Origin of the sequence: Pseudomonas sp. NFACC02 (genome assembly GCF_900110765.1) — a bacterium.
Taxonomy (GTDB): Bacteria; Pseudomonadota; Gammaproteobacteria; order Pseudomonadales; family Pseudomonadaceae; genus Aquipseudomonas.
In genome coordinates this window covers 1-57,671 of sequence record NZ_FOEO01000006.1, presented here as the reverse complement: position 1 = coordinate 57,671, position 57,671 = coordinate 1, and the positions used below count along the sequence as shown (strand labels likewise).

Sequence of the window (57,671 nt, the reverse complement as noted above, 5' to 3'; positions counted from 1 at the left end):
TGCATCACCAGGACGAACAGCGCGCCATTGAGGATGTGTACATGCAACTGTTGCAGACTGTCGGAGGCCAGGAGCACGCGCTGTAAATCTCCCAGCCCTGCGCCGTAGAGATGGATCACCGGACTCTTTGCAGGCAGGCTGTCTGCCTGCATCTGCGCTTCGGCGAGGCGGTCGTGGCGGCTGGTGAGCTGAATGCCTGCAACGCTCAGGGTCGAGCCTTGCCCTTCGAGCAATTGAGCCGGGACAGAGGAGGGATCCTCCACGGACAGACGCTGCATGACAGCAGGCCATCGCTCGGCCAGAACGGCGCTGTTGCGCTGATAAATCTCGTTCACGGCGACGGTCCTTATCAAAAACGAGAGAAATGAAAACGGCGACCTGAAATCCAGTGTCGCCGTTGGGTGGCTCGATCAGAGGCAGGTCAGGGTCAAGGACGATAAAGGATCGCCGACCCCCACGACAAGCCCACACCGAAACCACTGAGTGCCACGCGCTTCCAGCTCGCGTTGAGCACGTGTTTTTCCAGCAGCAGCGGGATGCTCGACGACACGGTATTGCCGGTTTCCAGCATGTCCTTGACGAACTTCTCCGGCGAACTGCCGTCTTCGAAGCGGCGGGCGACCGCATCGACGATCGCGGCGCTGCCCTGGTGGATACAGAACGCGTCGATGTCTGTTGATTGCAGGCCCGAATCCGAGAGCAACTCGTTCAGGTGTGCCGGGACCTTGACCAGGGCGAAGTTGAAGACCTGACGGCCGTTCATGAAGAAAGCGCCGTTGGTGGTCTTGAGGAACTCGGCGCCACCGCCATCGGTACCGAACTTCGCCTTGCCCAGTTGCCAGGGCGCGTCGTCGCACATCCAGGTGGCGGTTGCGGCGTCACCGAACAGCATGGTGGTGTTTCGGTCTTCGGGGTCGACGATCTTGGAATAAGGATCGGCGGTGATCAGCAGGCCATTTTTCAGCCCGGTGGCTTCCATGAAGCCTTTCAGCGCGTAGATACCGTAGACGTAACCCGAGCAGCCCAGCGAAAGGTCGAACGCCGCCACATGGGTCGGCAGGCCGAGTTTGTGCTGAACGATGGCTGCGGTGTGGGGCAGGCCTTCTTCGTCACCGTTCTGGGTGACTACGATCACCGCGTCGATGGCGTCGCGCGAAAGCTCAGGGTTGTTGGCGAACAGTTGGTTAGCCGCTTCGACGCACAGGTCGGAGGTTTCCTGAGCGTCGTCCTTGCGTGGCAGAAAAGCAGAACCGATCTTGCCAAGGATGAACTCTTCATCCTTCCCGAATTTGGCACCCTGCGCGTAATTGTCAACGCCGGCTGCAGGCACGTAACTCGCTATGCTTTTAATGCCAATCATCATGGCTTCCCAATCAAAAACTGCTGAACATCGCCCGTCGCCCAAAGGCGGGGCATTGAAATCCGGGGCTTGAGGCCGAAAAAAACGCAACCGGAAGGCTCTGGCGCGATCAGAAAGTCTCTGAAATCAGCCTGATGCCTTCATCGCCTGCAAGCACGATACAGTGAAGATGCCCGTTATGACTCACAGGTCACCAAAAGTTTTACAAGCTTTTAGCTGACCGATGGGTACTGCGCAAGGGCCGATTGCCTTTCAGACAGGGAATAGACATGAAGATGTCATGGGGTTGTGGCGAGCTGCGCCAGGCAATTGGCTGAACGCCGGTCATTTGTGGGAGCGTGACGAATGCGCGGGGTCAGTCAACATCATCGGCGTTCCAGCCACCGCATTCCCGGCCCTCGTAACCTCGGACGGCGCCTACAGGTATCGCGTCGTGCCTGGTGTGCGGCATGCATAAACCCTGTGGGAGCTTGGTCCGGGCGGCATTGCGACGAATGCGACAGGTCGTTGACATCATCAGTGGCTGACACACCACATTCCTAGCCAATCACCTCCCAACTCAACGCCGTACCTCGCGCGAGGGCTTGGCGGGCGGTGCGGCCGAGGACGCGGTCGATGTGTTTGGGCGCCAGGCCCAGGCCTGGCCGGATTGCGCGGACGTTGTCTTTGCTGAAGGCTTCCCCCTCTGCCATGTCCCGCACCACGTAGAGTGAGCGACGGAACACCAGCGATTTCTGCTCCGCCTGGGTGGCGCCGTAGTGCACGCGGCCCAGCCCTTGCCAGGCGCGTTCGGTCTCGATGACCAGGCTGTTCATTTCCGCGGGTTCCAGCGAAAAGCTCGCATCCACGCCGCCATCGGCACGGTCCAGGGTGAAATGCTTTTCGATGACCGTCGCCCCCATCGCAACCGCCGCAACCGACACGCCGACGCCCATCGTGTGATCCGAAAGCCCGACCTGACAACCGAACAACCCTGCCAGGTGCGGAATCGTCCGGATGTGGCTGTTTTCTGGCGATGCCGGGTAGGTGCTGGTGCATTTGAGCAACACCAGATCCTTGCACCCGGCCTCGCGCGCGGCACGGACACTTTCGTCAAGCTCGGCGATGCTGGCCATGCCGGTGGAAATGATGAGCGGTTTGCCGGTGGCCGCCACCTTGCGGATCAGCGGAATGTCGGTGTTCTCGAAACTGGCGATTTTGTAGGCCGGCACGTCGAGGCTTTCGAGAAAATCCACGGCGCTTTCATCAAAGGGGGTGGAAAACGCCAGCAACCCCCGCTCCCTGGCGCGGGCAAAGATCGGCGCATGCCACTCCCACGGCGTGTGCGCCTGCTCATAAAGCGAATACAGCGATGAGCCGGCCCACAGGCTGTTCGGGTCTTTGATAAAGAACTCGCCCTCGGCGATGTCCAGGGTCATGGTATCGGCCGTGTAGGTTTGCAGTTTGAGCGCATGGGCGCCGGCCTCGGCAGCGGCGTCAACGATGCGCAGGGCCTGCTCCAGCGACTGGTTATGGTTGCCGCTCATTTCCGCGATGACGAACGGCGCAGCGTCCGGGCCGATGGTTCTGGAACCGATCTTGAAACTATTCATCGTTGATCACCCGTTGAAAATGACGCTCGGCCTGGGCGTACCCGGCCTTTTGAAAAAGAGAAACGGACACGGCGTTGTCAGCCAGCACCTGCGCCCGAATGATGCGGATATCCGGCCAATGGCGCCGCAAAAAGCGCTCGCCACTGGACAGCAAAACCTGACCCCAACCGACTCCGGCGTGGCCATCGAACAGATAGATCGACACCTCGACACTGTCGCCTTCCCGGTCGTAACGCACCATGCCGACCGGTCCCCGTGCAGTTTCTGCTATCAGAATCCGCCGCCGTGGATGACTCAGACTGCGTTCGAACCAGTCAATATGGCTGTCCCAGTCGATCGGGTCGCTGTTGAACGCCCATCGCCGGACATGCGCCGCATTGCGCCCCTGAAACAGCAACGTGGCGTCCCGGGAGGTGGCCAGACGCAGTTCAAGTAAAGGCGCTGCCAGCGCGACCGCCAGCCGCTGCGCACCCTTGCCGTCCACCAGTGCCCGTGAACGCTCGGCCAGACTCTGGCGCAATTCGCGGTTGTCCCGCAGCACCGCGACAGCGTCGACCAGCCGCTGCAGGTCGAGGGTGTCATGCGCGCCCAGGTAAAGATGGCCACCGGCTTGCGCCAATAATTGCGCGTTGAGTTGCTGATTGTGGGCAACGGCGATACAGATCGTCGGCAACCCCAGCGCCGCGCGTTCCCAGGTGGTGCCGCCGCCCGCGCCAATGAACAGATCAGCCTGCTGCATAAAGCCAGAAAAATCGTTGACCAACGTGTGCAACCGCCAGTTCGGGCGAGCCTTGATCAGTTCGCTCATGGCGGCCCATTCGGGGTGGTGAAGGCCCGCGACAAAATCCACCTGCAGATCGTCGAAGCCCTGTAGCGCAAGCATCGTCGCGTACACCTGACATGCCGCATCGAAGCCACCAAAGTTAACCATCACTCGCTCTACACGCGGCTTGATGACAATCGGCCGACACTGAAACTCATCCCGCAGCAACGCAAAACGTGGGCCCAGGAAGGTCTTGCAGTCGCCCTCGATCCATGGCGCGTAAGGACAATCCTGCGCCTGCGCGGAGTAGTTCTGATCCAGCAGCAGGTCCACCGCGTGGGGGCGATTGGCGAGGTCGTCGATGGCCATCAGGCGATCGGCGAACCGCCGAGCGGCCCTCTCCCACCGGGCATCCAGCCCGTAGTGATCGACAATCAGCCAGTCGAAGCGTTGCTCGTTACCCAGCGCACTCGCCAGGGCAACGATATCGGCCTGCCAAGGCAACAACACTTCGATGCCGGCGCCAGACGCCTCCTGCGGATAATGCTCCGGCAACCCCAGTGCGAGATAACCGTGCTCGCCCAGACGCTGAAGCAGGTGCCCGGGCAATTGCCGGCAGGCGAATACCACCTCGGCGCCGTCTTTGCGCAAGGCGGTCGCCAGCGTCAGGCAACGCGCGATATGGCCGCTGCCGATGGCGGCCGAGGCGTCGGCACGAATCAGTACCCTCACGGCTCCAGCGCTCCGCCCGCCTTGAGTGCGGCATAAAGGTATTCGGCACGCACCCAGTCCTCCTCGTTGTCGATGTCCTGAACCAGGTGGCGTGGCAGGACCACCGGCAGACTCTGCGACGAAAAAATCACGTCGCCACGCAGCCACGCTTCGCTGCGGCCCCAGTAGAACTGCCCGGCGTCCTGATAGGCTGCGGGCAAGTCCTGGGAGCGCACAGTGCGATATTCGGGGTGCATGGAGTCCAGGCTGCCGTCATCGTTGATCAGCAACGCCCGTTGAATCGGGAAGCCAAACCCACACACCGAGAACGCATAGGACTTCTCGGGCGCTGCCTGCAACGCTTGCAGACCCTGACGCAGGAACCGGGTCTGCAACAGCGGCGCGGTCGCGTAGAGGCAGCAGGTGAAATCGTAACGTTGGTCGAGGGCGCGAATGGCGTGTTGAATCACCGCCGCCGTGCCGGTGTAGGCATCGGCCAGGTCGGCAGGCCGCATGAACGGCACTTCTGCCCCATAGGCACGCGCCACGTCGGCAATTTCATCGTCGTCGGTACTGACCACGACGCGCTCGAACAGCCCGCTGGCCAAGGCTTTGCGAATCGAGCCGACGATCATCGGCTCGCCGTTGAACAGCTTCAGATTCTTGCGCGCAATGCGCTGGCTGCCGCCGCGCGCCGGAATGATCGCCACCGCGCTCATGGACGTTTTTCCAGAAGAAACCAGGTGATGTCGTCGACCGGAAACTGCGGATCACGGTGATAACCGAAGCCATAATCCAACAGGTGCAGATCGGTAAAACGATCAAGCATCTCACCTGCAAAATCCCGCTTGAACAGTTTGTCGCTGTTACCGCGATAGGAGACTTCCACCGGGACCGGGTTGTAGTACTCAGCGATCAACACATAGCGAGAACTGAGATGATACAGCTGATCGTACGCCTTGCTCAGCAGCTCAGGTGCCAAGTGAATCAGCACGCCCTTGCTCAGGGTCAGGTCATAGCGGCGCTCACGCGGGAAGTCGAACAACGAGCCTCGCCAGATGTTCCCGATGTCCAACGCTTGCGCCTGGGCGTGCGCTTTCGCGTTGATCTCGACTCCGTAAAATTCGCAGGCCGGCAGCAACTGACTGAGCGCCAGCAAATTGTTGCCGGTGTTGGTCCCCAGTTCGAGCACGCTCTGGAGCCCCTGCGTACGACCCAACGCTTTGGCAAAGAGGGCGACACTGGCTGAGACCAGTCCTCGTCCCTGGTTGCGCTCCACGTACTGATCGCCGAAATCGCCTTGCCAGAACCGCTCTTGCTCAGTCAGATCACGCATGTCATAGGTCCGTAAACCAGAAACGTTCACTTCAAATGATCAACAGCTGTTTGAGCTGATCGATCACATAGTCTTGTTCGGCATCGGTCATCGCCGGGAACAGCGGCAGACTGATGGCTTGGGCGTAATAGGCTTCTGCTTCGGGGAAGTCCCCCGCCACAAAACCCAGGTCCCGGTAGTACGCCTGCAAATGCAGCGGAATGTAATGCACGTTGACGCCGATGCCTGCCGCACGCAAGCCTTCGAATACCTGCCGATGGCCGAGGGTCAGGCGCTCGGTCTGCAAGCGCACGACGAACAGGTGCCACGCGGACTCGGCCTCGGCCTGCAACGTCGGCAACGTCAGCGGCAGATAGGCAAGCAGGCGCAGATAGCGCGCGGCGAGTTCACGACGACGGGCCAGAAACCCATCGAGCTTGGTCAACTGCGACAAACCCAGCGCGGCCTGCATGTCGGTGATGCGGTAATTGAAGCCCAGCTCGATTTGTTGGTAGTACCACGGCCCATGGCTGGGTTCGTCCATCTGCGCGGGATCACGGGTCATGCCGTGGCTGCGCAGACGACACAGCCGTTGCGCCAGATCGGGACGATTGGTCAACACCAGGCCGCCCTCGCCTGTGGTGATGATTTTCACCGGGTGGAAGCTGAACACGGTCATGTCGGCGAACTCACCGCAGCCGACCGGACGTCCTGCGTACCGCGCGCCCACCGCGTGGGAAGCGTCCTCGATGACCGTAAAACCATAGCGGCGGGCCAGTTCAGCCACCGTGCGCATGTCACAGCTCTGCCCCGAAAACGCCACGGCCACCAGCACTTTGGGGAGTGTTCCGGTTCGCTCGGCGGCTACCAGCTTGCGCTCAAGGGCCTGAGCATCGAGGTTCCAGGTCAGCGGGTCGATGTCGACGAAATCGACGTCGGCGCCACAGTATCGGCCGCAGTTGGCCGACGCCAGAAACGTGTTGGGGCTGGTCCACAATATGTCGCCCTCGCCCAGCCCGGCCGCCAGACAGGCGATGTGCAGCGCCGCCGTGGCATTGCACACCGCAACGCCAAATGCCGCCTCGCAACGCTCGGCCATGGCCGCTTCGAAGCGCTCGATGGTCGGGCCCTGCGTCAGCCAGTCGGACTTGAGCACCTCGACCACCGCATCGATGTCGGCCTGATCGAGGCTCTGGCGACCGTACGGAATCATGGCTTGATGGCGGCGTGCAGATCGCCGATCTGGCGGACCGACATGAAGTCCGGGTTGGTGTCGGAGCGGTACTCGAAGTCGTCTGACACCGGCTGACCTTTTTCGCCCGTCGCGTCGACTGCGAAATCGGTGTCGACGTTGTTGAACCGGATCGACGGCACGATGGTGTAATGATCCTTGAACTCCAGGGTCATGCGCGCGTCATCCTGCGGGACCATCAGCTCGTGAAGCTTTTCGCCCGGGCGAATCCCGACCACCTTGTGCGGCAGTTCGGCCGCCATGGCATGGGCCAGATCGACGATGCGCACCGAAGGGATCTTCGGCACGAAGACTTCACCCCCGTGCATGCGCTCGAAACTCTGCATGACGAAATCGACACCGTGGTCCAGGGTGATCCAGAAGCGGGTCATTCGGGGGTCGGTGATCGGCAGTTCCTTGGCACCGCTCGCGATCAGCTTATTGAAGAACGGCACGATCGAGCCGCGCGAGCCTGCCACGTTGCCATAACGCACCACGGCAAAACGGGTCTGCTCTTCCCCGCCGATATTGTTCGCGGCCACGAACAGTTTGTCCGACAGCAGCTTGGTCGCGCCGTACAGGTTGATCGGGCTGGCGGCCTTGTCGGTCGACAGCGCGATGACTTTCTGCACGCCATTGGCGATGGCGGCGGCAATGATGTTTTCCGCGCCATTGACGTTGGTACGGATGAACTCGGTCGGGTTGTATTCAGCCGCGGGAACGTGTTTCAGGGCGGCCGCGTGCACGACGTAGTCGATCCCGCGCATGCCCTGCTGCAAACGATCGGCATCCCGCACATCGCCGAGAAAATAACGCATGCAGGGCGCATTGAATTCCTGCTGCATTTCGTACTGCTTCAGCTCGTCGCGGGAGAAAACCACCACGCGCCGAGGCTGATAACGCTCCAGCAGCGTGCGGATGAACTGGCGGCCGAACGAACCGGTTGCGCCAGAGATGAATACCGATTTGCCGTTAAACATGGCGAATACCTTTACCTGTCGGTCTTAGGCGAGCAACTGGGCCCATGTGGACCCGGAACTTTCGCCAAGGGTGAAGCCCTTGCCGGTGAGCGCCAGGTTCTTGTTGTATGCCAGGTCATGAGCAAACGCATCGGCCCATTTGTGTTGAAGGGCAGCCAACGCCTCAGGTGCCTGCGGCAAGGTGCCCGGATGCACCACATGCACCTGCGGCGTCCAAACCGTCATGTACCCGGCCTGGGCAAGCTTCAGACACAAGTCGACATCACTAAAGGCCTCAGCAAACGTCTCCTCGTCCAGACCGCCTGCCGCATCGAATACCTCTGCACGCACCATCAGACAGGCGTCGGACACCGCACCATAGTTCTGATCCAGCACCAGACGTTGCATGTAGCCTTGCGCATCTTTGGCTTCGCCGATAAAGGCCGAGCCCACGCCACCGTTCATGCCCAGGATCAGCCCCGCCTGGCTCACACGGTCACTTCGATCAAGCAGCTTCGCGCCGACGACCCCGATTTCAGGACGCAAGGCATGGTTCAACAATGAATCGATCCAGTTCGGGCTGACCACTTCAGCCTGGGCAGATAACAGCACCAGATACTCACCCTTCGCCTTCTGCCGGGCAGCGTTCGCAAGGGCTGCGTGACTCAAGCGCCGAGGCATCCGCATGACCGACACGCGCGCCTTTTCCTGTCGCGCCAGCCAGTCGACCAGCTCAGGCGACTCACTGTGGTTGTCGGCGATCAGCACTTCGTAATTCGAATAGCGGGTGCGCAGCAAGATGCTGGACAGACACCGCTGCAGATCCTCCAGGTTGTCTTCGCTGCGAAGGAGGATGGACACCAGCGGGCGCTGGCTGTGGCGGTAGTCGATACGCCAGGCGCCATCGGCAGCGGCGCTGACCTGGGCCTTGTAGCCACGCTGGTTCAGGTGGCGGGTCAGTGCAAGACGCTGATGGGGGTTTTCGTCCGTGGGCAACGCGTCACAGATCAACAGCGGCTCGTCCAGATGGGCCAGCCATGCCAGCCCGCCCTTCTCGATCACGCGCAGCAGCAACTCAAACTCTGGCGCCTGCTCAAAATCAGCCGAATAGCCACCCGCTTCCAGCAAGACGTCGCGACGCATCAGCCAATGACGGGACATCAGGGACGGATGGCTCTGCAACAGGTCCAGGTTAAAGCCAGGCCGCATGACGTGGGTCAGCGCGCCGCCGGGCAAACGCTGAATTTCGTCAGCGAACACCGCTCGGCATTCCGGTGCCGCCTGCAGCTCCAACGCCGCACGCAACAAACCGCCCGGCGTGAACTCGTCGCCGACCTCAGCGAGCATCAGCCAGTCGCAGGAAGACTGCCGGGCGGTCTGGTTAACCTTTTCAACCCAGTTGTTCTTGCTGACTTTGACGAAGTGAAGGGTGTTCTGCACAGTGGTCGCCGCTGGCGGCTCCCCGGTGGTGAAGACCACCACTTTGAAGTTTTTGCAGTGTCCTTCGACAAGACTGTCGAGGGTGAGCTGCAGTTTGCTCATGTCGTCTTCCAGGTCCAGCAGCAGAATGCCGAACTGCGGACAGCCACCCAACTCGGCAATACGCGTGGTGATGGCCTGTACGTCTTCGGCCCCCGGCTTACGCGCGTCGAGCCATTGCAGCACACGACCGGACGGCATGTCGTTGAAACGCACCCGATGATCCTCGCGCTGAACCGACTTGAGGCGTTCCAGCCAGCGCGACAGCTGCTCGACCTCTTCCTGGTCGTCCTGCTCCGCCATCAGCTCAAGCAAGGGCTCGACGATATGAGGGTTGAAGATATTGAGCGTCATGGCCTCCCACAGCCGGTTGGCAATGGTTTCCGAAGTGTCGTTTTCGTGGGTGCGCAACAGCAGTTCCTGTTGGGTCCAGACCCCCTCGAGCTGCTCCATTTGCAGCTTACCGGCAGGCATCGCATGGATCAGAAACTCGACATCGCTCAGCACGTCGAAGAACGCCTGGTTGTAGAACGGCATCTCCACGAACTGCCGTGGCCCGAACTCTCTATCAACCGGCGCAAAAACGTCATTCCAGCGAGAAAAGATAATGCTGGTCAATGTCAGTGAACGCGCTTCCTGCAAACAGGTTTTGAGGGCCGAGATCGACGCCAGCGCGACCTGAGTGCGTTCCTGCAGCGCTTTGTCGTTCAGCCCCGTATCGAGCGCCCCCAGAAAGCTGACGAACTGCTGACGCTCCGCTTCAGAGCGCGGATCGGGATCGCAGAGTTTGGCCAGAATGTCGGTCTGATGCTCGGAGCGCAGGTAATTGACCTCACGCACCACATAGGGAATCGGAAGGATTCTTGCCTTGGCGCAGGACAGCAAGAAGTAGGCGTGGCCAAACTCCTGCAATTCAAACCCTGTCCCCTTGGGCAGTGCCGCATACCAGCGCAGCAACAGCTCGGTACGCGTCACCGCATAGAACGGCGGAATGTACTGGCCCAGGTAGCTCAACACGCGCTCGGCCGCATCTTCGCTTGCATAGTCCTCGCAAACTTTCTTGTCTCGGCGGAAGTACTCGACCTTGTTGCCGTATGCCAGGTACATCAGGCAGTAGCCGTGACACAGACCGTAATCTGGATGGGCAGCGAGAAAATCAACCGACTGGACCAACGCGTCATGCAGCAGAAAATCATCATCGGGCACGAAGGTCATGAACGGCGTTGTGACCTGACCGACGCCGTAGGCGACCTTCTCCTGCAGACCGGAATAGGAAAACTGCGGCAAATGCCGGTAATCGACCTGCGGAAACAACTCAGCGATAGCACCAGCCGATTCAGGCGACGAGTCCAGCACCAACACGCGGGCAGGCAAGGTGCTATAGAACTGCAGGGTGCGACGCAGAAAGGCCGGTCGGTTATGGGTCAAGACCACCAGGGTGAGCTGCTCGTCAAGCGACATGTGGATTCTCGCGATTGGATGACTGTGCATTAGCGTTGTCCCGCCATCCGGCCCATGGCCGAATCTGGAAATGATGGATGAAAAGTGGAGATCGGGCCTGGCACCTTGAGAACGATCATGTATGGCTGCCTCCGAGAGGCGCAGGGTCTTGCTGACGCAGCGCGCGCAAGCGCATGGCATCTCCCCAGAACGCCATCGGCTCATGGCTGGCATAACCGTAATGGCCCAGATTCAATTCGATGGAAGCGTTGCGTTCGCGCAGTCGTGCCTCCACCAAGGCGCGGACGGAAATCGGTACACCGCTGCAGCAGTTCACGATTCCGGAAAAATGCGCTCGCTCGAGTACGTCTGCCAGATACCCGGCAGCGATGTCGATGTCCAGGTAGTCACGCAATTGATCGCCCGCTGACATATCGAATCGCTCGGCGCCACTGTCTATCGCCCTGTCCAGGCTGGCGAGCAGGCTATTGGGGTTCTGACCGGCCCCGTGCAGATAGAACAAGCGCACCCATTGCAATACAAACGGGTGGTGTGCCTGCAACGCCTCCAGAAAAAGTCGCAGCGTATGCTTGGCCAACCCGTAAGGATTGGTCGGCTGTGGCAGCGTCTCCTCGCTCATGGGCCCGCTCTGCATGCCGTATTCGAAACAGGTCCCGGTGACCAGCACCTGAGGGACACCCGACTGAATGACGTGCTTGATAAAGCGGTAATCGGCGAACAGGTTGTGCTCGAAGTGGAACAAGTCGCGGTAGTTAGGCAAGCCCGGCCATGCCAGGTGGACCAGCGCGTCCATTCCCGTCGCCAGCGCCTGGACGTCCGCGTCCAGGGCATGAATGTCCGCACTGACGAACTCGACCTCGTTGAACCAGGGCATCGCCCGGGCCGTTTCCGGATTGCGTGCCACGGCACGCACCGAAGAGCCTCGGGCGAGCAGGTGCTTCACCAGGTGACGCCCCACGAACCCGGTAGCGCCCGTCACCAGCACGCGCTGCGCCCTCACAGGAACGTCAACTCGGGAACAGCGATCACGAAACGAGCGCCCCACTCACGGACCACGGCCTGTTGCTGACTGACCTCTTGCAGCAGATTCCAGGGCAGGACCAGGACGTAATCGGGCTTTTCATCGGCGATGCGGCTCGGTTCAACCACCGGGATGCGACTGCCTGGCAGGAACTTGCCCTGTTTATGGGGGCTGGCGTCGGCCACCCAGGCCAGCAGATCTGACTTGACCCCGGCGTAGTTAAGCAAGGTATTGCCTTTGGCGGCCGCACCATAGCCAACGACCCGCTTGCCATCGGCGCGGGCCTTGAGCAGAAAACTCAAGAGTTCATGTTTGATGCGTTCGGCAGCAGGCGCGAGCGTGGCATAGAACGCGCGGGTTTTAACGCCAGCGACGGCTTCCTCCTCAAGCTTCCTTGCGACGGCGGGTTGTACATCCTGCCTGCCCCCCTGGCGTTGCACGAAAACCCGCAGCGATCCGCCGTGGGTCGGCAGCTCGCCGACATCGAATACGTGCAGGCCATTGCGCTCACAGAGCGTGTTCACGGCGGTGAGCGAAAGATAGGAGTAATGCTCGTGGTACAGGGTATCGAACTGGTGGCCGGACATCAGGGCAAGTAGTTGCGGGAATTCGAACGTCGCCACGCCATCAGGCTTGAGCAGCGTGGCAAACCCGGCCAGGAAATCATTGATGTCAGGCACGTGCGCCAATACGTTGTTGGCGGCCATCAAGTCGGCAGACCAGCCCTCCTCACGTAACGCGGTCGCGCTGTCCCTGCCAAAGAAGACCTCGCGGATCTCCAGCCCCTTGGCGCGGGCGGCGTCCGCGGTGCTTCGGGTCGGTTCGACGCCCAGGCAACGAATGCCCCGAGCCGCCACATATTGCAGCAGGTAACCGTCGTTGGCCGCGATTTCCACCACGCGACTGTCCTGGTTGAGTCCGAAGCGTTCGACCATGTCAGCGACGTATCGCTCGGCATGTGCCAGCCAGGAACTGGAATACGAACTGAAGTAGGCATAGTCGGCATCGAACAAACTGTCGGCCTGCGTGTAATCGTTGGTCTGAACCAGCCAGCAGTGTTCGCACACTTCCACTTTCAACGGCACCCACTGCTCTGCCTGACTCAGCTGATCAGCACGCAGATAGGCATTCGAAGCCGGTGCGGTCCCCAGATCGATCAGAGGCAACTTCAACTCGGTGCCACAGCCACGGCAGTTCATAAACGCACTCCAGCGAAAGACGGGGTCAGCATGGGATGACCCGCATCCCTCACCGACAGATTCTTGACAGGCAATGGCCAGGCGATGCTCAGTCGCGGGTCATGGGGTGACAGACCGGCCTCGTGCTCAGGCGCGTAATCCGCGCTGTGCAGGTACAGCAGTTCGGCATCGTCGGTCAGCGTCTGGAAACCGTGAGCAAATCCGGCCGGGATCAGCAAACTGCGGCCGTCGCCTGCCTCAAGATGCTCGGCGTGCCACTGCAGGAATGTCGCCGAATCCGGGTTCAGGTCCACGGCGACATCCCACACCGCGCCACGCAGGCACGTAATGAGCTTGGCTTCGGGCTGAGCCGCGGTCTGGTAATGCATGCCCCGCACGCTGCCGCGTTCGGCGGTGCATGAGTGGTTGATCTGACGCACATGAAAAGCCTGGCCGAAGGCGGTCATGCCGCCCTCACAGAACAGCCGGCTGAACTGCCCTCGCTGATCAGCATGTCGGCGGTGCTGCAGGCTGAAGAGGCCGGATAATGGCAGCGCATGGATCAGCATTTCGCTCATGCGGCCTCCGTGTAAGTGGTCAACTGGTGTTGAGTGAAGGCCCGCATGTCTTGTCCTGCTTTCCAGGCCAGATGCCAGGCCAGCGTGTGCTCCAGGCACTGAGCCAATGACCACCGTGCACGCCAGCCCAGTTGCTGGCGTGCGCGGCTGCTGTCCAGGCGCAACAGCCCGGCTTCGTGCAGATCGCTGCTTTCGACGACCAGACCCGGCGCCGACGGCCACTGACGTGCGAGATTCGCCACCACGTCGCCAACGGTGCACATGTCGTCTTCACCCGGACCGAAATTCCACGCACCAGCGTATTGCGGACCATGGACGTAGAGACGTTCAGCCAATAGCAGGTATCCGGTCAGCGGCTCCAGGGCGTGCTGCCAGGGCCGGACCGCCTGCGGATAGCGCAACGTCACGGGTTTGTTCGCCGACCATGCCTTGAGGACATCGGGAATCAACCGGTCGGCAGCAAAATCACCGCCGCCCAGGACATTGCCCGCGCGTGCAGTTGCCAGCGCCAAGCGGTGTTCGCCGTAGCGCTGCGCAGGAAAGAATGAGGCGGCATACGACTGCGCCAGCAACTCGCAGCACGCTTTGCTGCTGCTGTAAGGGTCATGTCCACCCAAGGGTTCGTTTTCACGATAAGGCCATTGCCATTCCTGATTGGCGTAGACCTTGTCCGTGGTCACCAGCACGCAGGCGCGCACGCCCCCTGCCTGGCGAATGGCTTCGAGCAGATTCAGCGTCCCCATCACGTTGCTGGAATAGGTCGCGACCGGATCGCGATAGCCCTCACGCACCAATGGCTGGGCAGCCAGGTGCAGGACGATTTCAGGACGCACTTGCTCGAGCAACGAGGACAGCGCGAGCAGATCGCGCAGGTCGCCTCGACGATCATCGATACCCTCGGTGACACACGCCAGTTCGAACAGACTGGGGTCAGTACCGGGATCGAGGGCAAAGCCGGTCACCTGCGCGCCAAGGCGCTGAAGCCACAATACCAGCCAGCTGCCCTTGAAGCCGGTGTGCCCAGTCACGAGCACTCGCTTGCCTTGCCAGAAACGGCTCGTCACGCCCATTGCTTCCATGGAGCGCCCCCACTCTGCCAAAGCTCTTCGAGGTAGTTCTTGTCACGCAGCGTGTCCATCGGGTGCCAGAAACCTTCGTGCTGGAACGCCATCAACTGATCGCGGCTGGCCAACTCAACCAAAGGTTCGTTTTCCCACGAGGTGCTGTCGCCGGAGATCAATGGCAACACGTCCGGCGACAGCACAAAGAAACCGCCATTGATCCAGCCGCCATCCCCTCGGGGCTTCTCGGTGAAACCCAGCACCCGATTGCCATCGCGATCCAGCGCACCGTAGCGTCCGGGCGGTTGCACGGCAGTGACCGTCGCGAGCTTGCCGTGGGCGCGATGAAAATCCACCAGTGCGCCAATGTTCAGGTCCGAAACCCCGTCGCCGTAGGTGAAGCAGAAAGCCTCGTCGTCGCGCACATACTGGCCGGCGCGGCGTAAACGCCCGCCTGTCATGCTTTCTTCGCCGGTGTCGATCAGGGTCACGCGCCACGGTTCGCTGTAATTCTGATGAACATCCATGCGGTTGTTGCGCATGTCGAACGTCACATCGGAGGTGTGCAGGAAGTAGTTGGCGAAAAAATCCTTGATCGCGTAGCCCTTGTAGCCCAGGCAGATCACGAAATCGTGGATACCGTGGGCTGAGTACTGCTTCATGATGTGCCAGAGAATTGGCTTGCCGCCGATCTCGATCATCGGCTTGGGCTTGAGGTGCGACTCCTCACTGATGCGAGTACCCAGACCACCCGCCAGAATGACTGCCTTCATCGTTGCCCTGTTCCTGTCTGCGACTGCGGTTTCCGCCCCCACGCACAAGCCATCGCAGGTCGGATACCGGATCTGTTCATCTGTCCGCGCCAATCACGTGACGCATGATTTATGGCGCTTTGAGGGGAACTTGCAGGAAACGCGCCAGCTCCGGGCAGCGGAGCCGGCGGCGGTAGACGGTGTCAGTCGGCCAGCCAGCCGTTGACCCAGCTCAGCAGATTGTCGCCGCGCAGCATATAGTCGCGAAGGACCGTTTCGCGCAGTTCATCGCCCATGCGGTAACTCGCATCGGGATCGGCGAGGTGCATGCGAATGGCCTGCAGCCATTCATCCGTACTGTTAGTCGTCACCCGGGTACACGGCAGATACCCGTGGTACGCCTTGGTGTCGCTGCAAATCACCGGATAGCCGCAGACGCCATACTCCAGCAGGCGCAGATTGCTCTTGCAGTCGTTGAAGATGTGGAACTCCAGCGGCGCCAGGGCCAGGTCCAGATTCAGGCTGGCGAGTTTCGCCGGGTACTCCGCCAGACTGATCGAAGGATGAAACTCATGCAGATAGGGTCGCAACGCTTCCGGGCACATGCCGAAGAAGACCCAGTCGACCACATCAGCCAGTTCGCGCACGACCTCGGCGATGACTTCCAGATCCCCCGCGTGGCTGGTTCCCCCACCCCATCCGACACGCGGTTTTTTCGAGGTGCGGCGCTGACTGAGGCCTGTCAGGCCCTGCCACATTTCCGTGGCGAGCATGTTAGGCACCACGCGGATATCGTGATGCATCGAGGACAAGGCATCGGCCAACGGTTCCGTGGAAACCACGACGCGGTCACAAAGCGAGGTACCTCTGCGCACCAGACTCTCCATCTGCTGTGAGTCAGGCATGTTGCGCATGTGGCCGTTCTTTTTCGGAACGCTGACCACATAGTCGTCCAGCTCGTAAATGCGCCGCGCGCGGGAATACGTCTTGATGTTCTCGATTTCATTGATCATCGCTTCGCTGTAACGCCCCTGAAGGATGATGACATCGGGCGACTGCCGCTCAAGCTCGATGATCGTCGGCACCTCGTAGCTGATACGCCCCACAATCCGGCCCGCCGTCTGCAGCTCCATAAATGGTTGAGTCATCCGGTAATGACCGATGGCAGAGGCATTGAGAGGCACCGCCAGAACACTGGGCAACTGCCGGCTGGAAAACGGATTCCAGCCATTGCGCAGCCCCGGCTCGAGACCAAAGTTCAAGCCGCTGAGTGTCAGGTTCGGGTTGTACGCCGGGTCTCTGGCGATGACAGGCAACCAGCGCTGGAAAAACAGCTGCTCTTGCGCCAGTCGTTCGGCTTCCGGCGGCTCTTCCCGAATCACCGGGTGATCGCCCAGGGCCACTTGAGCATAAGGCGTCCAGACCACCAGATACCCCGCCTCGCGCGCGCGCAGGCAAAGATCGACCTCGCTGTATTCCTTGTTCTCGATGCGGGTGTCCATCGCACCGATGTCGTCGAACACCTGCCTGCGGATCATCAGGCATTCAGCGCTGACCGCGCTCAGATTCTGAACCACTTGCAGACGTTGCATGTAGCCGGAGGTGTGCATCGGCTCGCCTGCAAACGGGACCCCTGCCGCCCCGCGCAGACCCAGTACCAGCGGCCCGCGGACGATCAAGCCTTGAGCATTGAAAATCCTGGCCCCCACCACGCCGACCTCGGGGCGTTGCGCGTGCTGCAACAGCTCCTGCAGCCAGTGGCCGTCGGTGACCACCGAGAACGGGTTGAGCATCAGCAAATATTCACCGCGCGCGGCGGCTGCCGCACAGTCCTGCTGCGCGGGAAGCGTCGAGTACTGACGGGCGTCCACCGCACGAACTTTGTCCCCGCCCCAGCGTGAAATGCCCGCCAGCCAACTGCGCATGTCAGCGCTCTGACTGCCGCCGTCCACGATCAACAGTTCATATCGGGAGTAAACGGTCTTTTCCAGCAGGGTTTCCACGCAACGTTGCAGCGCTGCCAGTTGATCCTTGACCACAACGATGATCGACACCAGTGGTTGCTCGCCATGCACATAGTCGACGCGATTGCCGACCGTGGCGCTGTCGCTGCGCAACTCGAAAGGCACAGCCAGCCGCTCCAGATGCGCGATCAGCACGCGCGCATCGTGCTGACGCACCGCAGAGGACTCCAGCCATTGCGGAAAGGTGAGGCGCGACTCCAGAACGATTTCAGCGATGTGCCCGACGGTATTTACGCCCTGTTCCTCGACCAGACGCCACAGCAGATCGTGCGGCGCCAGCTCGGCGAAATCCGCATTGAAACCGCCCAGAGCCAAAAAGCTGTCGCGTTCGAAGGCCAGTGCGCGCCCCACATAGGGGTAACTGCGCAGTAGATCGAGGTTGAAATCGGGCTTGAACACCGGCTCGGCCGATTCCCCCGCCCGCAAGGCACCTTCATCGCTGTAAACGCAGCGCAATTGCCCGTCCGTCGCGATGCGCTCGGCCAGCATCAGCAAGGCAGACCTGACCAGCCTGTCGCCCGAACGCAAGAGATAGAACCACTGGACGGTGTCCAGCTGTGGCAGTGTCTGATTCAGCTGCGAGAGCCAGTCGCTCTGCAAGGGAACATACAATACGCGCTCGTCCAGCCGGGTTTGTTCACAACTCTGGGACAGCACCAGCACCAGTTCCGGCGGATACAACTGGGCCTGAAGGCTGTCGAGCGTGTCCCTGAGGCTGGCAACGCCCTCATCGCGATCCACGATGACCGGCAGGATCCGCGGCTGATAAGGCCAACCTGCCAGCCGGTCAGGCAAGAGGTTTTCGTGCAGCGGCGAGAAGTTTCGGCATGCCAGCCACTGGGCATAAAACTCCCCGAAACTTTCAGTGTCACAGCCGACCTTCCAGCTCTGAGTCGTCTGAATGTTGCCCAGCGCCCGGCTCAGGGCCAACTCTTCCCAGGGACGCGGCGACTCGGCAGCGCGCCCCATGTCGACAATGCGCACCCAGCCCTTGGCAGGTGCCGACTCGCTGCCTCTAGCCTTGAGCATGCTCACCAGCCACTGCATTTCAGTGCCCAGTGATTCACGCATGGGCTGCTGCCGGCTCAAGCGCTCAGGGTAAAGGCGCTCGGCACTGAGTATCTGATTGAGCACGGCCATGTTGCCGCGACGCAACAGACAGATATACAGCGCCAGGTCCAGCTGAGCGGCGAAGCATTGACCCGGCGTGGTCAAGGCTGGCAGAAACTGTTCAAGGTCCGAACGGCGGAACAGTGACGCGCTGAAACCGCCGAGAAAATTCAGCGGAAAACCTTCGAAGATCTCCAGCAAGTCCGAGCCCTTGAACACGCAGCTGGAACGCGCCAACGGACTGTTTTCCAGCCGCGTCGGCAGGACGATACCGTCGGCGTCCCAGAGATTGCGCTGAGCCACGACCAGATTCACGTCTTCATGATCAATCAGTGCCTGAGCCTGATAACTGATGCAGGCTGGAAACAGGTGGTCGTCATCGCAGAGAAACTTGACGAAATCGCCACTGGCATGCGCCAGGCACTGCAGTACGTTGCCCACGAAACCCAGGCGCTGCGGGTTGCGCACATAACGCAACGGCATGGTCGCCACGCCATCGAACAGGTCGACGATGTTCTTGATCTCGCCCCCTCGGGAATCGTCACACACGACCACTTCGAAATGGGCGTAGTTCTGACTCAGAGCACTGTGCAGCGCCCCTTGAAAGAAGCGGGGGTTGTAGGCGGGGATGACGATGCTGACGAGCGGAACTGAATTCACGGGCGGACTCACGAGCGGCCTGCCGTCCTTCGCGGAAGGGACGGCTTAACCGCTGACAATAACGGTTGACGCTCAACGGTGGCGACGCTTGACCGGTGTCAGAAGCGTCGCCGTCAGGTCAGGCGATTACAACTTGCTGAACAGGTTCAGCGCAGACAGCTGAGTAAACACCAACTGCGATGCTTGCAGCATGGTTTTCTGCAGCGTCAGGCGCGCGATGGCATCGACCGGGTCCGAGGCGGTAATCGTGTTCGACTCCGTGGTGCCGTTGTCCATCAGGTTCTGGTTGGTCACCCCCTGATCCGTCGCGGTTTTAGCCCGCGCACCACCATCGCTGACCGCGTCGGTGATCTGGTTCGCGGCGCTTTGCAGGTTGCCGATGGTCGAGGTCAGTGTCGCCTGCAGCTTTTGCACGGCGACGGGGTCGCCATCGACCTTGCCATTGAGCGCGGTAATCACGTTCGACAAGGTGTTGAGGACGTTCTGGGTCTGCTGCGTCGACGATTGCGCGGTGAACTGATCACCAACTGCCGGTGCGGGCGGATTGCCGCTCAGGGTGAAGGTGACGCCCGCGGCGACGGCCTGGTTGGCGACCGGGGTGCCGCTCAGCGTGCCGGTAGAGACCGGGCTGCTGGTGGCCGCGTCGTAAGGCGCCGCGTACAACTCGTAGGCGGTGGCGCTGGTGAAACGCAGGATCGCGCCACCCGAGGGGAACGACTCGTTGAACGCGGTCTGATCGGTCACCGACGTGCCGGTGATCACGGTTGTGGAGGTATTGCCCGGCAGACGCGCCGTGCTGACCGAGCTGGGCGACACCGCCAGCTCGAACGTGTGCGGCGTGGCGCTCATCGCCGTTTCGGCGGCCGCAGGGTTGCCGTACTGAGCATCGGTCAGGTTGATGTTCAGGTTCAGTTCCAGGCCGCGGAAGCCGATGGTCTGGTTGGCCGCACTGGTCGCGCTGAACTTGCCGGCCGACGTTGCGTCGCCCGTGACATCGTTACCGTCCTTGTCAAGGATCGTGTATTGCGTGCTATTGGCGAACGAGATGCTGTAAGGCTGGCCGGCGGTGAACTGCTTGTTGTAGGTGGCGGTATTGCTGACGCTGCCTCCGGACAACGAGATCATGCCATCGTCGGTCGCCGGCGTCGTCAACGTGGCCGAGGTACGGGTGGTGTTGACCGCCTGCTCGAACGCGTCCCAGCCGGTGGTGTTGCTGGCCATGGAAATGTTGTTGCCGATGTTCAGCAGATTGCGCGTCTGGTCGCCCTGATAGCTGTAGGTGCCGTCCGGATTCACCGTGTAAGGTGGCGTGCTCGATTTTGAACCGGAGAACAGGTAGCTGCCATCGGCATCCTTGCTGTTCATCAGTCCGAGAATCTGGGTTTGCAGTTCTTTGAGTTCCGAGGCGTTAGCCTGGCGATCCTTGTCGGTGAAGGTCGCGCTGCCTGCGGACAGCACCAGTTCCTGGGCGCGTTGAATCGCCGACGTGATGGCGGTCAACGCCGTCTCGGTCTGGACCACGCTGGTGTTGACGGTATCGATGTTCGATTTGTACTGATTGAGCATCGAACCCATCTGCTGCAATTGCAGCACACGGGCCGCACCGACCGGGTCGTCGGCAGCCGTGTTGAGCTTGATCTGACTGGCGACTTCATCACCGGTCTTGACCACATTGGAGTAAGTACGCGAATAGTTCGACGCGCTGGTTTCGTAAAACTGGGAAGTGGAAATACGCATGGATTACGACCCCTTAAAGACTGTTGATCAGCGTGCTGAAGATGGCTTGGGCCGCTTTGATGATCTGCGACGATGCGGTGTAGTACTGCTGATATTTCACCAGGTTGGCCGCTTCTTCATCCAGCGAGACACCCGAGACGCTGTCCCGCGAGCTTTTCGCCTGGGCCAGGACCGCCGTGGTGGCCGTGGCATCGTCCTTGGCTTGCGCGGCCTTGGAGCCAACGCTGGTGATCATCTTGCTGTTGGCATCGCTGAAGCTCATGCCCGTGCCGTTTCCGGAGGCGGTGTCGATGGTCTGTCGGGTTTGCAGCGCCAGCGCGAGCTCTGAGTTGCGGTTGTCCGAGGAGCCGGCACCGGTCATGTCGATGCTGTAGGTGTCGCCCGAAGCCGGTGAGCCTGAGATGGACATGCCGATCTTGAAGGCTTGGGCCGCACCTGAAGAGTCGGTATACCCCACTTCCAGCGAAATATCGTTGTTCTGGCCCGGAACGATGTTGCCCGTGATGGCGTTACCGTTTTTGTCCTTCACCGCGACACCGTTGGCATCGACCAGGGAATACGACTGGGACCCGTTGGCGGGAGCGCCCATGACCAGACGCATCGGCGTCGCGCCCTGAATCGCATTGCGCAGGTCGGCCGTGCCAGTGGCATCGTAAATATTGGCCTGGGTATTCAGCGTCGGCTGGGTGTAGGACCCGCCGGCGGTGTTCCCCGCGCCCTTGGTGCCGGTCAGCGGAGCAGCGACAGCGAGGGTCTTGGGATCGGTTATCACGGTCTTGATGCCACTGGCGCCATTGCCGGTCGGGCTGACCTTGAAGCTGTCACCGGCAGCCAGTGCGCCACCGTTCAGTTTCAGCGAGAAGCCGTCAATCACCGGCGGTGGCGTGGTACCCAGGTCATAGGCGCCCATGCCCTGGCCGTCCGGCAGGCGAGTGACGCTGTAGCCGGTGGCGCTGGTGAAGGTCACCTGATAGTCGTTGGTGGTCAACGCCCCGGTATTGGAAATCGTCACGTCCAGATTGCCGGAACCTGCGCTGTTGCCTTTATTGGCAGTGCTGCGCTGACTGATCAGGCTCGGATCGTTGATGCTGTTGAACAGGCTCGTGCCGAAATTGCCATTGGCGTCGACGCCCTGATTCAACTGCTGGTTGATCTGGTCGGAGGCCACCATCGCCAGACGACCCAGTTCATTCTGCGCAGGCTGCAACACGTCGCTGCGGTAGCGCAACAGGCCACCGAGCGTCCCGCCGGTCACAACCGAGGACACGTCGACACTGCTGTTCTGGTAGTTCAGTTTGAGCGAGTAGACACTCGGGTCGCTGTCGCTTGGGCCGGCACTCAACGTGTTGGCCTTGTTGCCCGTGACCAGCGGCTGCCCGGTACCGATGTAGACGTCGTAACTGCCGTTATTGTCGACGACCTTGGCACCCACCAGATCGTTGAGTTGACGCACCGCTTCGTCTCGGGAGTCGAGCAACGAGTTAGGCTCGCCGCCGGTGGCCTTGGCCTGGGTGATCTGTGAGTTCAGGGTGGCGATCGAGGCCGCCAGCGAATTGACCTGGCCCGAGAGCGATGTCAGCTGTGTGTTGACGCCGGCATTCTGGTCCTTCATCTGCGCAGAAATCGTGTTGAACTGCGCGGACAGCGCCTTGGCGCTGGTCAAAAAATTGGTGCGCGCCGAGGAGTCCGTCGGCTTGCCCGACAGCGTCTGCAGGTTGGTGAAGAAGTTGCTCAGAACGGTGCTGATGCCGGTCGAGCTGTCAGACAGGATCGAATCCAGCTTGCTCGCCTGCCCCAGATACGCCTGTGCGTCGGCATTGAGCGATGTACTGGTTTGCACTTGGGTATTCAGGAAGCCGTTGTAAATACGGCGCACGTCGGACAGCGTGGTACCGGTGCCGATGAAACCCACGCCGATGTTCTGCTGCGCACCGGAGGTGGTCATCACTTGCTGACGCGAGTAACCCAGCGTATCGACGTTGGCAGTGTTGTTGCCGATGGTGGTCATCGCTGCACTGCTGGCGTTCAGTCCCGAAAGCCCAATTGAAATCAGTGACATGGTTCAAACCTTATAAAGTCGTGGAAGAGTCCGCTGCGGCTGCGTAGTTCTGGTAACTCTTCATCTGTTTCGCTATCTGAGAAATCTTGCTGGCATAACCCGGATCCGTGGCGTAACCGGCCTTCTGCAGCTCTTTCACAAACTGTTCCGGGTTATCGGCCGATTTCAGCGTCGCTTGATAGCGATTGTTGTTCTGCAGGAAGCTCACCAGGTCATGGAAGCTGCTGGCGTAAGAGTCGTAGGAGCGGAAGTCCGCGGTCTCCTTGACCATCTTGCCGTCACGGAACTCGCTGGTGATCGCACGGGCTTCAGGGCCTTGCCAGTTGCCCTGGGCCTTGATGCCGAACAGGTTGTGGCTGCTGCTGCCATCGGATTGACGCATGATGGATTTGCCCCAGCCGGTTTCGAGCGCCGCCTGCGCCACGAGCACGGTCGGATCGACGCCGATACGTGCGGCGGCGTCCTTGGCCAGAGGCAGCATGGTCGCGACGAATTCGTCGGCGCTGGCGAACGCTGCCTTGCCCGGCGCCAACGGGGTCTGCACCCGGCTGCGCACGTAGGCATCGGCCTGGGCAGTGAATTCCGGGCCGATGGTCCAGTCGCCATTGCCCTGACTGCCGGCTTTTTTGGCGGCGTCGACGGCATTGGAAACGGCGATGCGATTCTTCAACGTGGTCGCACTGGCAGCGGCATCCTGCGCACCCGAAGTGTTCGGCACAATGCCCGCCATGATCCGGTCGCTCAGCTTGCTGGGCAGCGACAGGCGACGGGAATTCAGCGCAGCGACGTCGTTGTGCGGCGTGCCGTCGGCCGACGTCGCAGGCGCGGCAACGGAACGTGTGGCCCACAACGGACGCTGGGCAATGCGGGTGGCCAGCCCTGCCTGCGCCGAGGCGGCGTCAGGCTTGGCAGCGGCGTTGAGTGCGTTAGTCGCCGGCGCGACGTCATGGGTCTTGTTCTTGGACAATTGACGCATCAACACGTCCTGCAGCCCGATACCACCGCCCTCGCGGGACATGCTCACCGACAATTGCTGGTCGTACATGTCCTGATACTGCCGCGTCGCCGCGGTGTTCATCGGGTTGTCCTTGGCCAGCACTTCGTTGGCCGAACGCATGGCCTTGAGCATCTGGCTGACGAACAGCGATTCGAATTCCTGAGCCACCTTCTTCAGGTTGGCATCGCTGTCGCGGTCACCGGTCTTCAAGGCGGTCAGACGATTGAGGTCGGTATACGCCCCCGAATCGCTGACTGTGCTGGAAGGCCCGCCCGTTGGAATACTCATCGCTTCGCCCTTAAATCACGATCAGGTCGGCTTGCAATGCGCCAGCCTGTTTCAATGCTTCGAGAATGGCCATCAAGTCACCCGGGGCCGCGCCCACCTGGTTAACCGCACGTACGATTTCATCCAGCGTGGTGCCTGGACCAAACTTGAACATCGGGTGCATCTCTTGCTGCGCATTGATCTTCGAGCGCGGCACGACGGCGGTCTGGCCATTGGAGAACGCCCCCGGCTGGCTGACCACAGGGTCTTCGGTAATGGTCACCGTCAGGCTGCCATGGGTGACCGCCGCCGGCGACACCTTGACGTTCTGGCCGATCACGATGGTGCCGGTACGCGAATTGATGATGACTTTGGCCGAAGTCTGACCCGGATCGATTTCCAGGTTTTCCAGCACTGACAGGTAATCGACGCGCTGGTTAGGGTCCAGCGGCGCAGTCACACGGACGGAACCGCCATCCAGCGCCTGAGCAACGCCAGGGCCAAGCATGTCGTTGATCTTGTCGACGATGCGCTTGGCGGTGGTGAAGTCGTTGCGATTGAGGTTCAACGTCAGTGAGTTGCCCTGGTTGAAACCGCTCGGCACTGCGCGCTCCACCGAGGCACCGCCCGGGATACGACCGGAGGACGGAACGTTGACCGTGATCTTCGAACCGTCACGGCCTTCGGCATCGAAACCGCCGACCACGAGGTTACCTTGAGCGACCGCATACACGTTGCCGTCGATACCCTTCATTGGGGTCATCAACAGGCTGCCGCCGCGCAGGCTTTTTGAGTTACCGATGGACGATACGGTGATGTCGATCTGCTGACCCGGTTTTGCAAACGGCGGCAGGTCGGCGTACACCGCCACGGCGGCGACGTTTTTCAGCTGCACGGTGCCCGAGCCCGGCGGCACCTTGATGCCGAACTGCGAAAGCATGTTGTTGAAGGTCTGCAGGGTGAACGGCGTCTGGGTGGTCTGGTCACCCGTACCGTTGAGCCCCACCACCAGACCGTAACCGATCAACTGGTTGGTCCGCACGCCGGAAATGCTGGCGATGTCCTTCAGGCGCTCGGCATGTGCGCCGATGGCCGTGGTGAACAGCAGCGCTGCCGCTATCAGTTGCTTGAACGTGATCATGGTTATCCCGGTATCAGAAAGGGAACAACGGGCTCAGGAAGAATCGGTCGAACCAGCCTGGCTGACTGGAATCGGCAAACGCCCCTGTACCGGAATAGGTGATGCGCGCATCGGCCACACGAGTGGATGACACGGTGTTGTCGGTGGCGATGTCGTCGGCACGGATGAGACCCGCGATACGCACCAGTTCGTCGCCGGTGTTGAGCGTCATCCATTTCTCGCCGCGCACCGACAGAATGCCGTTAGGCAGCACATCGGCCACGGTCACGGTGATCGAACCGGTCAGGCTGTTGCTCTGCGCGGCCTTGCCATCGCCTTTGGTGGCGCGGTCGCCGCTGTAACCGGCATCCAGGCTCAGGTCGCCCCCGCCCACCGGGTTGTTGGTGTTCACGCCCACGCCGAACAACGAGCTCAGGCCGACGCTGGTCTTGCTGGTCTTGCTGATCCCGGAACTGGCCGCCTTGCTGGCCGCCATCCGCTCGGACAAGGTGATGGTGATGATGTCACCGACCCGGTAGGCCTTGCGGTCGCCATAAAGGTTCTGCTCGAAACCGGCCTGATAGATCGAGCCGTTGTTCGCCGCCGAAGGCAACGGCGTTCGTGGCAACACCGGCGCGTAATAAGGGTCATTGGGTTTGGCCGAAGGCGCAACACAACCCGTCAGCAACGCGATACCGCACAGCGGTGCTGCCAACAGGGAAAGCCGCATTACAGAAAGCCGTTTCATGACACTTAAAACCTCGCGGTGTAGCAGGCGTTTTTCAGGCGCCCCGTCGGATTGATCAGGTGTTTCATCGAAGGACATCAGGTGTTTCAGGCTCCGTTTACAGCGCCGGTTTACAAGTTCTGAGTCACGTATTGCAGCATCGAGTCGGCGGTCGAAATCACTTTGGAGTTCATCTCGTAGGCGCGCTGAGTGGTGATCATGTTCACCAGTTCTTCAACCGTGCTGACGTTGGAGTTTTCCAGGGTGTTTTGCTTGACCACGCCCAAACCGTTCAGGCCCGGCGTACCGACCTGCGGCGCACCACTGGAAGCGGTCTCCAGATACAGGTTGCCGCCTTGCGATTGCAGGCCGGCCGGGTTGATGAAGTCAGCGGTCTGGATATTGCCGATGATCTGTGGCGTGGCCGTGTTGGCCGATGTGGTCACTGACACGGTTCCGTCTTCACCGACCGTGAAGGTTTGCGAGTCCTGTGGAACGACGATCGCAGGCTCCAGCGCATAACCGTTGGAGGTGACGATCTGGCCGTTCTGGTCCAGGTGAAACGTACCGTCACGGGTGTACGCCAGGGTGCCGTCAGGTTGACGGATCTGGAAGAAACCACGTCCGTTCACCGCCATGTCCAGAGGCTGGTTGGTGGTCTGCAGGCTGCCAGGCGTGAAATTCTTCTGCGTGCCGACAATGCGCACACCGGTACCCAGTTGCAGACCGGAAGGCAGTTCGCTGTCCTGTGTGGACTGAGCCCCTGGCTGGCGCTTGATCTGGTAGAGCAAATCCTGAAACTCGGCGCGATCACTTTTAAAACCGGTGGTCGAGACGTTGGCCAGGTTGTTGGAAATGGTGGTCAGGTTGGTGTCCTGAGCCGCCAGGCCGGTTTTAGCTACATAGAGTGCCGGAAGCATTCTTCTTTCTCCTCGAGCGCCTGTTTATCGGCGCCAGCTGTCAGTCATTAGCCCATTTGCAAGACGCGAGCCATCGACTCGTCATCCTGCTCGGCGGTCTTCATCATCTTGATGTGCAGTTCGAATTGGCGGGACAACGCCAGCACCGAGGTCATTTCCTCGACGGCGTTGACGTTGCTCGACTGCAGAAACCCGGATTCCACTTGCACATCGGCATCGGCCTGCGCCGGTTTGCCGTCTTTGGTGTGCATCAGACCGTCGGGGCCTTTTTCCATGTTCGCCAGGTCCGGCTTGACCAGCTTGATGCGGTCAATCTCAGCCATCACCTGCGGGCTTTCACCCAGGGAACGAACGCTGATCGTGCCGTCGGCACCGATCTCGATCTGCTGCTGAGGCGGCACGGCAATCGGCCCACTGTTGCCCATGACCGGCAAACCATTGCCATCACGCAGCACGCCGAGGGCGTCAATGTTCATGCTGGAAGTGCGGGTATAGGCTTCTCCGCCGTCGGGCGTCTGGACCGCCATCCAGCCATTGCCTTTGACGGCAACGTCCAGATCACGACCGGTGTCGATCATCGAACCCTGGCTGAAGTCCGTGCCCGGACGCTCGCTCATGGCATAGGCGCGCGACGGGTTGACCTCGCCAAACACCGGCATCGAGCGGGCCTGTTCGAGGTCGCGCTGAAACCCGTTGGTCGAGACGTTCGCCAGGTTGTTGGCATGGGCCTTTTGCGCGATGGCGTTTTCCGACGCACCGCTCATGGCCACGTAAAGCAACTTGTCCACAGTCTTCCTCCTCCGACAGACGTTTGCCGCCTGTAGCTGTACTGCAGAGGTCATAGCAATAATCGAACCAGTTTTTCAGCGGCGATACAAAGCGCTGATTTTCCAATGGTTACGGGGCGAAATCAGCGTCAGCCAGCGTGAGATTCGCCGGGCGCGACGGCGGACCGCCGCTTTGGATAAAAACAGTCGTCGACGCCGCCAAAAAAATTTCGCGTGAGGCGCCTTACGCGAGGAGCGATAATTGCAGCGATTCGCTCACCGGCCTTTTTCGCCACAGGAACCTGCCATGCGTTTGCCGCTCGTCCTCGCCCTCCTCCTCACCTGCTCGACCGTCGCCCTGGCCGCGCGAGCGCCGTATTACCTGTGGCAAGGGAAGGAGAAAACCGTGTGCGCACAGACCAGCCCAGGCAAGGGCTGGACCAAGATCAGCAGAGGGTTCGTGAAGTCCGATTGTTCGATTTGAGGATGGGCTCGAGTGTTTGATGCTGTGCTGAGGGCATAGCGGATCGCGTTGCAGCATCCTTCGCAATTCCGCTTCTGCCCGCAGGGTGTAGCAACTGTCTTTCTCACAACACATGTTCAGCTTTATTGAAGGCTTCTGCCTGCAAGGCGTAGGAGCGTGGCTTGTCCCGCGATCTGCCGGGAACCGGCAGCAAAACCGGTGCATGCGGTGTGTCAGGCATAACCGGGTCGCCTGACTTTGCTGCCGCTTCGCGCCAGATCGCGGGACAAGCCGCGCTCCTACAAAAGAGAGTGGTGTGCGGGAAATGGATGCACGAACCAAGAATGCGAGGAGCGTTAGCTCCAGCCCGCGCTGTTCATATACGCGACAGTCCAGACACCACAAATCGCGACTTGGGTGCAGGCCAAACGCAGACGACGCGCAGTGGGCCGAGCGGCACGGATGCCGCGAGAGCGCCGTCAGGGCATGGATGCCCGTTCGGCGCGAGCCCACGAAGCGTCGTCGGAGTGCGGGTACCCGACGAAGTCGGGCCAAACCAGAAGCTGGGCACTTTTGGTTACTTTTTTTGGCCTTCAAAAGTGACCCGCCGGAGGGGCGGAAAGGTGAATCGGCGCCACCCGAGAAAATGGATCTGCCCACCCTCCCAATGCTAAACCCCACGAATCCAGCGAACCCAACAAGCCCACCCACCGCGAACTGCCGGGAACCGGCAGCAAACCCGGTGCATGCGGAGAGTCAGACATAACCGAGTCGCCTGATTTTGCTGCCGCTTCGCGCCAGATCGCGGGACAAGCCACGCTCCTACAAGAGAGAGTGGCGTGCGGGAAATGGATGCACGAACCAAGAATGCGAGGAGCGTTAGCTCCAGCCAGCATTGCTTCTATACGCGATGGCTCAGACAGCACAAATCGCGACTTGGGTGCAGGCCAAACGCAGACGACGCGCAGTGGGCCGAGCGGCAGGGATGCCGCGAGAGCGCCGTCAGGGCATGGATGCCCGTTCGGCGCGGGCCCACGGAGCGTCGTCGGAGTGCGGGTACCCGACGAAGGAGGGCCAAACCAGGAGCTGGGCACTTTTGGTTACTTTTGGTGCCTTCAAAAGTGACCCGCCGGAGGGGCGGAAAGGTGAATCGGCGCCACCCGAGAGAATGGATCTGCCCACAATCCCAATGCCATATCAACGAACCCAACGAACCCAGCGAACCCACCCACCGCGAACTGCCGGGAACCGGCAGCAAACCCGGTGCATGCGGAGAGTCAGACATAACCGAGTCGCCTGATTTTGCTGCCGCTGCGCGCCAGATCGCGGGCAAGCGCGCTCCTACAGTTTGAGCGTGATTCAGCAGCACGCGGCATACCGCCAGATCACGATCTTGGGTTTATCGAGACACCGCTTCTGCCTGCAAGGCGTAGGAGCGCCCTTGCCCGCGATCTGCCGGGAACCGGCAGCAAGGCCGGTGCATGCGGAGTGTCAGGCATAACCGGGTCGCCTGATTTTGCTGCCGCTTCGCGCCAGATCGCGGGACAAGCGCGCTCGACCCCAGGACAGCAGCAGATCACGTTGCCCGGATCAGCGTCTGCATCAACTCGGCCTCGGTGGACAACGTTTTCGAATTTGCCTGATACGCCGTCTGCGCCTGAATCAGTTCCACCAGCTCCTCGGTCAATTTCACGTTGGAGCCCTCCAGTGACTGCCCGACAATGCTGCCCAGACTCCCCGTCGCCGCTCCGTCATAGTGGGCAACGCCCGACTCGTGGGTTTCTTTCCAGCGTGTGCCGGTGATGGCCTGCAACCCCTGTTCGTTGGCGAAGCCAGCGAGCATGACCTGACCGATGGTGCGGTGCAGACCGTTGCTGAAGCCGGCGCTGATGACGCCCGTGCGATCAATGGCGATGTCGCGTATCTCTCCTGACGCGTTGCCATCGACAATCGGCGATGTCAGGGCTGTGGCAGACCGGTACTGGCTCAATTTGCTCATGTCCATGACGATCCCGCTGTCGCTGGCCGAAGCGCCGTTACTGCCCCAGACGCTGCCTTTTTGTCCCCCTTCAAACGGTCTGGCCGGCACCCAACCGGTCAGGGTCAACGTCTGACTGGACGCCACCAGACCCGCGCCGCCGACCAGCGACTGAAGCTCGCCGCGGCTGTCGAACAGCATGCTTGCCGTCACTGGATCGGTACGCGCCGGGTCCTGCGGATTCACGCCATCGACCAGCACATGCATCTTCCAACTGTTACTGCCGTCCTTGACGAAGTACTGCGTCATCGCGTGATCGTTGCCCAGACTGTCGAACACGCGCGTGGTCAACATCTTGCTGTACGTGGTGATGTCCTTCGGATCGAACGCCGGGACCGGCCGGGGTATGAGCGGATCAGCCGGGCTGAGCAGCGGGCCACTGGCGTCACTGAGCGGCAGGTTGATCGGTCCTGCGTTGGCAGCGCCGCTGGGTTTCCACCCTCCCCCGTCCTTGATCGCCGGCACCCAGTCACGCAGCGCCAGCTCGGTGTCCGATATTTTGCCAAGGGCTGCCGAGGTGCCGGTCAGCGACAGCGCGCCATTGGGCTGGGTGTGAAGGCCGACCTCCAGCGGCGACCGGCTTGAGGGGTCGAGCGGGTTGAGGCCGTCGATGAGGAAACAGGAAGTCCAGTTGTTGTCGTCGAGCTTGACGAAGTATTGCCTGAGCTCATGGTCCTGCGGCGGCACAGCGGCTTTTGCCGGGGTAACGACGATGGTGTTTCCCGCCGCATCAACACCCAGGACCTCCTTGACTTCCGGTATGCCTGCATCCTGAATCGTTCGGCTGACCATGCGCGTGTACGTCCGCGGATCATCGGCATTGAAACGGGGAACGGCAGCCAGCGAAGCGGTGGCGGAATCCAGGTTCAGCGTCTGCTCCATCCGGGTGGTGGGCTCAGGTGCGATGTTGCCCGTGTCGATCTTGAGATCACCGCGCACCCCGTTGACGAGAACGCCGTCGGCGTTAACCCCGTAGCCCTGCAGACGTCCACCCTGCGCATCGACCACGAAGTTCTCGGCGTCGAGGTGAAACGCTCCGGCGCGGGTGTAACTCAACGCGCCGCCATCGCTCATGACAAAAAAACCGTTGCCCTGAATGCGCATGTCGAGCATCCGCCCCTGACTGGACATCGCCCCACCGGGCGTGAAGTTTTGCGAGACATCGGCCACGCGCACGCCATCGCCAGACGAGGCGCGACTGCCGCCCAGGGCTGACGAGGCATATACCGCGGCGAACTCCGCGCGAGAGGATTTGAAACCCGAAGTGCCGACGTTGGCGATGTTATTGCCGGCCACTTCCATTCGTTTATGTGCGGCGTGCAAACCGGCCACTGCGATATTGAATGACATGAACTCTCCCTGAGCCGTTATTCACGGCACGTCCGTCAATGCATGGGTTTTCGCCGACACACAAATGCGATCAAAAGCGAGCGTTCAACCGCACTTATGGGTCAGCGAATTCGAGTCTCGCATCAACGGAAGTAGGAAATTTCCAAGAAGAGAGTGGGATGACTCTTGTTGTTTTTTGTACCGGATATGGCGGCGGTGCTGCTTTGATTCGGGTGAAGATTCCCGGCGGTGGTCTGCGCATTAACGCGTAGGGTGTGCATCTCCGCCAGCTGGGAAGACGCGGATGGTTTGGTGTGTCCTGAAGGCCGAACCGGATTCAGCTTCGAAAAGCAAAAAAAAGCCCCTCCAAAGAGGGGCTCAATAACAACGAACCGTTATCAGGTCATCTGAATCGTGGTCTGCATGATGGTGCTTTCAGTCGAAATAGTCTTCGCGTTCGCCTGATAGTTACTCTGCGCCTTGATCAGTTCGACGAGCTCGGTGGTCAGGTCAACGTTGGATTCTTCCAGCGCCGAACCGGTAATGTCACCCAGCGTACCGGTCTCTGGCGCACCCGTGACCGGGATGCCCGAAGCGTAGGTTTCACGCCACATGGTACCGCCCGCCGGGGACAGTCCCTGGACGTTGGCGAAGGTGGTCAGTGCCACCTGGCCGATGGTCCGCGACTGGCCGTTGGTATAGGTGGCGAACAGATTACCGCTGGCGTCGACGTTCATCGCGCTGATCTGACCGGTGTAGTTACCGTCCTGATTTTTTGCGATCGCACCGCCCGCCGCATTGGTCTGCGTGGTCGCCAACATGTCCAGCTTCATGCCGCCAGGCGCTGCTGCTGCACCGTTTGCCGCCCAGGTGGTAGTCGAACCCACGGCCTTGCTCTGCCCAGGAACCCAGTTGGCAATGGTGAAGGTGCCGTCGGCGTTCACCACCATATTGGCCGTCGATGTCGGCGCCGGAGTCGTCACGATGTTGCCTGCCGAATCGAACGTCAGATTGGTCACGTCTGGCGTGGTCTTAGTCGGATCATTAATGCTGCGACCGTCCACCAGGCTGTACATGTCCCAGGTATTGAGTCCCGTCTTCCGGAAATACTGATCCAGCGTGTGCTCGTTACCCTGGCTGTCATAGATCTTGGTGCTGTACGTCAGGTCGTAGGTTTCGACCTTTGCCGGATCGAAGGCGGCCGTGGTGTTGATTTCCTTGGACGAGTCCAGGTTGGAGCTGATGGTAATGCTGCCCGTCGCTTTCGGCGGCATGTTCGAGGTATCGACCCTGAGGTTGGTCAGGACGCCCGTCTTCACATTGCCGTTGGCATCCACGCCGTAACCCTGCAGGTTATTGCCGTTGGTGTCGATGATGTTGCCGGCGGTGTCGGTATGGAAGTTACCGGCACGGGTGTACAGCTTCTCGCCATTGTTGCTGACCATGAAGAAGCCATTGCCGTTGATCGCCAGGTCCAGATCACGACCGGTGCCGGTGGTTTTGGCGCCCTGGGTGAAGTTCTGGGTCACGGCGGCAGTCGTCACACCGCTGCCGACGCTGGTGCCACCCGACGTGCCACGAATGGATTGCGCGTACTGGTCGGCGAACTCCGCACGGGACGACTTGAAGCCAACGGTCGCGACGTTGGCAATGTTGTTGCCAGTCACGTCCAGACTTTTATTTGCCGCGTAGAGCCCACTCAGACCGATATTGAAAGACATGTATCACTCCTGCGCCGTCGAGTCGGCTCTAGATTCCGATTTGTTGAACTTTGGACAAGGCAATGTTTTCGCCGTTGGCCAGGTTGAGCGTCATGGCAGAACCTGCCGAGCCCATGGTGACGCTGGTCACCGTCGCAGGCAGGTAGGTCTTGAGACCGGTGTTCGTACCGTCCAGGCTGCCCGACGCTTTGAAGCTGTAATTACCGGTCGCCAGCGCCTGACCCGCATCGTCCTTGCCGTCCCAGGTGAAGCTGGCAGTGCCGGCCTTTTGCTCACCCAGATCGATCGTGCGGACGATGGTGCCGTTGCTGTCGTAGACATTGACGCTGGTCACGGTGCTGGTGGAAGGCAGGATGACCTGGCCGGTCATGCCTTTGCTGGTGTCCACGTTGGTCGAACCACTGTCGACGATCACCGAGCGACCGACCAGCGAAGACGCCTGCAGCGCCTGTGAAGACTGATACATGCCACCGATGGCATCGACCGACGAGCTCAGGTTCTGCATGGTTTCCAGGCTGCTGAACTGCGCCAGCTGCGCCACGAACTCGCTGTTGTCCTGCGGATCGAGCGGGTTCTGGTTCTGCATCTGGGTGACCAGCAATTGCAGGAACGAATCCTTGCCCAGCGTGCTGGCGCCCGTTGCGCTGTCGCCTGCCTTGCCGGAGGTCACCGTCTGCAACGACTTGAGGTAGTCGCTGCTGGTAGTGTCGTTAGTCACGCTCATTGCATACGCCCCTTATCACTGACCCAGAGTCAGGACCTTCTGCATCATTGTTTTGGCAGTGTTCATGACTTCCGCGTTGGTCTGGAACGAACGACTGGCCGAAATCATGTCCGCCATCTCGTTGACGACGTTGACGTTCGGGTAATAGACGTAACCGTTCTTGTCGGCTGCCGGATGGTTTGGCTCGTAACGTGCTTCCAGATTGGAAGGGTCTTCAACGATGCCGGAAACCTGCACACCGGTGCCGGCCTGCCCCTGATCTTCGAACAGCGATGCACTGCCGCCGGACTCCTGCCCCTGAAACACGGTGGCAAACACCGGGTGACGGGCACGGTAGGTCTTATCCAGGCTGGAGGAGACGGTCTCGGCGTTGGCGATGTTACTGGCGACGGTGTTCAGGCGAGTGTTCTGCGCACTCATGCCACTACCGGCAATATTGAAAACACTGGATAGAGACATGATTACTCCCCGCGCAAGGCTGCTACCAGCCCTTTGAACTTACTGTTGAGCAAAGTGAAACTCGCCTGAAAGCCAATGGCGTTCTCGGCGTAGTTGGCGTTCTCGACCTGAGAGTCGACGGTGTTCTGGTCCAGCGAAGGCTGCGACGGCGTGCGGTACAACAAGCTGGCGTCGCCATCGGTCATGCCTTGCGCCTCGATATGACGGCTGTTGGTCACATCGAGGGCGAAGGTGCCGTTGTTGGCTCTGGCGCTTTCAGCGGCCAACACCTTGGAAAAGTCCAGGTCGCGCGCCTTGTAGTTAGGCGTGTCGGCGTTGGTGATGTTGTTGGCCAGCACTTCGGCACGTTGGGCGCGGAAGTTCAGCGCCTTTTCGTGAATGCCCAGTGCTTTGTCGAAGCTGATGCTCATGTCGGGAAACCTTTACCGGTTGACCAGATGTTCGTGACTCAGAGATAGCAAGCGCCGTGCCACTTTCAGGAATGCCCGTATTTCGGGGGTTTCAGAGGAGATTGGCCAAGGTGATGCCAGAAAAGCGGCAAGCGATTTCCGCTGATGGCGAGGCAAGCGGCAAGGTGGGTGCCGTTTTTTTGCCGCTGGCGCGTGGGTGCGGTTTCGCCTTTGAGAGTCTGAACCTATCCGGAATCGCCGCGATTCGGCCTAACGGCCAAATTGTTTCGCCTCCGGCGAGTTACTTGAAAAGACCCCAAGTAACCAAGGGTCTGAAGCTCCCGGTTTGGCCTGCACCCAAGTCGCGTTTTGTGTCGTCTGGACTGTCGCGTACAGGAGCAACGCGGACTGGAGCTAACGCTCATCGCTTTCTTGGTCGGTGCATCAATACTCCTCGCGCCACTCTCACTGTAGGAGCGCGCTTGCCCGCGATCTGCCGGGAACCGGCAGCAAATCCGATACATGCGGTGTATCAGGTACAGCCGAGTTGCCAGATTTTGCTACCGCTGCGCGGCAGATCGCGGGCAAGCGCGCTCCTACAGGATTCGTGTCAACCGATGCTTTTGATTTTGATCTTCCTGCCTCGCCAGTCCAAACACCGCAAAACGCGACTTGGGTGCAGGCTGAACGCAGGCGTCGCGCAGTGGGCCGAGCGGCATGGATGCCGCGAGAGCGCCGTCAGGGCATGGATGCCCGTTCGGCGCGGGCCCACGGAGCGTCGCCGAAGTGAGGGAACCCGAGGAACGAGGGCCAAGCCAGGAGCAGGGCCTTTTGATCGTTCCCACGCTCTGCGTGGGAACGCATGGCAAGACGCTCTGCGTCCCACTCGACGCGGAGCGTCAATCGATGCGTTACCACGCGGAGCGTGGGAACGATCAGAACGCAGGCGACGCGCAGTGGGCCGAGCGGCAGGGATGCCGCTAGAGCGCCGTCAGGGCATGGATGCCCGTTCGGCGCGGGCCCACGGAGCGTCGCCGAAGTGAGGGAACCCGAGGAACGAGGGCCAAGCCAGGAGCAGGGCCTTTTTGGTTACTTTTTTGGCTCTCTTGAAAAAAGTGACCCGCCGAGGGGCGGAAAGGTGAATCCGTATCGCCATCGATAACGACCACACACCCAAAAACCAGCACCCACAAAACCCAAAACAACTCAAATCTCAGCGCTAAAAAAACCCCGCCAAAGCGAGGTTCTTCCAGACAGCCAACGAAAATCACTTGGCCTGATAAATAATCCCGGGACTGCACTGAACCATCTGGTAATGATCCGGCAGACCATTCAACGCCTCCGAAGCCCCCAGGAACAAATACCCCCCTGGTTTCAACGTCGAATGAATCCTCAGCAGAATGTCCTTCTTCACCTCGGCCGAAAAATAGATCAGCACGTTGCGACAGAACACGATATCGAACTTGCCCAACGCCGCATAACTGTCCAGCAGGTTGAACGAACGAAACTCCACACGATTCTTGATGGGCGCCTTCACCGTCCAGCGCCCCGGCGTCTTCTGGTCGAAATAACGTTGCAGCCGATCCGGCGACAAGCCGCGGCCAATCGCCAGACTGTCGTATTCACCGGTCTTGCAGTTGGTCAACATACTGCCCGACAAATCCGTCGCCACAATCTGCGCGCCGCCCTTCAACTGACCCGGATTGCTGCGTTCGAACTCATCGATCGACATCGACAGCGAATACGGCTCCTGCCCCGATGAACATGCCGCCGACCAGATACGTGGACGCAAGCCGGGACTCGCCTTCAACTGCTCGGGCAACACCTTGTTCTTGAGCACCTCGAACGGATAGGTATCGCGAAACCACAGGGTTTCGTTGGTGGTCATCGCGTCCACCACCTGCTCGCGCAGGCCGCTGCGTGGTTGGCTCTGGATGCGCTGGATCAACTCCCCGAGGGACTTGAGGCCCTGCTGCTCCATCAGCTTGTTCAGGCGGCTGGAGACCAGGTACTGCTTGTTTTCACCCAGCAAAATGCCACAGGCTTTTTCCAGGAAGACCCGGAACTGCTCAAAATCCAAATTACCTGTAGACATGCCGCCTCTCAAATCATGTGAACAGCTGAGGAAGTCCTTCCTCAGCTGATATCTGCCGCTCTGATGCGATCTACCACTCTAGCTGCTAGATCGTCCGGCCGAAACTTCGCCAGAAAATCATCGGCACCTACTTTCTTCACCATCGCCTGGTTGAATACCCCGGACAACGACGTATGCAGGACGATATGCAGCTTCTGCATGCGCGGATCACTGCGAATCTCTGCCGTCAGGGTGTAGCCATCCATCTCCGGCATTTCAATGTCGGAGATCATCATCAAGAACTCTTCTTCCGGTTTTTTGCCCTCGTCCACCAGTTTGCGCAGGAATTCGAGAGCCTGACGACCGTCATTCAACGCCGTGACCTCGACGCCCACCGTTTGCAGACAGCGCGTGACCTGCTTGCGCGCCACCGATGAGTCATCGACCGTCAGTACCCGCAGCGACAATGCCTTGTGCGCGACATCTTCAGTGACCACACCCGAGGAAATGTTTTCCGACACCGGTGCCACTTCGGCGAGGATTTTCTCCACGTCGATGATTTCCACCAACTGGTTGTCGATTCGCGTCACCGCCGTCAGGTAGTGATCGCGGCCGGTTCCCTTGGGCGGCGGATGAATGTCTTCCCAGTTCATGTTCACGATGCGTTCGACCGAGTGCACCAGGAAGCCCTGAATCTTGGTGTTGTATTCCGTGATGATCACGAACGCGTTGTCGATACTGCCCAGTTGCGTCGACCCGGTCGCCATTGCCAGGTCGAGGATCGGTATCGTTCCGCCCCGAATATTTGCCACTCCGCGCACAATCGGACTGGATTTGGGCATGTGGGTAAGTTTTGGGCACTGAAGCACCTCTTTTACCTTGAACACGTTGATCCCATACAACTGCTTGCCGTCCAGCCGGAACAGCAGCAGTTCAAGGCGGTTCTGCCCTACCAGTTGAGTGCGCTGGTTCACCGAATCCAAAACGCCAGCCATGCCCCACTCCTCCCAAAACGACCAATTGCACGTTACCAGATGGCAAACGGCACGGGCCTTGCTATTTACCCGTCATGAACACACAAACGACAGTATCTCGACGCCCGACATCCGCAGCCCGCCATTTCTTGTGCGTGCTGGCTGCACTGTGTCTGCTGGGCACCGCCGACCTGAGCCGGGCGGACAACGTGACCCTGCCTGAACAACTTATCGGCGTCACCCAAGGCTTTCTTGAATTCACAGTGGAAGACTATTTGGCAACGAGTCAAACCCAGGGGCGCTACGAGGTCGAAGTCAAACAACTTGATCCCCGTCTGCGCATGCCGCATTGCGACAAGGATTTGACAGCGTCCCTGGAAAGCCCCGCCCGCCCGATCGGCCGGGTTACCGTGAAGCTGCGGTGCGAAGGCAGTGCTCCATGGACGGTGTTCGTGCCCGCCCAGGTACATTTGTTTCGCAATGTGGTGACTGCCGTTCGCCCCCTGAAGCGCGACGCGATCGTTTCCGAAGCTGATGTGGCGATGCGCGAGCGTGACGTAGGGACGCTCGGACAAGGCTTCCTTGATTCGCTGGATCAAGCGGTCGGCCAAAAAGTTGTCCGACCAACGGTCATCGATCAGGTTCTGACGCCCGTACACCTGGAACAGCCGCAAATGGTTCACAAGGGCGACCAGGTCGTGATCAGTGCTCGCAGTGGTTCGATGAGCGTGCGCATGCCGGGCGAGGCGCTGTCCGATGGCGGTTTCAACCAGCAAATACGGGTGAAAAACCTGAATTCTAAACGCGTGATCAAGGCCAATATCGTGGCCCCGGGTCAGGTGGAGGTGGCTATGTGACCGGGATTGACCTCTGGCGCTACGCTTGCGCTTTTTCTACACTCGGAACCGATCTGCCCGATGCGAAGTCCATTCAGGACTGTTTTCGCGCTGGCCCTAAAGTTATTCCGGGTTTGGCCGAAAACAAGGCAAGCGTCCTAGAACCCAGAGGTTTTCAATCATGGTCATCGACTTCAGTCGTTTGAATAATTCCACTACCGTTGGAGGTACTTCACGTACCGCCAGCACCAAGGAAGCCAGCAAAACCGAAGCCCCGGCAACGGTCAGCACTTCCCCAAGCGTCAGCGGTAGCGGCGAGACAGTCAGTTTGAGCAGTGAAGCTCAACAGTTGCAGAAGATCACTGATTCGTTGCGTGATCAGCCCGTCGTCAACAGCAGCCGCGTGGCCGAGTTGAAACAGGCGATCGCCGACGGCAGCTACAAGGTCGACAGCAACCGTGTTGCGAACAAACTGCTTAATTTCGAAGCCCAGCGCTAGCCCCCGGTACGCGCAGGGGCTTCTGGACGCTTAAATCCCAGGGCATGCGATGCAAGACACTACATTGCTTCAACTGATCACGGACGATATTGCACCGACCCGGCATTTGCTGGACATCCTGAAGGCCGAGTCACTGGCGCTTCACGGCCGCAATATGGTCGAAATGGAACACATCCTGGCGCAGAAGCAGGCGTTGGTGATCGTGCTCGAACAGCACGGACGCAGACGCAGCCAATTGATGATGAGTCTTGGCCTGCCCGCCAATCGCGCGGGACTTGAAGAAGTGGCCCGACATTCGTCAGTCGGCGAAGCGTTGTTGAAGGCGAGTGATGAACTGAGTGCGCTGATGACCGAATGTCAGGCTGCCAATGAGCAGAACGGCAGTCTGATCCAGCTCCAGCAACTGACCACGGCCCAGCAGCTCAGAATCCTCAACGGTGGCGATACTCCAGCGCTGTACGACAGCCGGGGATCGACGTCCGGGAAGATCAGACCACGTCCGCTCAGCCAGGCGTAAGTTCTTGTATCAAGGCGCGCGACATGGTGGCAAAATGCCGCTGGCCGCACGCTGTCGTTTTTTGCCTGGAGATGGATAAACCGTGAATGCCTCAAGCGCGGAAGATGTTCCGCAGCCCCCGAAGGTACTGACCACGCCTTTGGAAATTGCCGCCAACCTGCGGCTGCTGATGGAAAGCCATGATCCCCTGATCATCACCTTTCACGAGCGCAGCCAGCGCTTCCAGAGCTATGTCATCGACGTTGACCGTGACCGCAACGAGATCGTATTCGATGAGATGATCCCGCGTGATGGCGAACGCTTCCTGGCCAACGGTGAACCGTTCCGTGTCGAAGGTTTCCATGACGGTGTGCGCATCGCCTGGGAAGTCAAAGCGCAGATGACCATCATCGAGGAGCCGCACTGTTACCGTGGGCCTCTGCCGGAAGAGGTGGTGTATCACCAGCGCCGCAACGCCTTCCGCGCCGCCCTGAAGCTGGCGTCTCTGGTCGATATCGAGATGGGTGGCGACAAGTTGAAGTCTCCGCTTCGGGGCAAGCTGCTGGACATCTCCGCGACCGGTTGCAAGCTACGCTTCGAAGGCGACGTTTCCGAACGCATGCAGTTGGGTCAGGTCTATGAGCGCTTCATCGCTTCCCTGCCCTTCGGCAGCATGACCACCCCGGTCGAGCTGCGTTATCTGCACTTCGAAGAAAGAATCAACACCACCTTTGCCGGCGTGCGTTTCCACAACATCAGTGGACTGGTGCAGCGTCAGGTCGAGCGTTTCGTCTACCAGCTGCAACGCGAAGCCCGTCGCTTCGATAAAGACGACGACTTCTGATTCAGAGATCTTCCCGAAGGGCGTGAATCAAACGCCCTTTGCGGGAAGCGCTGGCTCACGAAGGCTGATCGCCGTTGATAACGGCACGAATGCCGTATCACGCTCGTGGGCAAGCCCGCTCTCACCCTTTCCCCGCAATGAAACGAGCCGCTACAGCGGCCGGTCTACTCCGACATCCCGTGACGCATCGTGTGCCGCGTCGGGTCGCGCCGCCTGGGTCTCGGCGCTGACGGCTTCATCGACAACCGCCACTGGGCGCACCACGCCTTCGCCTGACGGCACGACGCGCTCCTGCGACTCACCTTCAACCTCAGGTTCGCCTTCCGGCTGCGGGGCAGGCTCTGTCGCCGTTTGCATCTGGTCCTGAACCACCTGCTCGTCGACACGCGGATCGAGCGCCACCACCAATGGCGAGCTGGACATGCTGTCTGGCATCGCAATATGGTGCAGCGGCGCATCTTCGACCTGATGCAGGTTAGTGACGGCTTTCGGACGAATACGCAGCACCAGCACCAATGCCGTCAAACAAACGAAGGCATAGAGCATGTTGCTGCCAAACTGCTTCATCAAGACGCCCGACACCAACGGCCCGATACTGGCGCCGACGCCATAGGTCATCAGCAGCATGGCCGTCAGCGAAACCCGACGCTCGCCCTCGACGTGGTCGTTGGAAAATGCCACGGCCAACGGATACAACGAAAACTGCAGCAACGACGCCACGAAACCGACGGCAAACAGGACTTCCATCGGGACACTGGGAAAGATCGCCAACGGCAATGCGGCCAATACCAGCAGCCCCGCCACACCGCGAATCAACCAGGCACGGTCATAACGGTCCGACAGCTTGCCCAAGGGCCCCTGCACCAACAGACCGGCCCCGATGCAGCACGCCATGAACAGACCGACATGCTCGGTCGACAACCCTTGCTGAGCGGCATACAGCGGCGCCAGACCGTAGAACGAACCGATGATCAACCCGGCGCTCAATACCGTCGTCAGCGATTGCGGAACACGGCGCATGAAGAACAGCGGCTCAAGCGGCGCAGGTCGCATCGGTGCCGGGTGAATACTGCGGGTCATTGCGACGGGCACCAGACACAGGGTGAAGCACATCGCGACCAGCATCAGCAGCTCAGGACCCAACTGCGGATGGATAACCAGAATCAGTTGACCAAGCACCAGGCCCATATACGAGGCGATCATGTAACCGCTGAAAACCAGCCCCCGCTGTTTGGGCGATGCCTGCTCGTTGAGCCAGCTCTCGATCACCATGTACTGACACATCATTCCCAGGCCCACGATCATCCGCAGGAAGATCCAGGCGGGCAGATAGTTGATCAGGCCATGCCCCAGCACTGCCGCGCCGACGATGCCTGCGCAGGTGGCGTAGGCCCGGATATGGCCGACCCGGCCAATCAGCCGGTGGCCGATTTTGCCGCCCAGCGCCAGGCCCACATAGTTGGCGGCCATCAACGCACCCACCCACAGGCCATCGACCTGATCGGCAGCAAGGCGCAAGGCAAGGTAGGTACTCAGCAGGCCCGAGCCGATCAACATCATCAGCGAGGCGAAATACAGCGCTCGAAAGGATTTCCAGATTTGGCGCATCGGCTTTCCAAAAAAGGAAACCCTCCTCCAAGGAGGGTTTCCGGACCACGGTTTTTAAGCTTGGGAAGCCAACACTCGTCGCTCCCAAGGTGATATTTCGTTGAAGAAACTGGTTAATTCCAGTGTCTTCGAAGCGATGTAGCCTTCGATGAATTCGGCACCAAACAGTTCCTTGGCCAGCGGGCTGCGTTTCAGACGCTCCAGCGCGGCATGCAAGGTACATGGCAGCGAGAGATTGTCCGGTACGGCGAACTCTCCCTGGATCGGATCTGACGGCTCCAGCCGTTGCTCCATTCCGTACAGCCCGGCTGCAAGACTCGCTGCAATGGCAAGATACGGATTGGCATCTGCGCCTGGCAAACGGTTTTCCACCCGACGCGCGACCGGCGCGCTGGCCGGAATGCGCAAACCCGCTGCACGGTTGTCGTGAGACCAGCACGCATTGTTCGGGGAAGCGAAAGGATGACACAGACGCTGGTACGAATTGACGTTGGGCGCGAACAACGCCGTGAAATCCGCCATCGCCGCCTGTTGGCCGCCAATAAAGTGATGAAACGCCGGCGTCGGTTCGCCTTGGGCATCACTGAAAATGTTCTGCCCGGTCACGCTGTCGATCACGCTTTGATGAATGTGCATCGAGCTGCCAGGCGTATGTGCCAGCGGTTTGGCCATGCACACCACGGTCAGCCCATGCTTGAGCGCGACTTCCTTGAGCATGTGCTTGAACAGGAACGTCTGATCGGCCAACAACAACGGGTCGCCGTGGAGCAGATTGATCTCGAACTGACTGACGCCCATCTCGTGCATGAACGTATCGCGTGGCAGCCCAAGCGCCGCCATGCACCTATAGACTTCGCTGAAGAACGGACGCAGGCCGTTATTGGAACTGACGCTGAACGCCGACTGGCCGTCTTCACGGCGACCGTCCAGACCGACCGGAGGCTTGAACGGCTGAGTGGGGTCGCTGTTCGGCGCAAAGACAAAGAACTCGAGCTCGGTCGCCACCACCGGCGACCATCCGTGCCGCGCATAACGAGCAATTACCGCCTTGAGCTGTCCCCGGGTCGACAGGCTCGATGGCTCGCCATCCAGCTCGTCGGCATCGCAGATCGCCAGGGCACGCGGTTCGTCGCTCCAGGGCAATCGATGAATCTGTCGAGGGTCTGCGATCAACGCCAGGTCCCCGTCGTCGCTGCCGTAGAACTTCGCCGGCGGATAGCCGCCCATGATGCATTGCAGAAGCACACCGCGCGCCAGCTGCAAGCGACGGCCTTCAAGGAAACCCTCGGCCGTCATCACCTTCCCGCGTGGCACGCCGTTCAGATCCGGGGTGACACATTCAATTTCATCAATGCCCATCAATCGCTGCGCGAGTGAATTGTGGCCATCGCTACTCATGACTCAGTCCTTTAATTGTTGTACAGGCCGCACCGCGGCAAGGCGTACAAAATAAGCATCAGGCGTTCGGAATATCAAGCAAAGTCGGCGAAACCCGCATTTCCCGATCCTGAACGAATTGGCCGACTTCTTGCTATTTCCCGGTATTCGTCGAGCAAACGCCATTTTCATGACAAGGCCGAGGGCACGCCCCCTGCAAACGCCAGACGCCATGAAGCCCCAGTCCAGTCAGAGCGCAGCTTTACATGAGCAAAATTACCCCCGTCACCCGGCCGCTGCTCGCACCACTTACCGAATTCATCCCTTATCTGGAGCAGATCTGGGAAAGCCGTCAGTTAACCAACGGCGGGCCATTTCACCAACAGTTTGAACAGGAACTCGCCGCTTATCTCGGTGTGGAGCATTTGTCGTTGTTCGCCAACGGTACGCTGGCGTTAGTGACGGCTTTGCAGGCATTGCGCATCACTGGCGAAGTTATCACCACGCCCTACTCATTTGTCGCCACCGCACACTCACTGCTGTGGAACGGCCTCAAACCGGTATTCGTCGACATAGACCCGCAGACCTACAACCTGGACCCGGTGCGCATTGAAGAAGCCATTACGCCCGCGACCACTGCCATCATGCCCGTGCACTGCTACGGCAGGCCTTGCGATGTGGTCGCAATACAGCGCATTGCCGATCGCTACGGTCTGAAGGTCATTTATGACGCCGCCCACGCTTTCGGCGTTCGCGAGCAGGGTCTCAGCATTCTGCGTCATGGCGATTTGTCGGTGATGAGCTTTCACGCCACCAAAGTGTTCAATACCTTCGAGGGCGGCGCGATCATCTGCCCGGACGCCAAGACCAAACAGCGAATCGACTACCTGAAGAACTTCGGTTTCGCCGACGAGGTGACCGTGGTCGCACCAGGGATTAACGGCAAGATGAGCGAGATCAACGCCGCGTTCGGCGTCCTGCAGCTCAAACACATTGATGCGGCATTGGCTCGCCGCCAACAGCTGGATGCTATTTATCGCGAGGCCCTGAGCAACATAGAAGGGATTACGATTGCCTGGCCGGACCGTGAAGGTCACAACTACTCGTACTTCCCGATTCTGGTCAACGCTCAGTTTCCGCTCACTCGCGATGAGCTGTTCGAACGCTTTCGCGCTCGCGACATCCTCGTGCGTCGGTACTTCTACCCGTTGATCTCAGCCTTTCCTATGTATCGGGGGCTGGACTCGGCGCGTCCGGAAAAACTGCCAGTGGCCGACAGCGTATCCAGCCGCATCCTCTGCCTGCCGATTTTCGACAGCCTCACCCATGACGAAATCACCCATGTGCTGGACATCATCATCCAGTCCTCGAACGGAGCCCATTAATGCGTAGCTGTCCGGTCTGTTCGTCGGAGTTCGCGAACTTCCTGCCCCTGCCCTCCCATTATTTCGAGATGCTCAACGAGTTAAAGGTCTCTTATTCGCTCGAGGACTTCGAGACCCTCAACACCGGGCAATACAGCTGTCCCTGCTGTCACTCTTCTGACCGTGATCGGCTGTACGCGCTGTTCGTGCGGACCTTTCTTGCGCGCCCCGCGAACAGACCGCTGCGGATTCTCGACATCGCCCCGGCGCCAGTACTGTCCCGGTTCCTGCGCTCCATGGTCGACATCGAATACCGATCGGCCGACCTGTTGTCGCCACTGGCCGACGACATCGTCGACATCATGGACATGAACCTCTACGCCGACAACGCCTTCGACCTCATCGTCTGCTCCCATGTGCTGGAGCACGTACCCGATGATCGCAAAGCGATCGCCGAGCTTTATCGGGTACTGGACACCGATGGCGTGGCGATTCTGATGGTGCCGATTCTGTTGACGGCGCAAGCCACTGACGAGGACCCCGACGAAGTCGACGTCAATGTGCGCTGGGCGCGATTCGGCCAGGACGATCATGTGCGCATGTACGCCAAGCACGACTATATGTCGCGCGTTCGAGGGGGCGGTTTCGAACTGCTCGAACTGGATTCGCGCTCTTTCGCAGAGGGTACGTTCCACCGTCACGGAATCACCGAACAAAGCGTTCTTTACATCGGCACGAAGTAGTCTGTGGACAATAAGAGGTCGTCGACAATGGGCCGTTCAAACGAGTTGAACGAAGGTTTTCGCGCACTGGGCGAGAACGTCAAGATCTATCCGGGCGCCAAACTCTACGGGCGTGAATTCATCAGCATCGGTTCGAACGTCATCATCGACGACTTTGTATTCATCTACGCGACCGCTCCGCTGTACATCGGCAGCTATGTGCATATTTCGTCTTTTTGTTCGATCAGCGGCGGCGGTGCCGTTGTGCTCGAAGACTTTTCAGGGCTTGCGTCCGGGGTTCGGGTGGTCTGTGGCAGCGATGACTTTCTGGGTGAAAGCCTGACCAATCCGACCGTCCCTCCGGAGTACCGCAACACCACACGTGCTCTTGTCCATATAGGACGTCACGCCATCGTGGGTGCCAATGCGGTCATCTTGCCAGGTGTCACCGTGGGGGAAGGTTGCGCGGTGGGGGCCGGATCGGTGGTCAGCAAGTCACTGGAACCGTGGGGCATTTGCGCCGGCCAGCCCGCAAGAAGAATCAGGACACGGCCTCACGCAATCATCCTCGAACGCGAAAGCGCGCTCATGCGCGACGGACTGTTCCAGCCCATGCCCGCGTCATCCATCGACGAAGCTTTTAACTTCTCGCGCTCTTGAATCCATCATCAGGCCTCGAAATGAACTCTCGCCGTTTGGTCACTATCGCCATCCCTGCTTACAAGCCCGACTTCTTTGAAACGGCGCTGCGCAGTGCCTTCCGCCAGACACACGATGACATCGAGATTGTGATCTGTGACGACTGCAAGGACGACGCGATGCACCGCATCGTCGAGCGTCTGCGCCCCGACAGTCCGTGGCCGATCCGTTACTTCCGCAACGAGACATCGCTGGGAGAGACAAAAAACCTCGCTCGCTGTATTCGGGAAGCCCATGGCGAATACATCAAATTTCTCTACGACGACGACCTCCTCCACCCGGAGTGCGTGAGTTCACTCTTCGAGCTGCTCGATGGCCATCCAGACATCACACTGGCCAGCTCACGCCGCCAGTGGGTCAATGAGGAGGGTGAAGCGCAACCGGATAATTGGGCGACCACCTTCCCTTTTGCCCATGACGTGATTTTTTCAGGCGTCGAACTGGCGTCATTTCTAGGTCAGTTCCGTATCAACTTCGTGGGCGAACCTAGCTGCGTGATGGTTCGCCGAGCTGACGTGGCTGCATTCGGTGATGACCTGATGGCACTCAACGGCACGTCCATCACCTGGGTCGGAGACCTGGCCATTTACGTCAAGCTGTTGCGCAAAGGCAACCTGGCGATGCGGGCCGAGCGCTTGTCGTACTTCCGGGTTTCCCGCGCTCAATACAGTGCCAAGGGGCGTCATTTCCCAAGTCTTGGTGATCAGGGTCAACTGGTCTTCTGCCAGCGAATGTCGGAACTGGGCTGGACCCGTAGCCTGGACCAATACCGGATGCAAAAACTGGCAACGCTGGAAAAGCGCGACAATTTCACGGAGGTCGATTTGCTGCCGTATTTCGGCGGCAACCTGCCGCCGGAGAGGTTCGGGCTGGGCGTGTCTCACTGGTTGGGACGACGCAAGCTGAATCTGCACCAGAGGAAGCTGATCAACGATCGGATCGAGCACACCCGTGCCGGCTCTGCGCTGCTGCTGGTCGTCCTCGACGACGGCCGTCTGCCGCAAAAGGTCGATGTGACACTGCACAGCATCATGGCCCATCAGACGCTGTCCACGGGATTGAACGTGGTGGTGCTTTCCAGCCGCGACCGGCCTGCCACTTTCGCGAACAGCGCGCACCTGCAATGGCACCGTCATGCTCGGGGAACCGAGGTGGGGGCATTGAACGAGTTACTGGAACAGCATGGCTGCGACTGGTTCATGGTCGCTGAAGCAGGGGTCAGCTTCATCGAACACGGCATTTCAAGGGTTCGGCTCAAGTTGCCGGAACTGCCACGCAGTCCGGCCCTGTTCGCCGACGAACTTTACCGTATGGCCGAAGGCGGGTACGCCACGGCGTTGCGTCCAGACTTCAATCTGGATTACCTGCTCAGCTATCCGGCAGCGATGAGTCAACACTGGATCTTCCATCGCCGGACAATCGTCGGCATGGGCGGTTTCAACCCCGAGTTTGCTCAGGCAATGGAACTGGATCTGATCCTGCGGCTCGTGGAGAGCGAAGGCGTCGCCGAGCTGTATCATCTGGCCGAGCCGCTTTTGGTCTGCGACGCTGTCGAAGGCCTGCAACGGGAGGGACAAGACCGTGCTCTGGCTCGACATTTAAACGCGCGTGGTTACGTCAACAGCCAAATCTACGAAACGGGGGCTGGTCAGTATCAGATTCGCTATAACCATGCCGAGAAGCCGCTGGTATCGATTCTGATCCCCACCAAAGACCAGTTGGGCATTCTCAGCCGCTGTGTCGAAAGCGTGTTGGAGAAGACCGCTTACAGCGATTACGAAATCATCATCATCGACAACAACAGCGAAGAACCGGATGCTCTGGAGTGGCTCGCGGGCGTGGAAAGCATGCAAAGCGACAAGGTGCGCGTCTTGCGTCATCCTTTTCCATTCAACTACTCGGAAATCAACAACACGGCTGCCCGCCACGCCCGCGGCGAATACCTGGTGCTACTGAACAATGATACCGCCGTGCTGCACCCTGAGTGGCTGGACAATTTGCTCAATCACGCGTTACGACCGGAAGTCGGCATCGTCGGCGCCAAGCTCTACTACCCCGATGGTGCGATACAGCATGCCGGTGTGGTGATGGGGATCGACTCTCCCGCCCAGCATGTGTTTCTCGGGGCGCCGCAAAACAGCCCCGGCTACATGCAGCGTCTGCTCGTCGATCAGGACTACAGCGTGGTGACCGCGGCCTGCCTGATGATTCGCAAGTCGCTGTACGAGGAGGTCGGAGGCCTGGACGAAGTCAACTTCAAAGTCTCCTATAACGATGTCGATCTTTGCCTGAAAGTCCGTCAGTCTGGCTATCTGGTGGTCTGGACGCCTCATGTCCAGCTGCTGCACGAATCCAGCGTCAGTCAGGTCCAGACCGACAAGACTGCCCATGAACGGAAAGTTGCTCGGTTCCGCGGCGAACAACTGGCGATGTATCGCAAATGGCTGCCCATGATGGCGAACGACCCCGCCTACAACCCTAATCTCGCGCTGACCGGTACCGGCTTCGAGTTTGAACCCAATGTCGACCTTACCTGGCGGGCGCTGCCGTGGCGCCCACAGCCGCTGGTATTAGCCCACAGGACCTTGCGCTGGAATGACGGAGATCAACGCATCACAACGCCCCTCGAAACGATGCGTGAGCTGAATCTCCTGGATGGCGCAACGTCGGCGCGATGGCTGCACATTGCAGAAATCGAGCGCCTGCAACCCGCCGCCATCGTGTTTCAACGGGCCTTCACTCACACCGAAGTGAACGGGATCGAATTGATACAGCAATGCTCGCCAGCGAAAAGAATTCTGGACATCGACCGACTGCCTGCCGGTTACAGGAAGGACCCGCTGTTCCTGCGCAGCCTCGAGCTGGTTGATCGCGTGGTCGTCAGTTCGTCACGCCTGGCCCTCGCACTGGAAGGGCTGCATCAGGATATTCACGTGGTCCCCGATCACCTGCCTCCACTGTGGCGACACGCCCAAAGGGAACGCAATCGAGGTGAAAGGCTGCGGGTCGGCTGGTGCGGCGATCATGACGCGCTGGACCTGGAGCTTCTGGCGCAGATCATGCCGGCATTAGCCAATGAAGTGGATTTTGTCGTGATGGGTTGGTGCCCGATACCTCTTCGCCCCTATGTAAGGGACCAACGGTATCAGGTGGAAGCTGCGTACCGGAAGGAAGCGCTCGCCAGCCTTGATCTGGATCTGGCATTGCTGCCTCTGCGTCACAACGGCCTGGAAGACTGTCAGAGTGTCACCCGGTTGCTGGAGTACGGCGCGTGCGGCTTTCCCGTGATCTGCAGCATTCACGCCTGTGACGACGCGACACTGCCTGTCACCCGCGTGGAACGGGACGCACAAAGCTGGATTGACACGATTCGGGGCCAGATTACCAACATTGAAGCACTCGCCCGGCAAGGTGATGCCCTCCAGCGGGAAATACGGGCACACTGGATGCTGGATGAGGGCAATCTGCAAATCCGGCGAGATGCCTGGCTGACGTGATGCCGTCGTGCGCGTTTCACCTGTGCCCGGATGGCACTGTCGCCAGGCGGTAATGACCTGGACTTTCCCCCGTCCACTTCTTGAACGCCCGGTGAAAGGCACTGGGCTCCTGAAACCCCACCAGTGCCGCGATCTCGACCACACTCATGTCGGTTTCCCGCAGTTTCTGTTGAGCGATACCGCGTCTCACGTCGTCTTTAATGCCTTGAAAAGCGCACCCTTCGCGCTCAAGCCGACGCCGGAACGTGGTCGGACTGAGCTTCAGTTCATCGGCCATCTCAAGCAAGGTTGGCCAGTGTCCGTAATGACTGTTTCGCAGGCGCTGGTACACCTGCGCCGCCAGCCCGCGCTGATTGCGAAAACGGATGACCAGCCACTGTGGCGCCGTGCGCAGGAAGGACTTTAGCGACGGCAACGACTGCACCACCGGCAGACGCAGGTAATGACTGGAAAACTCGACTTCAGTGCGCTGCTCGCCAAAACTCAGGTTAAACCCCCACAGCAGCGAGTCATCACTCAGCCGCTCACGGCGGTGACGAAACTGCGCACGGTCGATGGTGATCCGACGCCCGCCAAGCCAGCACAGCAGACTGATCATCAACAACAGAAACGTCTCTTCTCCAAAGCGCCGCTTGACTGGGTCAGTAGCGTGGTTGTCCACCGCAATGACCGCGCGCGGTCCGCGCACGATCAGGCTGCCGCGAAAGTCGCGCAGGAACAGGCCGAAATTCGCCAGACACTGACGCAGGGCTTTCTCCAGATTGGGCTCCTGAATCAGGCCACGACAGATGAGCGCAAAGCTTCCCGGCGGCATGCCATGGGAGTCCAGGTCGAAGAATTCGTCGCCAAGCTCCTTGATCTGGATCAGCCACAGGGTTGCGAACGCACTGGCCGGAACCCGCGACTCTGGATCATTGAGCAGCGCCATGTCGATTCCGGCGGCGTCCAGCACCGATTGCAGGCGCAGCGGTTGGTCACGCAACGCCTGCACCACCAACTGGACGAAGTAGATCGACACCGAATCCTTTTCCCGCATGAGCCGCCTTTCCTTTTCTGGTTGTGTGCTTGAGGCACGCCACGGCCCTGATGGTAAAGAACGCCAGTCGATCTGGACAGTTTTGGCATAGGCCCGCCTCAAACACCGATCTAGACTTGCCCGCAAACCGCCTTTGGCACAAATGCCGTGGTCGGTGGCACCCACAATAAATTCAACAGGTTTCAGGAGTCGACATGAGCAATACCGAAGTTTTCGTCGTCAGCGCACTGCGCACCGCCATCGGTGGATTCGGCGGTTCTCTCAAGGACGTCTCGCCTATTGAACTGGGCACCCAGGTCAGCCGCGCCGCCCTGGCGAAAGCAGGCCTGGCCGCTGAGCACATCGGGCATGTGGTCATGGGCCACGTGATCCCGACCGAAGTGCGCGATGCCTATCTGTCTCGGGTGATTGCTCTGGAGGCCGGCTTGACCAAGGAAACCCCGGCCATGAACGTCAACCGTCTGTGCGGCTCCGGCCTGCAGGCCATTGTCTCGGCTGCACAATCGCTGATGCTTGGCGATGCCCAAGCCGCACTGGCCGGTGGCGCGGAATCCATGAGCCGTGGCGCTTACATCATGCCTCAGGCCCGTTGGGGCGCGCGCATGGGCAACGTGCAGGCGTATGACTACATGCTCGGTGCGCTGCACGATCCGTTCGCCAACATCCACATGGGTATCACGGCGGAAAACATCGCCGAGCACTACGGCATCACCCGCGCCGATCAGGATGCACTGGCGTTGACCAGTCAGCAACGCGCCGCCCGCGCCATCGCCGAAGGCCGATTCGAAGGTCAGATCGTCCCGATTGAAATCGCCACGCGCAAGGGCACCGTGACTTTCGCAGAGGATGAACACGTCCGCGGTGACGTGACCGCCGAGCAACTGGAAAAAATGAAGACCGCGTTCAAAAAGGACGGCACGGTCACGGCCGGTAATGCCTCAGGCCTGAACGACGGCGCGGCGGCGCTGGTCATGGCCAACGGCGACAGGGTGCGTGAGCATGGCCTCAAGCCCTTGGCGCGCCTGGTCGCCTACGCCCATGCGGGCGTCGAGCCATCGATGATGGGACTGGGTCCGATTCCGGCGAGCCGTAAGGTGTTGGCGCGTGCCGGTCTGACGGTGGCCGATCTGGACGTGATCGAGTCCAACGAAGCCTTCGCCGCCCAGGCCTGCGCAGTGGCCCGTGAGCTTGGCTTCGATCCGGAAAAGGTCAACCCGAACGGATCGGGCATCTCCCTCGGTCACCCGGTGGGCGCGACCGGCGCAATCATCGCCACCAAAGCCATCCATGAACTGCACCGTATCGGCGGCCGTTATGCGCTGGTGACCATGTGCATCGGCGGCGGTCAGGGTATTGCCGTCATCTTCGAACGCGTGTGAAAGGAGGGATTTCCATGACCCTGCACCACATTGCCGTGATCGGCGCCGGCACCATGGGCAACGGCATCGCACAGGTGTGCGCGATTGCCGGCTTCGACGTCACCCTGCTGGACATCAACGACGCCGCGCTGGAGCGAGGCCTTGCGACCGTGCGCAAGAACCTGGAGCGCCAGGTGAACAAACACACGCTGACGGTCGAGCAGGCAGAGGAGGCCTTGGGCCGCATCCGATGCACCACGGACTATGCGCTGCTCAGCGATGCACAGCTGGCGATCGAAGCCGCCACCGAGAACCTCGACCTCAAGCTGCGCCTGCTCAAGCAGATTGCCGAAAACGTGGATACAGACTGCGTCATCGCGTCCAACACCTCATCGCTGTCCATCACCGAGCTGGCCGCCAGTGTCGACCGTCCAGAGCGTTTCATCGGTCTGCACTTTTTCAACCCGGTACCGATGATGGGCCTGATCGAAGTGATTCGCGGCCTGCAAACCGCCGATGAAACCCACGTCGTCGCGATCAAGCTGGCCGAGCGGCTGAACAAGACCGCGATCACTGCTGGCAACCGTCCAGGCTTCGTGGTCAACCGGATTCTCGTACCGATGATCAATGAAGCCATCCTGGTACTGCAGGAAGGGCTGGCGACCGCACAAGACATAGACGACGGCATGCGATTGGGTTGCAACCAGCCCATCGGCCCGTTGGCGCTGGCGGATCTGATCGGTCTTGATACGTTGCTGGCGATCATCGAAGCCTTCCATGACGGGTTCAACGACAGCAAATACCGCCCTGCTCCACTGCTCAAAGAGATGGTTGCAGCGGGTTATCTGGGGCGCAAAAGCGGGCGTGGGTTCTTTGTTTATAACTGATGAACCGCAGATCCACGTGTAGGAGCGCGCTTGCCCGCGATTGTATTTTTTTCAGTCGCCGGATCTGAACCTGACACTTCGCGATCATGGGCAAGCGCGCTTCTACACGTCTTGCGTAGTGCCCATAAAAACCGCAGCCCTTTAACAGGCTGCGGTTTTTTGTTTCATCCGCCGATCAGTGTGAGAACAGCGAATTGCCCACTTTGCCGGCCATCTTCTCCGGCTTGATCAGGAACCTTGCCAGCGCTGGCAACAACCACAGCGCACCGAACATGTTCCACAGCAGCATGAACGTCAGCATCAGCCCCATGTCGGCCTGGAACTTGATGGCCGAGAAGATCCACGTGCAGACGCCAATCGCCAGACACAGACCGGTGAACAATACCGCCTTGCCGGTCGACTTCAACGTTTCGTAATAAGCCTCCTGCAACGGCAGACCGGCACGCAGGAAGCTTTCCAGCCGGCTATAGATGTAGATCCCGTAATCGACGCCGATGCCCACGCCCAGCGCGACGACGGGCAACGTTGCGACTTTTACGCCAATCCCCATGAACGCCATCAGCGCATTGCCCAGCACCGACGTCAGCACCAGAGGCAGGACGATGCACAGCGTGGCAGCCCACGAGCGGAAGGTGATCATGCACATCACCGCAACGCAGATATAGACCAGCACCAGAATGGTCAACTCAGCCTGTTTGATAACTTCGTTGGTTGCCGCCTCGATTCCGGCGTTACCCGCTGCCAGCAAGAATTCCAGGCCTTCCTTGTTGTTGGTCTTGGCAAAGTCCTGAACGGCATGCACCGCACGATCAAGGGTTTCAGCCTTGTGATCGTTCAGGAAAATCAGCAGCGGTGCCAACGAGCAGGTGTTGTTATAAAGGCCATCGGCGCGAGCGATCGAGCTGTTGAGCACGTCCTTGTTGCGTGACAGTGACTCCCATTTCAGGTTGCCCTCGTTCATGCCTTTGATCACTTGCTTGGACACCGTCACCAGGGAAATCGCCGACTGCACGCCGGGCGTGTTCTCCATTTTCCAGGACAATTCGTTGATGGCGGACAAGGTCTGATAGGCCGAGCAACCTTCAGGCGGCGTCTTGACCATGACCACCAGCACGTCGGAACTGGTCGAGTAGTTGTTGATGATGAAGTTGTTGTCCTGGTTGTAGCGGGAATCCGGCCGCAACTCTGGCGCGCCTTGGTCAAGGTCACCGATTTTCAGGTTATGGCCATACCAGAGACCGCCGGCGAGCGCGAGCAAGGCGAGCACCACGGACACACGCGCCACGTTCGGCGCAGCGAAGTTCGACAGCAGGCGCCAGAACGGATGCTCGCGGACCGCATCCTCCTTACTGCGTACCACCGCCCTTTTACTGATCCCCACGTAAGAAATCGCCACAGGCAGCAGGATCAGGTTGGTGAACACGATCACAGCGACACCGATGGACGCCCCGATTGCCAGTTCGCGAATCACACCAATGTCGATAATCAGTAGGGTGATGAACCCGACCGCGTCCGCCAGGATTGCGATCATCCCGGGCAGGAAGAGCTGACGGAAGGTGCGGCGTGCAGCCATCAAGGCGTTCTCGGCATCGCTGGACTGCAAGGCAATACCGTTGATCTTTTGCACGCCATGAGAGATACCGATCGCGAAAATCAGAAACGGAACAAGCATCGAGTAGGGGTCAAGGCCGAACCCCACCACGTGCATCAAGCCCAGTTGCCAGATGACCGCGATCAACGTCGTGCTCAACACCGCCACCGTGCTGCGCGCACAGCGGGTAAACCACATCAGCAGCACCAGGGTGATGAGGAAGGCGACACCGAAGAACATCACGACCATGATCAGGCCGTCGATCAGGTCACCCACTTTTTTGGCAAACCCCACGATGTGAATATCGACGTCAGGATTCTGCGCCTCATATTTGTCGCGGATCTTTTCTTCCAGTTGGTGGGAGAACTGCCGGTAATCCAGTGGTAGCAGTTTTCCTTGGTCGGCAGGGTCCGGGTAGAACTCCTGCAACGGCACGTCGATGATGCTGGACTTGAAGTTGTTCGCCACCAAGCGTCCGACCTGACCGGATTTCAGAACGTTGTTGCGCAGCTTGTCGAGGCTGGCCTGCGACCCGTCGTAGCTCTGCGGAATGACTTCGCCCCCGGCGAACCCTTCTTCCGTCACCTCCGTCCAGCGCACACTGGGACTCCACAATGACTTGAGGCCCGAACGGTCAACCCCAGGGATGTAAAAGACCTCATCGTTAATCTGACGCAAGGTCTCCATGTATTCCTTGGAGAAGATGTCCCCTTTTTTGGCCTCCACCGAGATCCGCACAGTGTTGCCCAGGTTCGCCAGGTCGTTGCGGTGCTCCATCATGTTCTGAATGAAGGGGTGGCCCAGCGGGATCATCTTCTCGAAGCTGGTGGAGGGACGTACCAACGTCGCCTGCCAGAACAGAAAGATGCTGACGAGCAGGCAAAGGCCGATCACGGTCGGACGGTTGTTGAAAATCAACCGTTCCAACCGCGTCGGTTTATCGTGGTGGTGTTGAAGGTTGGTCATGCCAATGCGTCCTCGCCTGGTCAGTTCTTATTGTCGAGCGCAATCAGCGTCACTGCTGAGTAACATCTGCGCCCGTCGGCGAGGTGACGTGAATCCCGCCCTGTCCTACCAGAATCAATTCGCCCTTGTCGCCGTCGGTAACGCCCGAGAGCGAGAGTCGGTCTGAGCGATTGGAAACCGTAAAGCTCTCACCGTCATTGGTGCTGCGCATGACAGAACCTCCGTTGCCTACAAGGACAATAGAGTTGTCGGGCAGCAGAGAGGCATTTGCGATGCTGAACTCCAGCGGTCCACGCTCAGCCTGTAAGGGAACCGCCTCCCAACGGCTGCCGAAATCGGTGGAGCGGAACAGATTGCCACGCAACCCGTAGGCGAGCAGCGTGTTGGGCTGCGATGTGCCGATAACGCCGAACAACGAGCCTTGGTAAGGCCCTTCGATCTTTTCCCATGTCTGGCCGCCGTCAGCAGAGCGGAACATGCTCCCCATCTCGCCGACGATGAACAAGCCGGCATCTTTCACATAAGCGATACCATTCAGGTGGTATTGATCCTCGTTGTCCAGGCGGTCACCGATGTCCTCCCAATGCTGGCCGCCGTCGTTGGTCTCCAGTAGAGCACCGTAAGCACCCACGGCGATGCCAGTCGACAGGTCCTTGAACCAGACGTCCAGCAAAGGGGCTTCGCGCTTGAGGTCTTCAAACTGCTTGTGCCAGGTCGCACCACCGTCGGCGCTGGCCAGAATCTGGGCATCATGACCCACTGCCCAGCCGTGCTGGTCATCGACGAAGTACACCGCTGTGAGCAACTGCCGAGTCGGCACCTTGGCCTGAGTCCAGGTTTTGCCTTGGTCGTCGGAATAGAGAATGTGCCCACGATCCCCCACGACGACCATGCGTTTGCCTGCATGAGTGACGTCCAGCAGCAGGCTGCGAGATGCTTTGGCAGACTCGAGCGCGAAGCTGGCATCGCCAGGGGCAGCGGTGGGCGTACTGTCAGCCGCTAACGTGTTGCCACAGAGGGCCATCGAGATGAGCAGCAACATCAAAACGCCCAGAGGCTTGCCCGTTTGAGATGTCTGGGAACCGTCATGACTCTGGATGATTGCGGATCGAGCGCGCCGAATGACTGGCTCACGCATGGAGCTTCCCCTTCCTTTATTTTTATTAGGTTCTCCTGGGGGCCGTGCAGGAACAGCGGACGCTCTAGCCTGCGTCAGACGTGGCCTTACCGAAGCGACCCCATCCTATCCAGCTTTAGAAACGTATGACAATCAACATGACGTTATCTTTTGTTAAGCAACGACTTGGTGATTAGAGCCTTATCACTCCGGTTGATTGGGAACGTCAGACGTTGGAACAGGCCGAGGGTCGTCATGCAGCGATCAGCCATCCTGGGTTCCTTGAGCGTTGCAGATCTCGGGCATGAAGGCGCGAGTATCGTGTGGCTTTACGCACTTTTCCGCGCGCAAAAACAAAACCCCACCTGCTTTCGCAAATGGGGTTTTGGAATTGAATCTTGACGATGACCTACTCTCACATGGGGAAACCCCACACTACCATCGGCGATGCATCGTTTCACTTCTGAGTTCGGGATGGGATCAGGTGGTTCCAATGCTCTATGGTCGTCAAGAAATTCGGGTACCGAACCGTGGCGTTGGCCGCGCTTCAGCAAATCGGGTATGTGATCAGGTCTTGCCTGCGTGCTGCAAACTTTCGGTGAAGGTCATCTTCACAGTCACCGCAATCTGTGCTCGTCCGAGTCGCAGATTGCTTGGGTGTTATATGGTCAAGCCTCACGGGCAATTAGTATTGGTTAGCTCAACGCCTCACAGCGCTTACACACCCAACCTATCAACGTCGTAGTCTTCGACG

Annotated in this window: 45 protein-coding genes and 2 rRNA genes (1 of these 47 running past the window's edge); 11 read left to right on the top strand and 36 right to left on the bottom strand. The window is 59.8% G+C overall.

All coding sequences use genetic code 11. From position 1 onward, the window contains the following. From BMY73_RS07635 to BMY73_RS07530, 22 genes are all read right to left on the bottom strand, one after another. Nucleotides 1–335, bottom strand: the 5' portion of a protein-coding gene (locus tag BMY73_RS07635) for a motility associated factor glycosyltransferase family protein (protein WP_092406201.1). The gene continues 961 nt to the left of window position 1, outside the view; the window shows 335 of its 1,296 coding nt (coding positions 1–335); the start codon lies at nucleotides 333–335; the stop codon falls past the left edge of the window. Nucleotides 336–427: 92 nt separating this feature from the next. Further along, a complete protein-coding gene (locus BMY73_RS07630; protein ID WP_062386044.1) occupies nucleotides 428–1,360 on the bottom strand; it encodes a ketoacyl-ACP synthase III in 933 nt (310 codons plus the stop codon). 539 nt (nucleotides 1,361–1,899) lie between these two features. Then, nucleotides 1,900–2,952, bottom strand: a complete 1,053-nt coding sequence (gene pseI, locus BMY73_RS07625) for a pseudaminic acid synthase (protein WP_092406199.1) — start codon at nucleotides 2,950–2,952, stop codon at nucleotides 1,900–1,902. Beyond that, nucleotides 2,945–4,447 carry a UDP-2,4-diacetamido-2,4,6-trideoxy-beta-L-altropyranose hydrolase gene (gene pseG / locus BMY73_RS07620; RefSeq protein ID WP_092406197.1) on the bottom strand — a complete coding sequence of 501 codons (1,503 nt, stop codon included), beginning with the start codon at nucleotides 4,445–4,447 and terminating at the stop codon, nucleotides 2,945–2,947. Before pseG ends, pseI begins: the two co-directional genes overlap by 8 nt. Then, nucleotides 4,444–5,145: a pseudaminic acid cytidylyltransferase gene (gene pseF / locus BMY73_RS07615; RefSeq protein ID WP_092406195.1), complete on the bottom strand. Its 702-nt coding sequence runs from the start codon at nucleotides 5,143–5,145 to the stop codon at nucleotides 4,444–4,446. Before pseF ends, pseG begins: the two co-directional genes overlap by 4 nt. After that, a complete protein-coding gene (locus BMY73_RS07610; RefSeq protein ID WP_062386052.1) occupies nucleotides 5,142–5,762 on the bottom strand; it encodes a pseudaminic acid biosynthesis-associated methylase in 621 nt (206 codons plus the stop codon). The genes pseF and BMY73_RS07610 overlap by 4 nt, the downstream gene beginning before the upstream one ends. Nucleotides 5,763–5,793: 31 nt before the next feature. Next, nucleotides 5,794–6,954: a UDP-4-amino-4,6-dideoxy-N-acetyl-beta-L-altrosamine transaminase gene (gene pseC, locus BMY73_RS07605; protein ID WP_092406193.1), complete on the bottom strand. Its 1,161-nt coding sequence runs from the start codon at nucleotides 6,952–6,954 to the stop codon at nucleotides 5,794–5,796. Then, nucleotides 6,951–7,952: a UDP-N-acetylglucosamine 4,6-dehydratase (inverting) gene (gene pseB, locus BMY73_RS07600; protein ID WP_092406191.1), complete on the bottom strand. Its 1,002-nt coding sequence runs from the start codon at nucleotides 7,950–7,952 to the stop codon at nucleotides 6,951–6,953. The genes pseC and pseB overlap by 4 nt, the downstream gene beginning before the upstream one ends. A 24-nt stretch (nucleotides 7,953–7,976) precedes the next feature. Then, a complete protein-coding gene (locus tag BMY73_RS07595) occupies nucleotides 7,977–10,871 on the bottom strand; it encodes a TIGR00180 family glycosyltransferase (protein WP_256571142.1) in 2,895 nt (964 codons plus the stop codon). Between the two features lie 115 nt (nucleotides 10,872–10,986). Then, the gene (locus BMY73_RS07590) at nucleotides 10,987–11,871 is read right to left on the bottom strand and encodes an NAD-dependent epimerase/dehydratase family protein (protein ID WP_092406187.1); all 885 of its coding nucleotides are present in this window, start codon (nucleotides 11,869–11,871) and stop codon (nucleotides 10,987–10,989) included. After that, nucleotides 11,868–13,091, bottom strand: coding sequence for a class I SAM-dependent methyltransferase (locus BMY73_RS07585; RefSeq protein ID WP_062386062.1), 1,224 nt, complete (start codon nucleotides 13,089–13,091; stop codon nucleotides 11,868–11,870). Before BMY73_RS07585 ends, BMY73_RS07590 begins: the two co-directional genes overlap by 4 nt. Beyond that, the gene (locus BMY73_RS07580; RefSeq protein ID WP_062386064.1) at nucleotides 13,088–13,648 is read right to left on the bottom strand and encodes a dTDP-4-dehydrorhamnose 3,5-epimerase family protein; all 561 of its coding nucleotides are present in this window, start codon (nucleotides 13,646–13,648) and stop codon (nucleotides 13,088–13,090) included. The genes BMY73_RS07585 and BMY73_RS07580 overlap by 4 nt, the downstream gene beginning before the upstream one ends. Continuing rightward, the gene (gene rfbG, locus BMY73_RS07575) at nucleotides 13,645–14,727 is read right to left on the bottom strand and encodes a CDP-glucose 4,6-dehydratase (RefSeq protein ID WP_082060912.1); all 1,083 of its coding nucleotides are present in this window, start codon (nucleotides 14,725–14,727) and stop codon (nucleotides 13,645–13,647) included. Before rfbG ends, BMY73_RS07580 begins: the two co-directional genes overlap by 4 nt. Further along, nucleotides 14,709–15,482, bottom strand: a complete 774-nt coding sequence (gene rfbF / locus BMY73_RS07570; RefSeq protein ID WP_062386067.1) for a glucose-1-phosphate cytidylyltransferase — start codon at nucleotides 15,480–15,482, stop codon at nucleotides 14,709–14,711. Before rfbF ends, rfbG begins: the two co-directional genes overlap by 19 nt. Nucleotides 15,483–15,664: 182 nt before the next feature. After that, nucleotides 15,665–19,255: a glycosyltransferase gene (locus BMY73_RS07565; protein WP_092406185.1), complete on the bottom strand. Its 3,591-nt coding sequence runs from the start codon at nucleotides 19,253–19,255 to the stop codon at nucleotides 15,665–15,667. 126 nt (nucleotides 19,256–19,381) lie between these two features. After that, a complete protein-coding gene (locus BMY73_RS07560) occupies nucleotides 19,382–20,992 on the bottom strand; it encodes a flagellar hook-associated protein 3 (RefSeq protein WP_062386070.1) in 1,611 nt (536 codons plus the stop codon). A 13-nt stretch (nucleotides 20,993–21,005) separates the two neighbouring features. Then, on the bottom strand, nucleotides 21,006–23,051 hold the full coding sequence (flgK, locus tag BMY73_RS07555) for a flagellar hook-associated protein FlgK (protein WP_092406183.1): 2,046 nt from the start codon (nucleotides 23,049–23,051) through the stop codon (nucleotides 21,006–21,008). A gap of 10 nt (nucleotides 23,052–23,061) precedes the next feature. Next, nucleotides 23,062–24,336, bottom strand: coding sequence for a flagellar assembly peptidoglycan hydrolase FlgJ (flgJ, locus tag BMY73_RS07550; RefSeq protein WP_062386074.1), 1,275 nt, complete (start codon nucleotides 24,334–24,336; stop codon nucleotides 23,062–23,064). 10 nt (nucleotides 24,337–24,346) lie between these two features. Continuing rightward, nucleotides 24,347–25,456 (bottom strand): flagellar basal body P-ring protein FlgI, encoded by a 1,110-nt coding sequence (locus BMY73_RS07545; protein ID WP_062386075.1) that lies wholly within the window; start codon nucleotides 25,454–25,456, stop codon nucleotides 24,347–24,349. Nucleotides 25,457–25,469: 13 nt separating this feature from the next. Further along, nucleotides 25,470–26,165, bottom strand: a complete 696-nt coding sequence (gene flgH, locus BMY73_RS07540; protein ID WP_062386077.1) for a flagellar basal body L-ring protein FlgH — start codon at nucleotides 26,163–26,165, stop codon at nucleotides 25,470–25,472. 128 nt (nucleotides 26,166–26,293) lie between these two features. Next, complete coding sequence (flgG, locus tag BMY73_RS07535) at nucleotides 26,294–27,082, bottom strand: flagellar basal-body rod protein FlgG (protein ID WP_062386079.1); 789 nt, start codon at nucleotides 27,080–27,082, stop codon at nucleotides 26,294–26,296. A gap of 47 nt (nucleotides 27,083–27,129) precedes the next feature. Beyond that, the gene (locus tag BMY73_RS07530) at nucleotides 27,130–27,870 is read right to left on the bottom strand and encodes a flagellar basal body rod protein FlgF (RefSeq protein ID WP_062386081.1); all 741 of its coding nucleotides are present in this window, start codon (nucleotides 27,868–27,870) and stop codon (nucleotides 27,130–27,132) included. Between the two features lie 286 nt (nucleotides 27,871–28,156). Between BMY73_RS07530 and BMY73_RS28280 the strand changes: the two genes are divergently transcribed. Further along, the gene (locus BMY73_RS28280; protein WP_175500147.1) at nucleotides 28,157–28,333 is read left to right on the top strand and encodes a hypothetical protein; all 177 of its coding nucleotides are present in this window, start codon (nucleotides 28,157–28,159) and stop codon (nucleotides 28,331–28,333) included. Between the two features lie 1,555 nt (nucleotides 28,334–29,888). Here the strand turns inward: BMY73_RS28280 and BMY73_RS07525 are convergent. The 7 genes from BMY73_RS07525 to BMY73_RS07490 all read right to left on the bottom strand — a co-directional run bounded on the left by BMY73_RS07525 (nucleotide 29,889) and on the right by BMY73_RS07490 (nucleotide 38,041). Continuing rightward, entirely contained in the window at nucleotides 29,889–31,700 is a 1,812-nt protein-coding gene (locus BMY73_RS07525) for a flagellar hook protein FlgE (protein WP_092406181.1), read from the bottom strand. 377 nt (nucleotides 31,701–32,077) lie between these two features. Continuing rightward, complete coding sequence (gene flgE, locus BMY73_RS07520) at nucleotides 32,078–33,400, bottom strand: flagellar hook protein FlgE (protein WP_092406179.1); 1,323 nt, start codon at nucleotides 33,398–33,400, stop codon at nucleotides 32,078–32,080. Between the two features lie 28 nt (nucleotides 33,401–33,428). After that, nucleotides 33,429–34,124, bottom strand: coding sequence for a flagellar hook assembly protein FlgD (flgD, locus tag BMY73_RS07515; protein WP_062386087.1), 696 nt, complete (start codon nucleotides 34,122–34,124; stop codon nucleotides 33,429–33,431). Nucleotides 34,125–34,139: 15 nt separating this feature from the next. Beyond that, nucleotides 34,140–34,583, bottom strand: a complete 444-nt coding sequence (flgC, locus tag BMY73_RS07510; protein ID WP_062386089.1) for a flagellar basal body rod protein FlgC — start codon at nucleotides 34,581–34,583, stop codon at nucleotides 34,140–34,142. Between the two features lie 2 nt (nucleotides 34,584–34,585). Continuing rightward, nucleotides 34,586–34,993 carry a flagellar basal body rod protein FlgB gene (flgB, locus tag BMY73_RS07505; protein ID WP_092406177.1) on the bottom strand — a complete coding sequence of 136 codons (408 nt, stop codon included), beginning with the start codon at nucleotides 34,991–34,993 and terminating at the stop codon, nucleotides 34,586–34,588. Between the two features lie 1,246 nt (nucleotides 34,994–36,239). Beyond that, entirely contained in the window at nucleotides 36,240–37,067 is an 828-nt protein-coding gene (cheR, locus tag BMY73_RS07495) for a protein-glutamate O-methyltransferase CheR (RefSeq protein ID WP_062386095.1), read from the bottom strand. Nucleotides 37,068–37,108: 41 nt separating this feature from the next. Then, entirely contained in the window at nucleotides 37,109–38,041 is a 933-nt protein-coding gene (locus BMY73_RS07490; protein WP_062386096.1) for a chemotaxis protein CheV, read from the bottom strand. A 74-nt stretch (nucleotides 38,042–38,115) separates the two neighbouring features. Here BMY73_RS07490 and flgA point away from each other — a divergent pair, with 74 nt between their 5' ends. From flgA to BMY73_RS07470, 4 genes are all read left to right on the top strand, one after another. Further along, nucleotides 38,116–38,877: a flagellar basal body P-ring formation chaperone FlgA gene (gene flgA / locus BMY73_RS07485; protein WP_092406173.1), complete on the top strand. Its 762-nt coding sequence runs from the start codon at nucleotides 38,116–38,118 to the stop codon at nucleotides 38,875–38,877. A gap of 160 nt (nucleotides 38,878–39,037) precedes the next feature. Then, nucleotides 39,038–39,355 (top strand): flagellar biosynthesis anti-sigma factor FlgM, encoded by a 318-nt coding sequence (gene flgM / locus BMY73_RS07480; RefSeq protein ID WP_062386098.1) that lies wholly within the window; start codon nucleotides 39,038–39,040, stop codon nucleotides 39,353–39,355. A 49-nt stretch (nucleotides 39,356–39,404) separates the two neighbouring features. Then, nucleotides 39,405–39,872: a flagella synthesis protein FlgN gene (locus BMY73_RS07475; RefSeq protein ID WP_062386100.1), complete on the top strand. Its 468-nt coding sequence runs from the start codon at nucleotides 39,405–39,407 to the stop codon at nucleotides 39,870–39,872. A gap of 82 nt (nucleotides 39,873–39,954) precedes the next feature. Further along, nucleotides 39,955–40,695 carry a flagellar brake protein gene (locus BMY73_RS07470; RefSeq protein ID WP_062386101.1) on the top strand — a complete coding sequence of 247 codons (741 nt, stop codon included), beginning with the start codon at nucleotides 39,955–39,957 and terminating at the stop codon, nucleotides 40,693–40,695. A gap of 150 nt (nucleotides 40,696–40,845) precedes the next feature. Here BMY73_RS07470 and BMY73_RS07465 read toward each other — a convergent pair whose 3' ends face one another. Together BMY73_RS07465 and BMY73_RS07460 are read right to left on the bottom strand one after the other, a co-directional pair. Continuing rightward, the gene (locus tag BMY73_RS07465; protein ID WP_092406170.1) at nucleotides 40,846–42,303 is read right to left on the bottom strand and encodes an MFS transporter; all 1,458 of its coding nucleotides are present in this window, start codon (nucleotides 42,301–42,303) and stop codon (nucleotides 40,846–40,848) included. 54 nt (nucleotides 42,304–42,357) lie between these two features. After that, nucleotides 42,358–43,599 carry a glutamine synthetase family protein gene (locus BMY73_RS07460; RefSeq protein WP_175500152.1) on the bottom strand — a complete coding sequence of 414 codons (1,242 nt, stop codon included), beginning with the start codon at nucleotides 43,597–43,599 and terminating at the stop codon, nucleotides 42,358–42,360. Nucleotides 43,600–43,946: 347 nt separating this feature from the next. Here BMY73_RS07460 and vioA point away from each other — a divergent pair, with 347 nt between their 5' ends. From vioA to BMY73_RS07440, 4 genes are read left to right on the top strand one after another with little or no spacing between them, the layout of a single operon-like run. Next, nucleotides 43,947–45,065 (top strand): dTDP-4-amino-4,6-dideoxy-D-glucose aminotransferase VioA, encoded by a 1,119-nt coding sequence (gene vioA, locus BMY73_RS07455; RefSeq protein WP_062386104.1) that lies wholly within the window; start codon nucleotides 43,947–43,949, stop codon nucleotides 45,063–45,065. Further along, nucleotides 45,065–45,787 (top strand): class I SAM-dependent methyltransferase, encoded by a 723-nt coding sequence (locus BMY73_RS07450; protein WP_062386105.1) that lies wholly within the window; start codon nucleotides 45,065–45,067, stop codon nucleotides 45,785–45,787. The genes vioA and BMY73_RS07450 overlap by 1 nt, the downstream gene beginning before the upstream one ends. 27 nt (nucleotides 45,788–45,814) lie before the next feature. Further along, the gene (locus BMY73_RS07445; protein ID WP_062386106.1) at nucleotides 45,815–46,426 is read left to right on the top strand and encodes an acyltransferase; all 612 of its coding nucleotides are present in this window, start codon (nucleotides 45,815–45,817) and stop codon (nucleotides 46,424–46,426) included. Between the two features lie 20 nt (nucleotides 46,427–46,446). Continuing rightward, the gene (locus tag BMY73_RS07440) at nucleotides 46,447–49,962 is read left to right on the top strand and encodes a glycosyltransferase family 2 protein (RefSeq protein WP_092406165.1); all 3,516 of its coding nucleotides are present in this window, start codon (nucleotides 46,447–46,449) and stop codon (nucleotides 49,960–49,962) included. A gap of 16 nt (nucleotides 49,963–49,978) precedes the next feature. Here the strand turns inward: BMY73_RS07440 and BMY73_RS07435 are convergent, their stop codons facing one another. Continuing rightward, nucleotides 49,979–50,998, bottom strand: coding sequence for an AraC family transcriptional regulator (locus BMY73_RS07435; protein ID WP_062386108.1), 1,020 nt, complete (start codon nucleotides 50,996–50,998; stop codon nucleotides 49,979–49,981). A gap of 194 nt (nucleotides 50,999–51,192) precedes the next feature. Between BMY73_RS07435 and BMY73_RS07430 the strand changes: the two genes are divergently transcribed. Together BMY73_RS07430 and BMY73_RS07425 are read left to right on the top strand one after the other, a co-directional pair. Further along, nucleotides 51,193–52,377 carry an acetyl-CoA C-acyltransferase family protein gene (locus tag BMY73_RS07430; RefSeq protein WP_062386109.1) on the top strand — a complete coding sequence of 395 codons (1,185 nt, stop codon included), beginning with the start codon at nucleotides 51,193–51,195 and terminating at the stop codon, nucleotides 52,375–52,377. Between the two features lie 14 nt (nucleotides 52,378–52,391). Then, nucleotides 52,392–53,243, top strand: coding sequence for a 3-hydroxybutyryl-CoA dehydrogenase (locus tag BMY73_RS07425; RefSeq protein WP_062386111.1), 852 nt, complete (start codon nucleotides 52,392–52,394; stop codon nucleotides 53,241–53,243). Nucleotides 53,244–53,418: 175 nt separating this feature from the next. Here BMY73_RS07425 and BMY73_RS07420 read toward each other — a convergent pair whose 3' ends face one another. The 4 genes from BMY73_RS07420 to BMY73_RS07405 all read right to left on the bottom strand — a co-directional run. Continuing rightward, nucleotides 53,419–55,800, bottom strand: a complete 2,382-nt coding sequence (locus BMY73_RS07420; protein WP_062386113.1) for an efflux RND transporter permease subunit — start codon at nucleotides 55,798–55,800, stop codon at nucleotides 53,419–53,421. A gap of 49 nt (nucleotides 55,801–55,849) precedes the next feature. Beyond that, a complete protein-coding gene (locus BMY73_RS07415) occupies nucleotides 55,850–56,842 on the bottom strand; it encodes a WD40/YVTN/BNR-like repeat-containing protein (protein ID WP_238591872.1) in 993 nt (330 codons plus the stop codon). Nucleotides 56,843–57,313: 471 nt separating this feature from the next. Further along, nucleotides 57,314–57,429: ribosomal RNA gene (gene rrf / locus BMY73_RS07410) — 5S ribosomal RNA — on the bottom strand. A 152-nt stretch (nucleotides 57,430–57,581) separates the two neighbouring features. After that, nucleotides 57,582–57,671, bottom strand: a 23S ribosomal RNA gene (locus BMY73_RS07405); the annotation flags it as partial.

What these genes read in the sequence shown, in the direction of transcription:
- BMY73_RS07630 (WP_062386044.1), bottom strand. Translation starts at nt 1,360, where the DNA reads ATGATTGGCATTAAAAGCATAGCGAGTTACGTGCCTGCAGCCGGCGTT.
- pseI (WP_092406199.1), bottom strand. Translation starts at nt 2,952, where the DNA reads ATGAATAGTTTCAAGATCGGTTCCAGAACCATCGGCCCGGACGCTGCG.
- pseF (WP_092406195.1), bottom strand. Translation starts at nt 5,145, where the DNA reads ATGAGCGCGGTGGCGATCATTCCGGCGCGCGGCGGCAGCCAGCGCATT.
- BMY73_RS07610 (WP_062386052.1), bottom strand. Translation starts at nt 5,762, where the DNA reads ATGCGTGATCTGACTGAGCAAGAGCGGTTCTGGCAAGGCGATTTCGGC.
- pseC (WP_092406193.1), bottom strand. Translation starts at nt 6,954, where the DNA reads ATGATTCCGTACGGTCGCCAGAGCCTCGATCAGGCCGACATCGATGCG.
- pseB (WP_092406191.1), bottom strand. Translation starts at nt 7,952, where the DNA reads ATGTTTAACGGCAAATCGGTATTCATCTCTGGCGCAACCGGTTCGTTC.
- BMY73_RS07595 (WP_256571142.1), bottom strand. Translation starts at nt 10,871, where the DNA reads ATGTCGCTTGACGAGCAGCTCACCCTGGTGGTCTTGACCCATAACCGA.
- BMY73_RS07585 (WP_062386062.1), bottom strand. Translation starts at nt 13,091, where the DNA reads ATGAACTGCCGTGGCTGTGGCACCGAGTTGAAGTTGCCTCTGATCGAT.
- BMY73_RS07580 (WP_062386064.1), bottom strand. Translation starts at nt 13,648, where the DNA reads ATGAGCGAAATGCTGATCCATGCGCTGCCATTATCCGGCCTCTTCAGC.
- rfbG (WP_082060912.1), bottom strand. Translation starts at nt 14,727, where the DNA reads ATGGAAGCAATGGGCGTGACGAGCCGTTTCTGGCAAGGCAAGCGAGTG.
- rfbF (WP_062386067.1), bottom strand. Translation starts at nt 15,482, where the DNA reads ATGAAGGCAGTCATTCTGGCGGGTGGTCTGGGTACTCGCATCAGTGAG.
- BMY73_RS07560 (WP_062386070.1), bottom strand. Translation starts at nt 20,992, where the DNA reads ATGCGTATTTCCACTTCCCAGTTTTACGAAACCAGCGCGTCGAACTAT.
- flgK (WP_092406183.1), bottom strand. Translation starts at nt 23,051, where the DNA reads ATGTCACTGATTTCAATTGGGCTTTCGGGACTGAACGCCAGCAGTGCA.
- flgJ (WP_062386074.1), bottom strand. Translation starts at nt 24,336, where the DNA reads ATGAGTATTCCAACGGGCGGGCCTTCCAGCACAGTCAGCGATTCGGGG.
- BMY73_RS07545 (WP_062386075.1), bottom strand. Translation starts at nt 25,456, where the DNA reads ATGATCACGTTCAAGCAACTGATAGCGGCAGCGCTGCTGTTCACCACG.
- flgH (WP_062386077.1), bottom strand. Translation starts at nt 26,165, where the DNA reads ATGCGGCTTTCCCTGTTGGCAGCACCGCTGTGCGGTATCGCGTTGCTG.
- flgG (WP_062386079.1), bottom strand. Translation starts at nt 27,082, where the DNA reads ATGCTTCCGGCACTCTATGTAGCTAAAACCGGCCTGGCGGCTCAGGAC.
- BMY73_RS28280 (WP_175500147.1), top strand. Translation starts at nt 28,157, where the DNA reads ATGCGTTTGCCGCTCGTCCTCGCCCTCCTCCTCACCTGCTCGACCGTC.
- BMY73_RS07525 (WP_092406181.1), bottom strand. Translation starts at nt 31,700, where the DNA reads ATGTCATTCAATATCGCAGTGGCCGGTTTGCACGCCGCACATAAACGA.
- flgE (WP_092406179.1), bottom strand. Translation starts at nt 33,400, where the DNA reads ATGTCTTTCAATATCGGTCTGAGTGGGCTCTACGCGGCAAATAAAAGT.
- flgD (WP_062386087.1), bottom strand. Translation starts at nt 34,124, where the DNA reads ATGAGCGTGACTAACGACACTACCAGCAGCGACTACCTCAAGTCGTTG.
- flgC (WP_062386089.1), bottom strand. Translation starts at nt 34,583, where the DNA reads ATGTCTCTATCCAGTGTTTTCAATATTGCCGGTAGTGGCATGAGTGCG.
- flgB (WP_092406177.1), bottom strand. Translation starts at nt 34,993, where the DNA reads ATGAGCATCAGCTTCGACAAAGCACTGGGCATTCACGAAAAGGCGCTG.
- cheR (WP_062386095.1), bottom strand. Translation starts at nt 37,067, where the DNA reads ATGTCTACAGGTAATTTGGATTTTGAGCAGTTCCGGGTCTTCCTGGAA.
- BMY73_RS07490 (WP_062386096.1), bottom strand. Translation starts at nt 38,041, where the DNA reads ATGGCTGGCGTTTTGGATTCGGTGAACCAGCGCACTCAACTGGTAGGG.
- flgA (WP_092406173.1), top strand. Translation starts at nt 38,116, where the DNA reads ATGAACACACAAACGACAGTATCTCGACGCCCGACATCCGCAGCCCGC.
- flgM (WP_062386098.1), top strand. Translation starts at nt 39,038, where the DNA reads ATGGTCATCGACTTCAGTCGTTTGAATAATTCCACTACCGTTGGAGGT.
- BMY73_RS07475 (WP_062386100.1), top strand. Translation starts at nt 39,405, where the DNA reads ATGCAAGACACTACATTGCTTCAACTGATCACGGACGATATTGCACCG.
- BMY73_RS07465 (WP_092406170.1), bottom strand. Translation starts at nt 42,303, where the DNA reads ATGCGCCAAATCTGGAAATCCTTTCGAGCGCTGTATTTCGCCTCGCTG.
- BMY73_RS07460 (WP_175500152.1), bottom strand. Translation starts at nt 43,599, where the DNA reads ATGACGGCCGAGGGTTTCCTTGAAGGCCGTCGCTTGCAGCTGGCGCGC.
- vioA (WP_062386104.1), top strand. Translation starts at nt 43,947, where the DNA reads ATGAGCAAAATTACCCCCGTCACCCGGCCGCTGCTCGCACCACTTACC.
- BMY73_RS07450 (WP_062386105.1), top strand. Translation starts at nt 45,065, where the DNA reads ATGCGTAGCTGTCCGGTCTGTTCGTCGGAGTTCGCGAACTTCCTGCCC.
- BMY73_RS07445 (WP_062386106.1), top strand. Translation starts at nt 45,815, where the DNA reads ATGGGCCGTTCAAACGAGTTGAACGAAGGTTTTCGCGCACTGGGCGAG.
- BMY73_RS07440 (WP_092406165.1), top strand. Translation starts at nt 46,447, where the DNA reads ATGAACTCTCGCCGTTTGGTCACTATCGCCATCCCTGCTTACAAGCCC.
- BMY73_RS07435 (WP_062386108.1), bottom strand. Translation starts at nt 50,998, where the DNA reads ATGCGGGAAAAGGATTCGGTGTCGATCTACTTCGTCCAGTTGGTGGTG.
- BMY73_RS07430 (WP_062386109.1), top strand. Translation starts at nt 51,193, where the DNA reads ATGAGCAATACCGAAGTTTTCGTCGTCAGCGCACTGCGCACCGCCATC.
- BMY73_RS07425 (WP_062386111.1), top strand. Translation starts at nt 52,392, where the DNA reads ATGACCCTGCACCACATTGCCGTGATCGGCGCCGGCACCATGGGCAAC.
- BMY73_RS07420 (WP_062386113.1), bottom strand. Translation starts at nt 55,800, where the DNA reads ATGACCAACCTTCAACACCACCACGATAAACCGACGCGGTTGGAACGG.
- BMY73_RS07415 (WP_238591872.1), bottom strand. Translation starts at nt 56,842, where the DNA reads ATGTTGCTGCTCATCTCGATGGCCCTCTGTGGCAACACGTTAGCGGCT.